Raw genomic sequence first — 57,671 nt, 5'->3', positions numbered from 1 at the left:
CCCGGCCCGATCATCGCGTAGTTCTCCTTGCGCTCCGATCCGGGCGTGCGGCAGTCGATGAACGCCTGGTCGCACGACACGAAATCGGTGCGCCGGATGGTCCTGCGCGCGATCTCCGCTTCGTTCACCCGTACCTGCTGCATCCGTGCACCTCCGCGGTTGTGACTACGTATGCATTAGAGCACCGGGCCCGGTGGTGGTCAATGGTCCGCGGTGCGGTCCCGCGTGCTGGATCCATCCGGATCTCGCGGGGAGGGCCCGGCTAGAATCCGTATACCGGGAGGTCGAATGTCGATCACGAGTCATGACGTCGCGAGGTTCGCCGGGGTGTCCCAGGCGACCGTCTCGCGCGCGCTGCGCGGCGACCCGCGGGTGTCGGTGGCGACGCGGGAACGCGTCCGGCACGCGGCGGACGCGCTCAACTACGTGCCGAGCGCGGCCGGACGCAGCCTCTCCACGCACACCACCCGCCGGATCGGCGTGCTGGTCAGCGACCTGGCCAACCCGTTCTACCCGTACCTCGTCGGCCCGCTGCACGACGAGCTGGAGCAGCGCGGCTACCGGATGATGCTGCTGACCGAGCGCTCCGACGAAGCGCTCGCCGCCGAGCAGCTGCTCGACCACTCCATCGACGGCGCCGTGCTCACCACCGCCACCAGCGGTTCCGGGCTGCCGGACGCGTTGCGGCGCAAGCAGGTGCCGTTCGTGTTCCTCAACCGCGTCGGCGGACGCGACGGCGACTCGGCGGTCGTCGACAACGAGCTCGGCGGCAGGCTCGTCGCCGACGAGCTCGCCGCGCTCGGGCACACCCGCGTCGCCCTGCTCGGCGGCGTCACCGCCACCAGCACCGGACGCGAGCGCGAGCAGGGCTTCGTCGCCGGGCTCGCCGACGCGGGCATCGCGCTGCCCGCGAGCAGGATCCGGCGCGGTCCCTACGACTTCGACACCGGCTACCACGGGCTCCCCGAACTGCTGGCCGCCGACCCGGATCTCACCGCCGTGTTCTGCGGCAACGACGTGGTGGCGATCGGTGCGTACAACGCGGCGCTGCGCGCAGGCCTGCGCATCCCCGAGGACCTCACGCTGATCGGCTTCGACGACCTGCCGATGGCGTCCTGGGAGGCGTTCGCACTCACCACCGTCCGCTACGACCTGCCCAAGATGGCGCGCGCCGCGGCCCGCCTGCTCGTCGAACGCCTCACCGGGGACGTGCGCGAAACCGCCCGTCAGGTCGCCTTCCAGCCGGAACTGGTGCGCCGGGGCACCCACGCCCCTCCCGGGTGACCGAACGGGGCGCCGGACGGCGCGGGGGGGCCGCGCACCATCGGGTTCCGGTCAGGCGAACTTGTTCGCGCTGAGCTCCGAGCGGTAGGTCTCCTTCATGAACACCGTGATCACGACCAGTGCCAGCACGGCGGCCACCGCCAAGTACGCCCAGACCGCGTAGATCGTGCCGAACCGGTTCACCAGCAGCGCCGCGACGAACGGCGTCACGCCCATGAACACCGAGAACGAGCTGTTGTAGGCGATGGCGCTCGCGCTGAACCGGGTGCGGGTGGCGAACAGCTCCGCCGAACAGGTCGTCACGATCCCGGTCAGGAAGAACTCCGGGATGATGTAGACGAGCTGGCTGCCGACAGCCGCGCCGAAACCGCCCAGCTCGCCGATCGCGAAGGCCAGTGGCACCAGCGCGATGCAGCAGACCGCGCCGCTGATCAGCATCGGCTTGCGGCCGATCCGGTCGGACAGCTTCCCGGCCAGCGGCAGCAGCGGCATCAGCACCGCGACCGAGATCAGGTTCGACAGCAGCGCCTGCGAACGGCTCAGCCCGAGTTCGCTGACCAGGTACTCCGGGTAGTAGGTCACCCAGGTGTAGGACAGGATCGCCAGCATGATCGAGGCGCCGCAGAACACCAGGATCGCCTGCCACTGCTCACGGAGCGCCTCGCGGACCGGGGACCGCACGATGTCGGTGCCGCCGTTGGTCTCGCGCATGAACTCCGGGGTCTCCTCGATGCGGCTGCGCAGCCACAGGCCGACCAGCGACAGCGGCAGCACCGCGAGGAACGGGAGCCGCCAGCCCCACGACTCCAGCTGCGGCTGCTCGAACAGGGTGCTGACCAGCGCGGCGACGTCGGCGCCGCAGAGGATGCCGAGGAAGCAGCTGTTCGAGGCGTAAGAGGTGTAGTAGGCGCGCTGGTTCGGCTTCGCCCACTCCACGATGAACGCGACGGCGCCCACGTACTCGCCGCCGGAGATCATGCCCTGGAAGGTCCGGATCACCACGAGCAGCAGCGGGGCCAGGAAGCCCACCTGCTGGTAGGTCGGCAGCGCGCCGATCAGCGCGGTGGACACGCCCATCATGATGATCGTCCACAGCAGCGCCTTCTTGCGCCCGACCCGGTCGCCCCAGCGGCCGACGAGCGTGCCGCCGAGCGGGCGGAACACGCAGGCCACGGCGAGCACCGCGTAGGTGCTCAGCACCGCGCCCGCGCCGCCGCCACCGGGGAAGAACGACGAGGCCAGCATCGGGGCCATGTAGCCGTAGAGCCCGTAGTCGAACTGCTCGACGAAGTTCCCGACTCCGCCGGCGTACACCGCGCGGCGGATCTGCTGCTTCGTCGCCCGCTCCGGTTCGGCGGTGGGAGCGGGTGCTCCCGGCGTTCCGATGGACATCGGCATCTCCCAGTGGTTCGCGCCCCGTTGCGCGGTCATGCATACGTATGAAGGTTGTCGGAGGCTAGCTCTCACCCCACGGGGCGTCAAGAATCGCGCGGTGCGGCAGGAGGTTCCGCGCGGCCGGTGCGCCGCGGCGGAGGGCAGCCTGAACCGGCCCACCGCCCGGCCGCAAGACCTCGGCCGACCCCGGCGCGGGGTGGTTCGCCGCACCGGCGGCCCGGTGGTCGACCCGGTCGCGCGGGCCGCCCACCCGCGGGTCAGCCCGCCAGGTCGAACACGCCGTAGCCGAACCCGGGCACCACGACCTCGTCACCGTCCACCCGGGCTCCGCCGTCCTCGACGATCCGCGCCCCGGCGAGCCGAGCGTCCGGCACGGCCGCCGCCGCGGGCTCCCGCCGCGGGTTCGTGGTGACCAGGAACCGGTCGCCGCGCAGGTAGGTCAGCGGATAGCCGTCCGCGAGCACCCGCACGTCCGCCCGCGTCCCCAGCTCCGGGTACCGCTTGCGCAGCGCCAGCAGCCGCCGCACCAGGTTCAGCAGCGAACCGGGATCGTCGCGCTGCCCCGCGACCGTCGGCCGCTGCGGATCCGGGTCGATCGGGAGGTACAGCTGCTCGGCGGGGGCGGTGGAGAACCCGGCGTTCGGGCCGCCGTCCCACTGCATCGGCGTCCGGTTGCGCTGCCGTCCGGCGCTGCCCTCGACCTCGGGGAGGCCGTCGACCATCCGCATGCCGATCTCCTCCCCGTAGTACAGCGCGGGGACGATCGGCCAGGTCAGCAGGAACGCGAACGCGGCGGGCAGCTCCTGCGGGGTCCGCACGCCGTCGTTGAGCCGGTTCGCGCTGTCGTGGTTGGCCGTCGGCAGCATGATCCGCCCGCGCCCGATCCGCTCGGTCGCCTCGGTCCACGCGTCGATGAACACCTTCGGGCTGCCCGTTCCCGCCGCGCCGAAGTACGGGTTCTCGTGCCACAGCGACTTCCACGGCGCGCCGTCGCCGGGGCCGTTGACCGGCAGGTAGAAGTCGGCGTCGAACCCGGCGGGCACCGAGGTCTCCGGATCACCCCACTCGGAGATGAGCACCGCGTCCGGGTGCCGCCGCGCCACCCGCGCCCGCAGGTCGCCCCACAGCCGGCCGGTCTCGACCCACCCCGGGTCGTCCTTGACCAGCGTGGCCGCGAGGTCGCAGCGGAATCCGGCGATGCCCAGCCGAAGCCAGTGATCCATCACCTGGAAGATCTCGTCGCGGTTGCGCCGCGGCCCGTCGGCGTCCACCGCCTGGCGCCACGGCTCGGCCGGGTCCGTCCGCGCGTAGCCGTAGTTGATCGCGGGCTGCGTGTCGTAGTAGTTCTTGCGGAACGCGCCCGCCCGCGGGCCGGGGGAGGCCACGAAGTCCTCCGGCAGCGAGCCGTCCTCCGGCAGCTGTTCCGGCGACGCCCAGATGTAGCGGTGGTCGGTGTCGTCGCGCAGCGAGCCGAGGAACCAGGGGTGCTGGTCCGAGGTGTGCCCCGCGACGAGGTCGAACAGCACCCGCATGCCGCGCCGCCGCGCCTCCTCCACTAACAGCACCACGTCTTGCTCGTCGCCGTAGCGCGGGTGCACGCCGGTGTAGTCGGCGATGTCGTACCCGGCGTCGGTGAGCGGTGACGGGAACACCGGGTTCACCCAGATCGCGTCGACGCCGAGCCATTCCAGGTGGTCGAGGTGCGCCACGATCCCGCGGAGGTCGCCGACGCCCGATCCGTCGCCGTCCGCGAAGCTCTGCGGGTACAGCTGGTACAGCACGGACTCCGCCAGCCACGGCGGAGTCCCGGTGGTCCCACCCGCCGCCCGCGCCGCGGCGGGCGCGAACGCCGCTCCGGTCACCACGGCCCCGGCTCCGAGCACGAACGATCGCCTGCTGAACCTCATCAGGCATGCCCCTTTCCTTGACTACGTATGCAGGCACTTCAACGTACGCACCGGTGCGCCGCGGGGGAACGCCTCCGGCGCATTCCCGCCGCGAGCCGGGGCTTCCGGGCGCCCGCGGCGCGCGCCGGGTTTCCGGGCAGACCTGCTGCCTCGGCGTCCTCCGTCGCGCGTTTTCGCGATCCCGCGCGGGAGCGCGCTGCTTGACTGGCGACACCAGACCGAACGGACGGCGACGTCCGGCGGTCGATCGGGGGAACACAGGCTGACGAGGAGGGGCGTTGCGCCAGCGCTGGACACATCTCGACGACACCGCGGCGGAAGGCGGCAAGGTCCCCGCCCTCGGCAAGGAGTACTGGCCGCGGGAGGAGGTGCCCGCTCCGGGCGAGGTGTGGCACCGAACCGTCCGGGTCGAGTCGGACGGGCCGGTCGCGCCGTGCGCCGGCGCGAGCGGTTGCCGGTGGTGGCAGCGGTCCGGCGCGCCGTGGCCGCGCAGCACCGGAGCCGCGTGACCCGCAGCAGACCGCGCGAGCCGGGGAGGGGGCGCGTTGAAGACCGTGAGCGATGAGGTGCGCACCGGCGGCCCCGGAGGCGGGGCGGCGGAACTGGGTGCAGCGGAATTCCTGGAGCTGCTGGCCGACCAGGCGACCGCGGTCGCACTGGTCCAGGCGAAGTGGGTGGAGGCGGTGCGCGCCGTTCCACCCCCGCCGGACCTCGGCCCGCTCGCCGCCGAGGCGCGGACGGCGTCGCTGGACCTCGTCCGGCGCGACCTGTGGTTCCGCGCCGAAGCCGTCCGCGAGACCTGGTTCACCCAGTACGCGCAGTGGGTGAGCTGGTGGGTGGACACCGCCCAACTCGCCCTGCAGTCCGCGGCCGGTCGCCGACACGTGTTACCCGAGCGGGTGGTCGCACTACGACCGCCACCGGCCTACCTGGGCGGGCTCGGTGCCGGCGCGCGCGCCCCGGAGCTCCGGCTGCGGTACTGGGGCGCCGACTGGTCCCGGAACTCGCTGCCCCGGTTGCTGGAGGCCGGGGAACTGGAAGAGCTGCTGGCGCTGGCGGACATCGAGCGGTCGGAGGAGGTCCGGGCCGCCCACCTCGCGCTGCTGTCCGCCCGGAGCGCAGGCGACCTCGCCCTGCACCAGGAGGAGGCGAGGGTGCTCGACCCGGCCGCCATCGACCGGAACTGGGACCTCTACGGCCTCCGCCACCAGTTCGCGTGCGAGTTCGCCCAAAGCGTCCTCGACCACCTCCGAAACCCGGCCCCCGCCTGACCCCGCGGTCCGGCGGCCACGGGCCAGGAGCGGAACAGTCGGGCCGAGCCGGTGATCCCGCGCCGGTCGGCGCGGCGCCGCCGGACCTCGCCGCGGCCCGCCGATTCTGGGCGGCTCACTTGTCCGCGGGTGGAGAACACGCGGGCACGACTGAGTGCACGGCCGGCCGCCGGAGCGCCGAGCTGCGGGTGACCGCCCGTGCGGAACGACGCGATCACGGCGGACGCTATTCCGCGGCGAGCAGCCACAGCCAGGTCGACGGTGCGCCGAACGGCTCGCGGCGCTGAACCCGCAGTCCCGCCGCCGCGAAGGCGTCTTCGTAGGCGCGGCGGCTCGCGATCGGTGTGTCCATGAAGGCGTGCACCAGCTCGAACTCGACGGAGAAGATCGGCAGCGTGCTGGGCGAGGTACCCCAGTCCTGGCTGACGGTGTCGCCGACCAGGAACCACTTGGCGTCGGGGAACACCTTGCGCAGCATCCGCATCGTTCCTGCCGGGTCACCGCTGCTCTCGAACAGGTCGTGCATCATGAGGAAGCTCGTGACCAGCTCGACGCCGGGGAACGTCCGCTCGTCGAGGACGTCGAGGACGTCGGCGCACACGACTTCCACGCGGTGTCCCAGGCCCGCGTCGGCGACGCGTTTGACCGCCTTTTCGCAGGCTCCCCGGCTGGTGTCGATTCCGAGCCCGGTGCGGGCCTCGTTCGATCCGCACAGCCGGATCAACCGGGAGGCATCACCGCACCCGAGGTCCGCGACGGTGCCGAAATCGACGTCCGCGACGACCGCGTGCTCGGTGCGCAGCATGAGTTCTTCGCCGACCAGACCGGAGCCGACGGCGACCTTCCCGCCATCGCGGTCGACGTCCGTGCCGAAGGTGGCCCGGCCCGTGGCCAGGTCGGAGAGGTGGAGCAGCACGTCGCTGTACCCGCCGACTCCCCAGGTGAAGAAACCTCGGTGACGCGCCAGCACCCGTCCGGCGTCGGTCAGCGCGACCGTGCTCGCGGTCCCCGGATCCGACGGAGTGACAGCGGAACTCACCTCGACGTAGCCGAGCAGCGCGGCGGCGCGCAGGAGCGCGAGCAGCTTCGACGGCTCCGCTCCGGTCAGTGGGGGGAGAGCGTCGAACGGTCGCGCACCGTCCTGGAGGTGCTGCCAGACGTTCAGCTCGGTCAGGGCGAAGACCACGTTGGCGCCCACATAGCCGTTGAACAGCGCCGCCGGTTCGATCACGGGTCCGGTGGCCACCTGAATGCGGCCCTTCGGAGCGCCGAGGCCGGTGTTCAACTCGTTGTGCACTTCGGAGTCTTCGAGGATGGTGGCCAGCGCAGCGCAGAACCGGTCCATCTGCTCCGTCGTACCGACGGTGACCCGCAGGTGGGCGGGCAGACCGAACATGTTCAGGTCCCGGACCAGGATGTCGTGGTCCTGCTTCAGCCGCGCGGCGATCTCAGCGCTGTTGCCGGGCGGCTTGACGAGCACGAAGTTCGTGGCAGAAGGCTGGAACGCCACGCCCATCTCGGTCAGGCGCGCGCAGAAGTGCTCCCGCGCCGCGACCGTCTTCCGCCGTACCTCGTCGACGTAGTCGCGGGACTCCAGCGCCGCGGCCCCGGCCTGCTGGACGATTCGATTGACGCTGAACGGCAGCGGCTCCCGGGTCCGGCGGATGCGCTCGACCAGGTCCGCCGGACCGAGCGCGCACCCGAGTCGCAGGGATGCCAGCCCCCACGCCTTGGAGAACGTGCGGAGCACCAGCAGACGACGACCGGCGCGGACCGCGCTGATCGCGTATTCGTGGTCCGGCCCCGCGAACTCCATGTACGCCTCGTCGAACACCGGGATCACGCCGGCGGCCTCGGCGGCCGTGAGGATCCGCTCGACGTCGGAGGGTTCGAGCACCGTTCCCGCCGGGTTGTGCGGGTTGCAGACGAACACCAGCGTGGGCGCTCCTGCCTCCGGCGCGGCCATCGCCTGCACCACGGCGTCGACCGGCACCCGGTAGTCGTCCAACGGCAGGCTGTGGACGCGGGCGCCGGCCGCGCGCGCCGAGGAGACGTATCCGGGGAACGTCGAATCGGTGACCAGAACCGCGTCGTCGGAGCCGAGGAAGGTCATCGAGGTCAGCAGCACGAGTTCGTCGGCTCCGTTGCCCACGACCACCATGTCGGACTTCAGGCCGTGGTACTCGGCGACCCGTTCGCGCAGTTCCGCGCAGTCGCTGTCCGGATAGGACGTGCAGGCGTTGTCGAGTTCCTCGGTCGCCGCGCCGAGCGCGGCGGGTGGTGGCGGATAGGCGCTCTCGTTGCAGTGCAGCCTGAGAACTCCGTCCTGTCGTGCCACTCGTGAGGACCCGGTCTCGGTCGGCATCCGGCCCATGTGTACCCCTTCACATACGGATGAGTAGTTCCGGTGATTTCGTCCTCACTGGACAGTCGCGAGGGCGGAGTCGACGGCGGCCGGTGTCAGAACTCGACACCGGGGGACTGGAACGCGGGTCCGAGCACGGTGTCGCCGTCCCCGGACGGCATGTCGTGGAGCTTCTTGGCCTGCACCTGGAGCTGGTACATCAGCCCGACGGAGTCGTCGAGTTCGTCGGGATGGCCGTTGAACACGCGGTGCAACGCGGTGAGCATGTTCGTGTAGGACTCGTCGCAGGCCACCGATTCGCGCCTGCCGGGGGAGTCGGCCGGGAGGCGGTAGGTGTCCGCGTCGTCCACGACCGGATGGACCCCGGCCGGGTCGAAGGGCACCTCGGCTCCCTCGAACACCCACGCACCGCGCTCGTTCCGGATGAGTCGGCGTCCCTCCACGATCTCCTGGAAGCGGTAGTAGTGGCCGAACTCGTCGGGGTCGAGGACGCCGTCACCGTCGAGGTCGTGCGGGCTCCCCTCGCCCTCCTCGATGATCTGGTAGATGGCCAGCAGCGCGGAGCGCTTGTCGGTGACCTTGTAGAGCGTGCCCGGCGCGTCCGGCCAACTCACCTGGCGGGCGGGATCACCGGTGAACAGCGACCCGCCGTCGTCGAGTTCGCAGATCGCCCGCGCGATCTGGTTGTAGAACCAACCGATCGTCTGCGGTGTGTACTCGGCTCGGTTGAACCAGTCCTCCAGAGCCCGCATGGCGCCGTCGTCGGCCTCCAGCACGGAACCGGAACGGTCCAGCCGCACGCTGTCCGGTGCGATGACGGAACCGCGGAACAGTGCACCGTCCACAGTGGGGTGATCCGGCTGCTCGATCGCCATGAACACGTCCTTGACGTGCTCGCGGGACATCTTGCGCAGCCGTACGGTCAGATCGGGCAGCACCGGACCGGGAAGCTTGCCAGGATAGGTCGGGACCAAGCCGGGCCTGCCGATCTGCGGTGCCCCGCCCACGGCGTTGAGCAGGTTGCAGACCTGGGCCATGTGCTGCATCTCCTCGATGACCACCCCACGGATCGTCTCGGCGATCCGCACGTTGTGGCCTGCCTTGATCGAGAGCAGCGCCGCGAGGTACGGCGGCACCGTGGCCTGCTCGACCAAGACGGCCTGCTGTAGCACGGCACGCAGTTCTTCGGGACTGCCGATCTCCATCACCGGGGGAGCGGGCTCGGTCCGCAGCCACTTCACGATCATGTCTCGCTTTCCTGGTGAGAGGTCTCGGGTGACGGGCATGTGGTTCGGCGATTCCAGCGGGGCCAGCATCGTGCGGCGGATGTAGGTCCCGTGCCGCGTGACGTGCTGGTAGTTGCCCAGGTCGAAGAGGTCGTGCATGACCGGGTAGAGGTTGGCGTACCGCTGGAAGATCGGCCGCACGTCGCGGTTCCAGGTGGGGCGCTCCGGGCCGGTGTAGCGGTCGAACACCCGCACGCTGAGATGGCCCGACGGCGCGTCCGGTCGTGCGGCGAACCGGTAGGGGATGCGCACGGTGAGCCCGTCGAGCATCGGGCGGGGATGGCCGGGGTCCCGGCCGGTGAGGGTGATGCGCGCACGCCCCTGCTCGTCGGTCGTCACGCTGCGCGGAAACTCCACGACGTCGGACTCTTCGCCGGTACCGAGCGCGATGTCGGTGTGGGCGGCAGGTTGCCCGAAGCGAAACGCGCGGAAGTCGACGGTCGCGGTGTCGTGCCCCTTCTCGGGGTGGAGCCGGAAGACGGACTTGTCGGCGTGGAGCGTCCCGCCGTCGTGGGGCTCGGCGAGCAGCACCTTCGGCGGTCGTGCGTCGTCCACCACTGCCAGCCGTCGACCGGCCACCGCCTCGTGCTGACCGGCGGCGGGCCGAGCGGTGACGATGGCGGCAGTGCGTTCGTAGAAGCCCTGGTCGATGCCGTCGAGCGGAGCGAGCACCTCCGGCGTGCCGTTCTCGTCGAGCGCGGCGAGGCTCAGCGCCGGGAGCTCGACGAGAGGCCCACCGCGTGTCGACGCCCTGATGCTGTTGCCCAGGTCCACGAAAACGATCCCCGAACCGTCCACTCTGCACGGCGCATGGTGGAACGGCGCGCCTTCGACGGGACTCAGAACACGGGCGCCTGCCCAGTGCTTCGGCTGCCCGCTCCGATAGGGCCCGATCGACCCCACCATGCGACCGTAGGTGAGGTCGTCGCTCCACTCCTCGATCCCGTCCTCGACACCGTCCATGTTGAACTTGATCGAGAGCGTTCCGTCGTCGGTGGTGTCTCGGATCTCCCGCAGGATGGCCGATTCGAGCGGGTCCGCCCACTCCAGGTTGGTCAGCACCGAGTGGTACACCGCCGCCGGGTCGCCGCGGCCGGACGGCAGCGTCGCCCGCATCCACATCTCGTCCATAGCCGCTACGGCGTAGTCGGCTTTCAGGAGTTGGTCGCCCGCCGCGTCCAAGAGTCGCATCCGCAATCCGTAGATCTCGGAGACCAGTTGGTTCTCCGGGTCGAGATCGACGAACTTCCCGTTGGCGCGGAGGTCGTCGTCCCGCACCGTTCCTTCGAGAGCGGGGTCGTCGGCCTTCGACGTCAGGGTGCGGCCGTCGGCGTAGCAGGCGCTGGTGATGCGCAGGTCGTGCAGCCGCAGCGCGTTGGATCCGCCAGGGTTCCACAACCCGTTGACGTCCGGGAGCTTCATCCGCCAGTGGAAGCGCGGTTCGAACAGGTCGTTGTCGAAGTACGGCTGGGCGTTGTTCACCGTGGCGGCGTCGGACTGGAACGTACCCGCGAAGTTCAGCCGCGGGTGTCCGAGGTAGGTCACGGTGATCCTCCCACTGTCCGGTCGAGCGTCTGGCGTTCGTCGTGCGGCGGTCCGGCCGGATGCGCTCTGGACCGCGAGGGACGTCGAGATGTCCCTGCCAACGACACGATCGGGACCTTCCGGCACCGGTGCAAGGCCCTGAAGCCAGGAATCCGCCCCGAGACGGCGCTTTCACCCTGGACTTAACCGTCCATCATGGACGATGCGTCGAAACGTGGACGTCATGTGCTGAATTCGACCGGCAGTTCCTTGGCGAACCGGAAGTTGATGCTGTCGAGCCAGTCCAGGTCGTCGGTCCGCAGCCTGAGTTCGGTCGTCCGCTCCAACAGGACGCGCAGCGCGATCTCGATTTCGGCGAGCGCGAGCGAGGCCCCGAGGCAGTAGTGGATGCCGTGTCCGAACGACAGGTGGTCGGTCGCTTTGCGGGTGACGTCGAGACGATCCGGGTCGTCGTAGCGGCGTGGGTCGCGGTTGCCCGCCCCGAGGACCAGGGTGACGGACTGGCCCTGCTCGACGTGCTGGTCGCCGACCTCCATGCCTTCCAGCGCGACACGGGTGGTGAACTGCACCGAGCTGTCGTACCGCATCAACTCGTGGACCGCGACCTGGCAGAGGTCGGGATCGGCCCGGAGCCGGGCGAGCTGATCGGGGTGGCGCAGCAGCGCCAGGACCGCGTTGCCGATGAGGTGGGTCGTGGTGGCCTGTCCGGCGTCGATGAGCAGCAGGAAGTTGGCGAAGACCTCGTCGTCGGTGTAGGTCTCGCGTTCGAGCTGTCCGGCGATCACCTGGCTGAAGAGATCGTCGGCGGTACCCGCACGTCGCTTCGCGGCCTGCTCGTCGAAGGCGGCCCGCAGGGAGTTCACCCGGGGGACTTCCGCGCAGGACTGGGTGAAGAACTCGTGCAGCAGGCCTTGCCAGTTCTCCAGCAGCGGGGTGGCGTGGCCGGGCACTCCGGCCAGGTGTGCGATCACGTTCCGGGACAGCGGCTCGGAGAAGTCGCCGATGACGTCCATGTGCCCCTGGTCGAGCACCGCGTCCACGAGTTCCTCCGCGCGCTCGGCGATCAGCGGGCGCATCTCCCGGATGAACCTCGGGGTCAGACCCGGTTTGATGATGCGGCGCAGGCGGGTGTGCTCCGGCGGCTCGTTGAACAGCATCATGTCCGACAGCGCGCCGGCGAGCGGCTCCATATCGGAGCGGACCGATGCCGGGAGCTGGGCGTGGAAGTCTGCGATGCGCGCACCGGAGAGCCGGTCGTCCTTGGAAAGCCGCGCGATCTCGGCGTGACCGAGGACGATCCAGCTCCGCATCCAGTCGTCCCACTGGACCGGGCCGTCCTCGCGCATCGCGTGGTACAGCGCGTACGGATCAGCCGCCCAGTCCGGCTGGTAGAGGCTGAGCAGGCTGAGCGTGCTCGATGGCGCCATGCGCGTGAGGTCCTTCCCGCATCGGCAGCGAAGCGTCGTCGCGCGGATTCCCCAGAAAGGCGCGGGTGAGCGTGCTCCGCTGTGCGGCGAGTGTGTCAGCGGAGGTGCCCCGGGGCAACGGTTTCGGATCGCTCAGGGGCATCCGTTAAGCGCCGGCGAAATCAGTCCTGTGTGGACTGCGGGGCGCCCGCTGGCTGGGCGCTGTTCATCTGCTTCCGGACCCCGACGCGCAGGTTCCCTCCCACTGGTACGGGAGGGAACCGGGCGGGGCGGGTCAGTCGGACCCGATCGCCTCCAGCATGTTGGTGCGTGCCGCCCGGTGGGCGGGCCACAGCGAGGCCAGCACACCGACGATGACGATCCCGACCAGGGCGAGCAGGATCAGCGTCCACGGGAGCGTCGCTCGGGACAGCGCCTGCCCGAGCATCGCGTGCTGCATCACCGTCCCGGTACCGACTCCGACACCGACCCCGAGGATGCCGCCGAACAGGGAGATCACGATGCTCTCCACCCTGATCGTACGGCGGACGAGGGCACGGCCGGCTCCGACCGCGCGGGTCACGCCGATCTCGCGGGACCGCTCCATCACCGACAGCGCGAGCGTGTTGACGACGCCGAAGACGGCGATCACGATCGCGACGCCGAACATCGCGTACATGACCAGCAGGCCGTACCGGAACTCCTCCACCCGGTCGGCGATCACCCCGTCCCGATCGGTGATCGAGATCTCGGGACGGTCCTGGAAGGCGGTCGCGATGGCCTCGCGTGCGGCCTGCGGGTCGGGGCCGCCGGCGTAGACCGTCGTGACGTGGTCGCGCAGGTGCGGCGGTGCCAGGGCCTGGTCGAAGAAGATGCTCGCCTGTGCTTCGGTGGCGTCGTAGACGCCGACCACCGCGGTCTTCACCGGCGTTCCCTCGACGACCAGTTCGAGCGGGTCGCCGACCGCGAGGCCGAGCATGTTCGCCTCGTTCTGCGCGATGATCGCACCGCGCGACACGTCGTCGGTCCCTTCGGTGATCTTCGGCGTGAGCACCTCGCCCAGCCCCTCGCGGTCGATCGCGGAGACGATGCGCTCGCTCGTGCCACCCTCGTGCCGGATTTCGGCGAAGGTGTCCCTGCTGGCGAGGACGGTGGAGACGGCGGGCAGCGACCTGAGCTCCCCGACCACGCCGGGGCCGAGGGTGGCGGCGCCACCGGCGGCCGGTTCCAGCACCGTCGAGGTCACCGGGATGTTCAGCCGGATCGAGGCCGTCACCATCGTGGCCAGACTGGAGCTGAGCGTCGCGAAGGCGCACACGAGCCCGAGCCCGACCATCAGGGTGGTCGCGGTGGTAGCCGTACGCCGGGGGTCGCGGGCCGCGTTGCGCATCCCGAGCCGTGTCGCCGGGCCTCCCCAGCCCTGCGACCAGGTGGCGAGAGGGCGCAGCGCGCCGGCTGCGACCGGAGTCAGCAGCAGTACCCCGCCCGTGCACAGCACGGCACCGCCGATCGCGATCATCCGTTCGAGGGTGCCGAGACCGGGAGACGCGGTGGCCACGATCGCGACGAGGCCCGCGACCACGCAGATCCCACCGGCGATGGACTGGCGGGTGTGCGGGCCTTTCGACGTGACCACGTCGTTGCGCAGGGCGGCCATCGGGGAGACCGCCGCCGCGCGCCGGGCGGCACCGTAAGCCGCCGCGACGGTCACCAGGACCGCCACCAGATAGCCCGCCCCGACGCCGAGCAGCGGAACTCCGTAGCGGACCACGTCGCCCTCGGGCTGCATGAACCGGAACACGATCAGGCCGAGCCCGATCCCGAGCACCGTGCCGATAGTCGCCCCGACGCACGCGAGCGCGGTCGCCTCGACCACCACGCTCGACCGGACCTGCCTGCGATGGGCACCTACCGCGCGGAGCAGCGCGAACTGCCTCGTTCGCTGGGTGACCAGGAGGCTGAAGGTGTTGGTGATGACGAACATGCCGACCAACAACGCGATCGCCGCGAAGGGCAGCAGTTGCGCGAGTGTGTCCGACGCCGTCTTGTCCGCGGCCTGCTCGGCGTTCGTGACCAGCTCGGCACCGGTGGACACGCTGTACTCGTCGGTGGCGTGCCCGGCTCCGATGGTCTGCTCGGCGGCCTGGCGCAAGGTGCTGGGTTCGGTGCCGGGGGTGCCCGTGAGTTCGATGCGGTCGAAGCGGTCCCCGACGAGCGACGCCGCGGTCGCCCCGTCGTAGGCGATGGACGGGACGTGCTCGGAGCGGCCCGCGGCATCGGGCCCCAGCGCGGAGTACTGGAAGAGCCCGACGACGACGGGTTCGTCGATGCGGCCGTCGCCGAGCACGATCCGGGCACGATCACCCAGGGCGAGTCGTGCCTCGCCGGCGCGCGACTCGGCGAGGGCCACCTCGCCCGGACGCTGCGGCCCTCGCCCGTCAACGAGGGTGAACCGGCCGGTCTCGTCCCAGTTCGTGCCCGCCAGGTCCGTGCCCGTCGAGACCAGCTTGCCGTCGGTGCCCACCACACCCGCACGTCCGGCGATCACGCCGTGCGCCTCGGCGACGCCGTTCGTGGCCGCCAACGCGTCGCGGTCGGCGAGCGTCAGATCCGGGTCCTGGGACGCGGTCTGCACCGACACGTCGACCCCACCCCGGGCGGTCTGCCCGGCGAGCGTCTTGGCCAGGGAGTCGGAGACGACGAAGCTCGCGACGACGAACGCGACGCCGAGCGCGATCGCGACCAAGGTCATGGCCAGGCGGCCCCGGTGTGCGCGGAGATCGCGCAGCATTGCTCGCAGCATCAGAGACCGACCTTCTCCAGAGACTTCATCTTGTCCAGCACGCCTTCGGCGGTCGGTGCGTACATCTCGTCCACCAGGCGGCCGTCGGCGAGGAACAACACCCGGTCCGCGTAGGTAGCGGCCATCGGCTCGTGGGTCACCATGACCACGGTGCGGTCGAAGTCGTCCACGCTGCGGCGGAGGAACGACAGGATGTCCGACGACGACCTGGAGTCGAGCGCACCGGTCGGTTCGTCGGCGAACACCACGTCCGGCTGGGTGATGAGGGCACGGGCGCATGCCACTCGCTGTTGCTGGCCGCCGGAGAGTTCGCTCGGCCGGTGGCTGAGCCGGTCCCGCAAGCCGATCGCCTCGATGATCGATTCGGCCACCTGCGGGTCGGGCTTGCGCCCGGCGAGGTCCAGCGGGAGCGTGATGTTCTCCCAGGCGGTCAGCGTGGGGAGCAGGTTGAACGCCTGGAACACGAACCCGATCCGGTCCCGGCGCAGCTCGGTGAGGGCGACGTCGTCGAGGCCGGTCAGGGCGGTGCCGCCGACGAAGACCTCACCGTCGCTGGGGGCGTCGAGTCCCGCGACGCAGTGCATCAGCGTCGACTTGCCCGACCCGGACGGTCCCATGATGGCGGTGAACTGCTCGCTGCGGAACTCCACGTCGACGCTGTCGAGCGCCACGACGCGCGCCTCGGCATGGCCGTACACCTTGGTCAATCCGGCTGCACGGACGGCAGCGGTCGTTTGAGTCATCCGCACAGCGTCGTGCCCGGGAGAGTTCGCTGCCGTCGGCCGATCGGATAGACGATCTGCAACTAAAGTCGCGCCTCGAAAGGGGACGTCGGACGGCCGTTACGCTCGGCGCGTGGACCCCAAGGCGCGCTCGGAATCCCAGCAGCTCGATGCGAAGGACCGGTCGTGGTCGACGGCCGACCGCGTGCTCGCCGTAGCGGTGTGCCTTGCGGTGTTCGTCGCGACCTTCCTCCCCGCCGGAGCTCTGGTAGCCGAACCGGCCGCGTTCACCTCGATTCCGGGACTCGCCCTGACCCTGCTGATCGCCACCCTCTCGGCGGTCGTGACCTGGCTGGCGCCTCGCTGGTCGTGGCCGTTGTACGCACTCGCGTTCGGTACTTGGTTGATCGCCTCGCTCTGGCCGTTGCTCTGCGTCGCGTCGTTCCGGGCGGCGTTGCGCCTGCGTTCGTTCGTGCTCGCGACCTACGCGGTCGCGGCGACGGCAGCGGTCATGGCGCCCACTCTCGTGCGCGTGAGGCGGCCGGACGTCGGGTGGGACTCGGTCCAGAGTTCCTTCGGCGGGGTGGCCCTGTTCGTCGTGCTGCCGTTGTTCATCGGACTGTGGGTGAAAGCGCGACGGCAGGTCGTCGAGGGGCTGCGGGAACGCACCCAGCAGCTTCTGCGGTCGCAGGAGGCCCGCGCGGAGCAAGCCCGCGCGCAGGAGCGTTCTCGCATCGCCCGCGAGATGCACGACGTGGTGGCGCACCGGGTGTCGCTGATGGTGCTCCACGCGGGCGCGATCGAGGCGAACTCGCCGAACGAACTGCTGGCGGACGAGGCCGCGCTGATCCGCCGCACCGGCCGGGAGGCGCTGGGGCAGCTCCGCGAGGTGCTCGGGGTGCTGCGACTCCACCCGTCGGAGGTCCAGCTGCAGCCGCAGGCCACCGTGGCGGACATCGAGGATCTGGTGGAACGGTCTCGCTCCGCTGGCCTCGACGTTCGCTATCGGTGCGAAGGCACGCCTGTGGCGTTGCCCGCGATGGTCGACCACACCGCCTACCGGCTCGCGCAGGAAGCGCTCACCAACGTGCACAAGCACGCCGGAACCGCCAGGACCGAGGTGACGGTGCGGTACCTGACGTCCGCGGTGGAGGTCGGTGTCAGCAACGCGGCTCCGGAACGGGTATCGGAGGGGCTGCCGGGCAGCGGTCTCGGACTGGTCGGCCTGCACGAGCGGGTGGGACTGCTGCACGGCACGCTCACCACCGGGCCGACCCCGGACGGCGGGTTCTCCGTCCAGGCGACGTTGCCGACCACTCCGGTGGAGTCCGGCGGGTCCACTCGGGGATCGGAGTGACGAGGTGCCGTACCGATCACCCACCCGCCCGGCCGGCGGGGTGACGGAGGAGCGGTCCACTGCGCGGGCGCGTTGTCACCGCATCCTCCGCCATCGAAATCTGGTCCGATCCAGCCGGGTCTGAACCTCCCCGTGCCGTGCGGTCGTTCGTTCCTTTTTGCGCTGACTTACGAACCTTGACCGGCGTTCACGTGCGCGGATAGCTTCCGATCGGTTCATGCCGGTGCGCTGACGACCTGCTCGGAGACGCGCGGCACACCACGAGGAGCTGGGGGCTTCAGCGCGGTGTCACGCGAGGCGTGGCACACGCTGAGTTTTCGCGGTTTTCTCGCCGTTTCTCTTGTTCCGCGGAACCGCCACGAGCGCGTGCCGCCAAGTTAGGGGGAATCCGCGCATGGTCGTCGACATCGGACGGTGGAGCAGCGTGACGGCGCTGCTTCGCCACCAGGCCGCGTCCCGCCCTGGGCAGGACGCGGTGGTGCGTGTCCACGACGCGAGCGCACGGGAGGCCGACCACCTCAGCTACGCGACGCTCGACGAGCGCGCCCGCACCGTCGCGGTGTGGCTGCGGGAGCGTTTCGCGGTCGGGTCACGAATTTTGCTGCTCTACCCACCGGCCGATTTCACCACCGGATTCCTCGGGTGCCTCTACGCGGGAATGGTCGCGGTGCCCGCCCCACTGCCGGGGCGGTACCACCACGAGCGGCGACGGGTTCGGGGCATCGCCTCCGACGCGGGCGTGAGCGCGGTGCTGACCGACCTCATCAACCTGGACGCCGTCGCACGCTTCGCGGGCGAGCAGCTGGGCGAGATCGACGTCCTCGCCACCGACTCCGGCGGCATCGCCGATCCCGCGAGCTGGACCGCCCCGGCGACGGTGCGGGACGACATCGCGCTGTTGCAGTACACCTCCGGCTCCACCGGATCGCCCAAGGGCGTCGTGGTCAGCCACGCCAACCTCCTCGTCAACGCCGAAGCGCTCTGCACCACGCTCCAGGTGGAGGACGGCACGCGATTCGGCGGCTGGGCACCGCAGTACCACGACATGGGGCTGATGGCGCAGACCCTGCCCGCGCTGTTCCTCGGGAGCACCTGCGTGCTGATGAGCCCGACGTCCTTCCTGAAACGTCCGCACCAGTGGCTCCAGATGATCGATCGCTACGACGTGGCGTGGTCGCCCGCGCCGAACTTCGGCTACGAGTTGGCCGCCCGGCGCACCAGTGACGACCAGGTGGCGGAGCTCGACCTGTCCCGCTGGCGGTACGCCGTGAACGGCTCCGAGCCGGTTCGGGTGTCCACGATGGAGGAATTCGCGGAGAGGTTCGCCCCCGCGGGTTTCCGGGCCGAGGCGCAGTGCGCCTGCTACGGACTCGCGGAAGCGACGGTGTTCGTGTCCGGCTCGGCTCCTCGCGAGCCGGTGACCGCCCGGGTCGCGCGCGGCGAGCTCGACCGCCACGTGTTCGCCCCGGTCCCCGGAGACGCGGCCGGCCGGGCGCTCGCCAGCAACGGCTTCGCCGCCGAGAGCTACGACGTGATCGTCGTCGATCCGCTCAGTCGCGAGGTCCTGCCGGAACGCGCGATCGGTGAGCTGTGGCTGCGGGGTGCCAGCGTCGCCCACGGCTACTGGAACAACGCTGCCGCCACCGAGCGGACCTTCCGCGCCACAACCGCGGACGGCGACGGCGAGTTCCTGCGTACCGGGGATCTCGGCACCGTGGTGGACGGCGAACTCTACGTCACCGGCCGGTTGAAGGAGATGCTGGTCCTCCGTGGACGGAACCTCTACCCGCACGACGTCGAGCAGGAAGTCCGCTCGCAGCATCCCGAACTGGGCAACGTGGGCGCGGTGTTCGACGTCGACGTGCCCGGGGACGACGCGGCAGTCGTGATCACGCACGAAGTGCGGGGCAACCCGGCACCGCGAGACCTCGCGGAACTCGCCACCGCGATCAGGCGGACGGTGTCCCGCGAGTTCGGTGTTCCGGTCGGTGGAGTGGTGCTGCTGGGCAGGGGAGCGGTGCGGCGGACCACCAGCGGCAAGATCGAGCGCGCACAGATGAAGTCCTCGTTCTGCGCGGGCGAACTCGAAGCCCGGTATGCGGAAGTGGACTCGCGCCTGCCGGGCCGGTCAGTGCGGGCTCCCGAGCACACGGCGGAGACGGCGGTAGCCGGATGAACACGAGTCGAGCGCAACTCCAGGCGTGGCTGGCCGAACGCGTGGCCGCACTCCTGGACCGTCCGCCGTCCGAGATCGCGGTCGAGGCGGAGCTCGGTGATTACGGGCTGGATTCCGTCCGGGCAGCGGCGCTGGTCGCGGAGATCGAGGACGGTTGGGACCTCGTGCTCGACCCCGCCGTCGCCTGGGAACACCCGTCCGTCGCCGCCCTCGCGAGCCATCTGGCGGAACTCGGCGCAAACCCCCGCTGAAGCCGAGCCAAGACCGTGGGCGCGCCCACCCGTTCCATCCGAGGAGAGTGCACGGTGCCGAAGTCCGAGGCCGGGTTCGCGTTGTCGGCCGCGCAGCAGGGCGTGTGGGTCGCCCAGCAACTACAACCGGAGACGTCGCTCTACCACTGCGCCGTGTACTTCGAGATCGAAGGCGCGCTCGACGCCGATCGCCTGCGACGAGCCGTGACCCGGGCGGTGGAGGAGACCTGCGCGCTGCGGATGCGGTTCGAGTCCGATGTGGACGGCGTGCGCCAGGTGCCGCGCGCCATGACGGCCACGTTGACGGTCGTCGACTGCGAATCGGTGGCGGAGTGCCTCGAGTGGATGCGTGCCGAGGTTCGCGCGCCCCAGGACTGGGAGCACGGCGCGTTGTTCGCACACGCGCTGCTCCGTGCGCCCGGGCGGGAATTCCTGTACTTCCGCTACCACCACATCCTGATCGACGGGTGGGGGCAGACATTGCACTGCCGTCGCATCGCGGACCTCTACACTTCGTTCGCCGACGGCTCGCCCGACGTGGAGCCGGCGGTCGCACCGTTCGGTGAGTGGGCGGAGCTGCTCGCGGAAGAAGAGGCGTACCGCGCCTCGCCCCGGCACGACCGCGACCGCGAGTACTGGCGCGGTGCCTTCGCCGACGAGCCGATTCCGGCCGTCTTCGACGACGGCTCGGCACCTCCGGCCCACGGCGAACTCACCGACACCGTGTGGCTCGACCGAGTCGATGTCGAGGCCATGCTGGCGGTGGCGCGTGCGGCCAGGACGCGGTGGCCCGTGGTCTTCTTCGCGGCGATGGCCGCCTACGTGCACCGAAGCACCGGTGCCGAGGACGTGGTGCTAGGACTGCCGCTGTCGGCGCGGACGACACCGGCCGCGATGACCACGCCCGCGATGATGTCCAACGAACTTCCGCTGCGCGTGCCGGTCGGCCCGTGGCGACGATTCGGGGAACTGGTCGGGGACACCGCCCGGCAGGTGCTGCGCGCGATCACGCACCAGCGGTACCGAGGCGAGGACCTGCACACCGAACTCCGGCGAGGTCGCTCCGGGGCGTCGGCGAGTCCGGTGGTCAACGTCGTCACCTTCGACCAGACCGTTCAGTTCGACGGGCACGAGGTGGTCGCGCGGCAGCTGTCCACCGGCCGGGTGCGCGACGTGTCGGTGCACGCCTACGGAACCGCCGACGGTTCGAGCGGTGTCCGAGTCGACTTCGACGGCAACCCGCACGTGCTCGACGGCGATGCCGTGCGCGCACACCGGGATGGTTTCCTGAGCTTCCTCCGCACACTTCTGTCCGCGGTGGACGAGCCGATCGGCGGGTTGCCCGGACCGGACGACGATCGTCGTCGCGCCGCACTCGAACTCGGCTCGGGCGAGACCGACGACGGTGCCGCGGTCCTGCTCCCGGACCTGTTCGCCCGGCAGGCGCGGGACACTCCCGATGCGCTCGCGCTGTGGTCGTCCGACGCGCGGATGTCCTATCGGGACTTGGACGCCGTCGCGAACCGGCTCGCCCGGTATCTGCGTGCTCGTGGCGTCGGCGCGGGATCGTTCGTCGCGCTCGTGCTGCCGCGCTCGGTGGAGGCGGTCGCCGCGATGCTGGCCGTGCTGAAGTCGGGCGCCGCGTACGTGCCCGTCGACCAGGACCATCCGGCCGAGCGGATCCGGTACGTGATCGACGATTGCTCCCCGGCGCTGATCCTCACCTCCGACGAGGCGGCGGGCTCGGTGTCCACCGGGGACGCCGAGGTCGCCGTCCTCGCCGAAGCGCTCGCCGCCCCGGAATTCGCGGCACTGCCGTCGTACGCCCTTTCGGACGCTGATCGCCTCAGCCCGATCAGCCCGCGGCACCCCGCCTACGTCATCTACACGTCGGGATCCACCGGGCATCCCAAGGGCGTAGTCGTCGAGCACCGGTCGGTGGCCGGGTACCTGGCGCGTGCTCGCACGGCCTACCCCGGCGCGGGCGAGTCCTCCTTGCTGCACTCTCCGCTCGCCTTCGACCTCACGGTCACCGCGCTGTTCACCCCGCTGGTGAGCGGCGGATGCGTGCGCCTGGCGGACTTGACCGAGTCCGAGGTGCGCGCGGCGGGACGGCCGGCATTGCTGAAGGCGACGCCGAGCCACCTGGAGATGCTGGAGGCGTTGCCGGACCAGGCTTCCCCGAGCGGATGCCTGATCCTGGGCGGCGAGGCCCTGTTCGGTGGTGCGCTGGACTCGTGGCGGTCGCGGTTCCCCGACGTGACGGTGTGCAACGCCTACGGACCCACCGAGGCGACGGTCAACGTCACCGAGCACCGGCTCGAACCGGGAGTGCCGACGCCGTCCGGTGCGGTGCCGATCGGACGCCCGTTCCCGAACAGCCGTGCCTACGTTCTCGACGGCAGCCTGCGCCCGGTGCTCCAGGGCACGGCGGGGGAGCTGTACGTCGCCGGTTCCGTGCTCGCGCGGGGTTACTGGAAGCGGCCGGCCCTCACGTCGGAACGGTTCGTCGCGGACCCCCACGGTCCCGCCGGTTCGCGGATGTACCGCACCGGCGACCTGGTGCGCTGGAACGAACGCGGGGAGCTGGAGTTCGTCGGCCGTGCCGACTCGCAGGTGAAGGTGCGTGGATTCCGCATCGAACTGGGCGAGATCGAATCGGCGCTGCTGCGCCACCCCGGTGTGGGCCAGGCGGTGGTGCTGCTGCGCGAGGACCAGCCCGGCGACCAGCGCCTGGTCGCGTACGTGGTGGCCGACACCGGAGCGGAGACGGCCCACGAGGTGCGGGAACACCTCCGGCGGGTGCTGCCGGAGTACATGGTTCCCATCGTGACGGTCCTCGCCGCGCTGCCGTTGAACGCCAACGGCAAGGTCGACCGCAAGGCGCTTCCGCAGCCCACGACGACCACGCGACCGGCCGGCCGTGGTCCGCGCGGCCCCGAGGACGAGCTGTTGTGCGGGCTGTTCGCGGACGTTCTCGATGTGACCGGCGTGAGCATCGACGACGACTTCTTCGCCCTCGGCGGGCATTCGCTGCTCGCGACGAAACTGGTCGCGCGGGTCCGGGCCACCTTCGGGGTGGACCTGCCGATCCGGCAGCTCTTCGAGTCGCCGACGGTGGCCGACCTCGCAACGCTGATCGGCGGGGCGGAACGGATCGGCGAGCTGCCGCCGCTCGACAAGCGGGGACGCCCGGATCGGGTGCCGGTCTCGTACGCCCAGCACCGCTGGTGGTTCCTCGACAGCCTCGACGGCGGCAGTGCGACCTACAACATTCCCGTGCCACTACGTCTGACCGGTGACCTCGACGTTCCGGCGCTCCACCGTGCGCTGTCCGATGTGGTGGCAAGGCACGAGACGTTGCGCACCGTGTTCGCGGAAGACGACGACGGACTGCACCAGATCGTGCTCCCGGTCGCCGAGTCCGCGACGGCTCTGCCGGTGGTGCGCGTCGACCGGAACGACCTCGACGAGGAGCTCGTGCGCGCGGTGCGCGAGCACTTCGATCTCACGGTCGACCCTCCGCTGCGCGCGCGGCTGTTCGACGTGGTCGACGCTCCGGCCGAGCACGTGTTGCTGCTCGTCGTCCACCACGTCGCCGGTGACGGCTGGTCCATGCAACGCCTGGTGCACGACCTCACCATCGCCTACACCGACCGGCGCGACGGACGTGCGCCCCGTTGGCAGGCTCTGGCCGTGCAATACGCCGACTTCGCCCTGTGGCAGCGGGAGGTTCTCGGTTCGGAGAACGATCCCGGCAGCGTCCTCGCTCGACAGATGGCGTTCTGGCGCGAGGAACTCCGGGACGCCCCCGACGAGTTGCCGCTGCCGGCAGACCGGCCGCGCCCCGCCGTCGCCTCCCATCAGGGCCGGCGCCTGGAGTTCGAGATCCCGGCCGCGGTGCACGAGGGTGTCCGCGCCCTGGCGAGGCAGAGCCGCACGAGTGTCTTCATGGTCGTGCAAGCCGCTTTCGCGGCGTTGCTGTCGCGGATGGGGGCGGGCACGGACCTCCCGATCGGCATCCCGATCGCCGGACGGACGCACGGTGCCGTCGACGAACTCGTCGGTGTCTTCGTCAACACCCTGGTCCTGCGGACCGACACCTCCGGCGACCCCGAATTCCTCGACCTGCTCGACCGGATTCGGAACACGAACCTGGCGGCCTACGCGCACCAGGACGTTCCGTTCGAGCGGTTGGTGGAGGCACTGCAACCGACGCGCTCGCTGTCGCGCCACCCGCTGTTCCAGGTGATGTTGAGCTGGCAGAACACCTTTCGCCAGGACGGGCTCGACGCGGTGAATGCGGCACCCGGGGTGCAGGTGGAGTTGCTCGACACCGATACCGGGGGCGCGGAGTTCGACCTGTCGATCGACCTCGGGGAGACGTTCTCGCCGGACGGCGCGGCGGCGGGTCTGGAAGGCGGGGTGCGTTACAGCAGCGATCTCTTCGACCCCGAGACGGCGCTGCTCATCGCCGCACGACTCCAGCACGTGCTGGAACACGTCATCGCCGAGCCGAACCGCACGCTCTCGACGCTGGACGTCCTCATGCCCGGTGAGCGGCAGCGGACCCTCGTGGAGTGGAACGGTTCCCGGGACGAAGCGGAGGGAACCTGGCCCGAGCTGTTCGAACGGCAGGCGGCCGAAACCCCCTCGGCGACCGCCCTCAGGTGGTGGGACGGCGAACTGTCCTACGCGGACCTCAACGCGCGAGCGAACCGCCTGGCGCGGCACTTCGTCAGTCGAGGAGTACGGCCCGATTCCGTCGTCGCCCTCGCCTTGCCGCGTTCGCCCGAACTCGTCGTCGCACTCCTCGCGGCCATGAAGGCCGGAGGAGCCTACGCGCCGATCGACACCACCCAACCGTCCGACCGGATCGGCCTGATCCTGGAGGACACCGAGCCGGTGCTCGTGGTGACGGACTCCGCGCACGTCCGGCTGCTTCCGAGGACCGCGTCGCCGGTGCTGTTGTTGGACGACCCAGCCGTTGAGTCCGCCGTCACGGGCTGCGCCGGGACCGACCTGTCCGCGACCGAGCGAGGAGGGGTGCGGTCGCGCGGTCGCGCCGCCTACGTGATCCACACCTCCGGGTCCACGGGTCGGCCCAAGGGGGTGGTGGTGACTCATGAAGGCGTCGCGAGCCTCGCTCGGACCCAGATCGCCGCCTTCGAAGTCGACGAATCCAGCAGGGTCCTCCAGTTCGCGTCGCCAGGATTCGACGCGTCGGTCTCCGAGATGTGCATGGCGCACTTGTCGGGTGCGTGCCTGGTGCTGCCCGCCGAGGGGAGCCGGAACCCCGGTGACGCACTCCGGCGGCTGCTGGAGGACGAGCGGATCACGCACGTCACGCTGCCTCCGGCGGCATTGGCGGTGATGCGGCCGGAAACCGTTCCCCGGGGGCTGCGCGTGGTGTCGGCGGGCGACAGCCTGCCCGCCGAGGTCGCTACCCGCTGGGCTCGCCACCACACGCTGTTCAACGCCTACGGTCCGACCGAGACCACTGTGGACGTGTCGAGCCGTCGTTGTGAGCAACCGGTGACCGATCCCGTTCCGATCGGTGTTCCTTCGACCAACACCACGGTGTACGTCCTGGACACCGGACTGAGGCCGGTGCCGATCGGCGTGCACGGAGAGCTGTACGTCGCGGGTTCCGGGCTCGCGCGCGGGTACCTGAACAGGCCGGGACTCACCGCCGAGCGATTCGTGCCTGATCCTTTCGGGGCACCGGGCTCCCGGATGTACCGCACCGGTGACGTGGTGCGGTGGAACCGGCACGGCGAGCTGGAGTTCGCAGGGCGGACCGACGACCAGGTCAAGATCCGCGGTTTCCGGGTCGAGCTGGGTGAGATCGAGTCCGTCCTGCAGGGACACCGCGACGTCCGGTACGTCGTGGTCGTGCCGCGTGCTGACGGCTCCGGCGGGACGCGCCTGGTGGCCTACGTGGTGTGCGAACGGCCTGTCGCGGACGCGGACCTGCGGGCGCACGTGGAGGACGGGCTTCCCGACTACATGGTTCCGGCGGTGTTCGTGCCGCTGGACGAGATGCCGTTGACCGTGGCGGGCAAAGTGGATCGGGCCGCCCTGCCGGCACCGGAGCAAGTGGTCCGGACGCACGGGCGCGGGCCGCGCACTCCGCAGGAGGGGCTCCTGTGCGAGCTGTTCGCGGACGTTCTCGGGCTGCCGCAGGTCGGCATCGATGACAACTTCTTCCATCTGGGCGGTCATTCCCTGCTCGGTACGACACTCGCCGGTCGCATCCGGTCGACCTTCGGCGTGGACGTCACGATCCGCCAGTTGTTCACCGCTCCGACCGTGGCCGGCCTGGCCGCCGTGATCGAGACGAGCACCGGGTCGTCCCGGCCACCGGTCGTGGCCCTGCCGCGTCCCGAGCGGCTACCGCTGTCGTTCGCCCAGCAGCGGTTGTGGTTCCTCAACCGCATGGAGGGGCCGCGTTCGCAGTACAACACGCCGGTAGCGCTCCGGATCCCCGGCGCGGTCGACCACGCGGCGATGCGAGCGGCGCTGTCCGATGTGGTCGAACGCCACGAGTCGTTGAGAACGGTCTTCGGGGAAGACGACGAGGGGCCGTTCCAGGTCGTGCTGGCACCGGAGTCGGTACGACTCGGTTTCACCACGGTCGAGGTGTCCGAGAGCGACCTGCGAGGCGAACTCGTCTCGCACGGACAGGTCGGATTCGATCTCGCGACCGACATTCCCCTGCGCCCCACTCTTTTCGTCGTGCATTCCGACGACGACCCGAATCACGTGACCGAGCACGTGTTGTTGTTGTTGGTGCATCACGTGGTGTCGGATGGTTGGTCGTTGGGTGTGTTGGCGGGGGATGTGGGGTGTGCGTATTCGGCTCGGGTGTGCGGGGGTGTGCCTGGGTGGGGTGTGTTGGGTGTTCAGTATGTGGATTTTGGGTTGTGGCAGGGGGGGTTTTTGGGTGTTGAGGGTGATGCGGGGAGTGTGATTGCGGGGCAGTTGGGTTATTGGTCGGATGTGTTGTCGGGTGTGCCGGGTGAGTTGGTGTTGCCGGTGGATCGGGTGCGTCCGGTGGTGTCGTCTGGTGTGGGCGGGTCTGTGGAGTTCGGGGTTTCTGCGGGTGTTCATGCTGGTGTGGTGGGGTTGGCGCGGTCTGTGGATGCGAGTGTGTTCATGGTGGTGCAGGCGGCGTTGGTGGTGTTGTTGTCGCGGTTGGGTGGGGGTGTTGATGTTCCGGTGGGGTCTCCGGTGGCGGGTCGTGTTGATGAGGCGGTGGGGGGTGTTGTCGGGTTTTTCGTGAATACGTTGGTGTTGCGGGTGGATGTGTCGGGGGATCCGTCTTTTGTGGATGTGGTGGGTCGTGTTCGTGAGGTGGATTTGGGTGCGTTCGCGCATCAGGATGTGCCTTTTGAGCGTGTGGTGGAGGTGGTGAATCCGCAGCGTTCGTTGTCGCGGCATCCGTTGTTCCAAGTCATGCTCACCTTCGACAACACGGCCGTCGAAGGCGCGGTCGAGGCGGTGGCCGCCCGTTTCGGTCACGGGGCGACCGCCGAGGTCGTGGACATCGGCTCCGCCAAGTTCGACCTCATGTTCGGCTTCGGCGAACGACGGCGCCAGGACGGATCACCGGACGGAATGCGGGGGCTGCTCCAGTTCAGCGCCGACCTGTTCGATCGCTCCACGGCAGAACAACTGACCCAACGCCTGGTTCAGGTCCTCGAAGAAGTGGTCGCCGACCCGCACCTGCCGGTGAGCGCCGTCGACGTGCTGACGGACGAGGAGCGCGGCGCCCTGCTCGGTTCTTGGAACGACACCGACCACCCCACCGAGGGCGGCTGCCTCCCCCAGCGGTTCGAGCAGCAGGTGCGGCGGACACCCGACCGCGTCGCGGTTCGCTTCGACGGGGTCGACCTGTCCTACCAGGAGGTCAACGAGCGTGCGAACCGGCTCGCACGGCTGCTGGTCGAACGCGGGGCGGGACCGGAGCAGCGGGTCGCGGTGGCCGTGCCGCGTTCTCCGGAGCTGGTCGTCGGCCTCCTCGCCGCGCTGAAGTCCGGCGCGGCCTACGTACCGATCGACCCGGACCATCCCGCGGAGCGCATCGCGTTCCTGCTCGGCGACGCTCGTCCGGACGTCCTGCTGACGACCGAGGAGACCGAACGGTTCCTCCCGTCCACGAGTGGCGGGGTGCCCCGCATCGTCGTGGACTCGGCGGAGGTCCGCGCGAACCTCGATCAGCGCGACGGATCCGATCTCGCCCTGACCGGATCCGACGCCGTGCTCCCGGGCAATCCGGCCTACGTCATCTACACCTCGGGTTCGACCGGGCGACCGAAGGGCGTGGTCGTCGATCACGCGGGGATCGTCAACCGGCTCGACTGGATGCAGGGCGAGTACGGGCTGGAGCCGGACGACCGGGTCCTCCAGAAGACACCGACAGGTTTCGACGTGTCGGTGTGGGAGTTCTTCTGGCCGCTGATCACCGGAGCGAGCCTGGTGCTGGCCGCGCCCCTGGGGCACCGCGACCCCGCGTACCTCGCCTCCCTCATCCAGCGCGAGCGCGTCACCACGGTCCACTTCGTCCCTCCCATGCTGGCGGCCTTCCTCGACGTGCCCGAGGCCGCGGAATGCACGACGTTGCGCCGCGTCCTGTGCAGTGGCGAAGCGTTGCCGGGCGATCTGGCGAAGAGGGGCAGGGCCGTCCTGGACACCCGGTTGGACAACTTGTACGGCCCGACCGAGGCATCGGTCGACGTCACGTGGTGGCAGTACGAGGCGGATCGCGGTGACGCGGTCGTCCCGATCGGTCGTCCTGTGTGGAACACCGCGGTCCGCGTGCTGGACGACAAGCTCGACCTGGTCGCCGGCAACGTGACGGGCGAGCTGTACCTCTGCGGAGTTCAGCTCGCGCGCGGATACTTCGACCGGCCCGACCTCACCGCTGACCGCTTCGTCGCCGATCCGCACGGAGCCCCGGGGGACCGGATGTACCGGACCGGCGACCTGGCCCGGTGGACCTCGGGCGGGTACCTGGAGTTCCTGGGACGTGCTGACGACCAGGTGAAGGTTCGCGGAATGCGGGTCGAGCCGGGTGAGATCGAGGCCGCGCTGCGCGAGAACCGTGACGTGTCGTCGGCGGTAGTCGTCGCGCGTCCCGACGTGCATGGCGAGGACCGGCTGGTCGCGTACGTGGTAGCCGTCGACCCCGGCCTCGCGCCTCGTCCGGAGGACGTGCGGACCGCCTTGCGAACGGTCCTGCCGGAACACATGGTGCCAGCGGCGGTCGTGCTCCTGGACGCGTTACCGGTGACGGCGAACGGGAAGCTGGATCGCGCGGCACTGCCCGAACCGGACGGCGAACACCGACCGGAAGGCCGCGCGCCGCGCACCGTCGAGGAAGAACGGTTGTGCGAGTTGTTCGCGGAGGTTCTCGGTACCGAGCGGGTGAGCATCGACGACGACTTCTTCGCGCTCGGCGGCCACTCGCTGCTCGCGACCCGTCTGGTCGGCCGGATCCGCTCGCTGCTCGGCCTGGAGACCGGGCTGCGGCAGGTGTTCGAGACTCCCACCGTGGCCGGCCTTGCCGAGGTGCTCCAGGACGCTGGTGCCGCTCGTGCCGGAGTCGTCCGCGTACGGCCCAGGCCGGCGCGGATTCCGCTGTCCTTCGCGCAGCAGCGGCTGTGGCTGCTGCACCAGCTCCAGCCCGGACCCGCCTACAACCTGCCGATGGCGATGCGGCTTTCCGGTTCGCTCGACCTCGATTCCCTCCGATCCGCACTGTCCGATGTGGTCGGACGACACGAGTCGCTTCGCACGGTGTTCGCCGAGGACGCCGACGGCCCGTTCCAGGTCGTCCTCGACGCCGAGCAGGCCGCGGCGGAACTGACCGTGGTCGACGCGGACGAGGCGGATCTCCGTGCCCTGTTGGACGAGGAGGTCCGCCACTGCTTCGACCTGTCGGCCGCACCGCCGCTGCGCATGACCTTGTACCGCGTCGGACCGGACGAGCACGTGTTGTTGTTGTTGGTGCATCACGTGGTGTCGGATGGTTGGTCGTTGGGTGTGTTGGCGGGGGATGTGGGGTGTGCGTATTCGGCTCGGGTGTGCGGGGGTGTGCCTGGGTGGGGTGTGTTGGGTGTTCAGTATGTGGATTTTGCGTTGTGGCAGCGGGGGTTTTTGGGTGTTGAGGGTGATGCGGGGAGTGTGATTGCGGGGCAGTTGGGTTATTGGTCGGATGTGTTGTCGGGTGTGCCGGGTGAGTTGGTGTTGCCGGTGGATCGGGTGCGTCCGGTGGTGTCGTCTGGTGTGGGCGGGTCTGTGGAGTTCGGGGTTTCTGCGGGTGTTCATGCTGGTGTGGTGGGGTTGGCGCGGTCTGTGGATGCGAGTGTGTTCATGGTGGTGCAGGCGGCGTTAGTGGTGTTGTTGTCGCGGTTGGGTGGGGGTGTTGATGTTCCGGTGGGGTCTCCGGTGGCGGGTCGTGTTGATGAGGCGGTGGGGGGTGTTGTCGGGTTTTTCGTGAATACGTTGGTGTTGCGGGTGGATGTGTCGGGGGATCCGTCTTTTGTGGATGTGGTGGGTCGTGTTCGTGAGGTGGATTTGGGTGCGTTCGCGCATCAGGATGTGCCTTTTGAGCGTGTGGTGGAGGTGGTGAATCCGCAGCGTTCGTTGTCGCGGCATCCGTTGTTCCAAGTCATGCTCACCTTCGACGACGACGATCAGCAGACCGCCCTCGACGCGGCGCACGGAATGCACGGCCTCCGCGTGTCACCCCAGCCCACCGACACCGGTTCGGTGAAGTTCGACCTCGGTTTCACCGTGCGCAGCGCTCGCGCCGAGGACGGCTCACCGGGCGGACTCGCCGGCGTCCTGCACTACAGCGACGACCTGTTCGACGAGGAGACCGCGAGAACCATCGCGCGGCGCTTCGAAATCCTGCTCGACGCCGTCGTGCGCGACGCGCGACGTCGGGTGTCCGACCTCGACGTGTTCCTGCCGGACGAGCAGGAGGCCCTGCTCCACGGAGAGTTCGGCGAGGAATGGCGTCCCGTCGTCGACTCGTTGGGTTGGTCGGAGGCCGCCCCGCTGCTGCACTACTTCGTGCTCGATTCGGAAGGGCGCCTCGCGCCCACGGGAGTCGCCGGCGAACTGCACGTGGCCGGCAGCGGCGTCGAGCGCCTGGCGCTCGCCCCGGCAGCGGCGGTCGCGGCTCCGACCGGACTCGTCCACGACGTGCTGCACCCCACCGGCGTCCGCGTTCGCCGCACCCGTCGCGGTGCGGTCGAGGCACTCGGGTCACCCGACGCCGTCGACGTGGACCGCGGTACCGAGGTCGCTGGTGCCGGGTCGTCCGGTGGGCGCGTCGAGGACGTGTTGCGCGGGCTGTTCACCGAGGTCCTGCATCGTGAGGACGTCCGGCCGGACGACGAGTTCTTCGCCTTGGGCGGCGACAGCATCCTGTCCATCGAACTCGTCAGCCGGGCGCGCCGCGAGGGCCTCTCGATCACGCTGCGGCAGGTGTTCGAGCACCAGACCGCCGCTTCGCTCGCGAGCGTGGTCACCGACGCCCGTGCCGTGGCGGTCGACGGCGAGGACGCGGTAGGCACCGCGCCGGTGCTCCCCATCGCCCGGTGGTTCCTCGACCGCGGTGGCCCGATCGAGCACTTCACGCAGACGCAGGTCGTGACCGTCCCCGCGGACCTGGACCTCGACGCGCTGATCGACACGTGGCAGGTGCTGCTCGATCGGCACGACGCCCTGCGGATGACGCTGACGGGAACCGGCGAGGGTGCGGAGATGGACGTTCCTCCCACCGGAGCGGTCGTGGCCGCCGAGTGCGTCCGCCGGGTCGACGTGTCCACCGAGGACTCGGACGGACGTGGGGCGGCGGTGCGGGAGCAAGCGGTGCTGGCCCGCGAGCGGATCGATCCCGAAGCCGCGGCGATGGTCGCGGTGGTGTGGCTCGACCACGGCCGCGACGAGCCAGGCCGGCTGCTGATCGTGGCGCACCACCTCGCGGTGGACGGTGTTTCCTGGCGCATCCTGCTCGGTGACCTGGCCGAGGCGTACGCGGCCTCCGCGCGGGGTGAGCGGCCGGTGCTGCTCCCGGTGGGTACTTCACTGCGGTCCTGGGCGCGGCGGCTCACCGAGATCGCGACGCTGCCGGTGCGTCGCTCGGAGACCGCGTTCTGGTCCGACGTGGTGGACACCCCGGACCCGCTGCTCGGTTCACGGGCCTTGGACCCCGCGCGGGACACCTACGGCACGGTACGGCGCTGGCGGAGCACTCTCGGGCCGGAGGTGACCGGAGCCGCGCTGGCCTCCGCTCCGGCGGCGTTCCGGGCGGGCGTCGACGACGTGCTGCTCACCGCGCTCGCGGTCGCCGTGACCGCCTGGCGAGCGGACGCGGCCCGCGGCGGTGGGTCGGTGCTCCTGCTCGACGTGGAAGGGCACGGTCGCCAGGAGGACGTCGTCGGCGATGCGGACCTCTCCCGGACCGTGGGGTGGTTCACCGATCTGCACCCGGTCCGCCTCGACCCGGGTGAGGTCGATCGCGCGGACCTGCTCGCCGGTGGCGCGTCCGCGGCTACCGCGGTGCGCCGGATCAAGGAGCAACTTCGCGGGTTCCCCGACCGGGGCATGGGGTACGGACTGCTCCGCCACCTCGATGCCGAGACCGGGCCTGCGCTGGCGCGGGGCCGTGCACCGCAGGTGGCGTTCAACTACCTCGGCCGCTTCGACGCGCCTGGTCCGGTCGAGTGGGGGATGGAGCTCGGTCTCGACACCGGGCCGGACCAGCATCCTGATCTGCCGCTGCCGCACGTGATCGAGCTCAACGCCGGTGTGGTCGACGGCGAGGACGGCTCCCGCCTGGTCGCGAGCTGGAACTGGGCAGGGGGCCTGCTCGGCGAGGAGTCCGTGCGAACGATCGCGGACCTCTGGTTCCGGGTGCTCGAAGGCCTGGTGTCGCATGTGGACCGGGTCGGCGACCGGGGCGTGACCCCGTCCGACGTGGGCCTGAACGCGATCGACCAGGACGAGATCGATGAGTTCGAGTCCGAACTGCAAGCCGGCTGGGGGAGCTGACGTGATCCGCTCGAAACTGATCGAAGACATTCTCGCACTTTCGCCGCTCCAGGAAGGCCTGCTGTTCCACCACGTCTACGACCCGAACGGCACGGACGTCTACATCGGACAGTCCGTGCTGGAGTTCGAACGAGACCAGGTCGACATCGAATGCCTGCACGCCGCCGCGCAGGCGCTCCTGGACCGGCACACCGCCCTGCGGAGCTGCTTCCGGCAACGCAAGTCGGGCCAGTGGGCGCAGCTCGTCCTCCGCTCGGTACCGGCGGCGTGGCACCTGGTCGATCTGACGGGCGGAGCGTCGTCGGCCGACGAGCGCGAAGCAGCAGCGGACCGGGTCGCCGCCGAGGACCACGCGCGAGGCTTCGACCTCGGAAGCCCGCCGCTGCTGCGCTTCACCGCGGTCGTCCTCGGCCCCGGCAGGTTCCGGCTGATCCTGACCTACCACCACGTCCTGCTCGACGGGTGGTCGCTGCCGATCCTCGTGCACGAACTGCTCACGATCGAGTCCGGTGCGACCGACACCCTGCCGCCGGCGCGGCCGTACCGGGACTACCTCGAATGGATCGCCGCCCAGGACCCGGCGGCGGACGAACAGGCATGGCGTCGTGCGCTCGGCGGTGTCGACGAATCCACGGCGGTCGTACCCGCCGCCACCGACCCGGTCGTGCCGGAGCAGGTCCACGCGGAGCTGTCCGAGGACGAGACCGAACGGCTCGTCCAGCGGACGCGGGAGCTCGGCCTGACCTTGAACACCGTCGTCCTCACCGCGTGGGCGCTGGTCGTCGGTCACCAATCCGGCAGGGACACCGTCGTCGTCGGCAACACGGTCTCCGGTCGCCCGCCCGAGCTGGACGGGGTGGAGCGCATGATCGGCATGTTCGTCAACACCGTGCCCCGATGCGTTCGTACGCGGCCCGATCAGACCCTCGTGGAACTGTTGCGACAGGTCCAGGCCGAGCACGGTGTGCTGTTGCCGCACCAGCACGTCGGCTTGTCGGAGATCCAGCGCTGGATCGGCGTGGGCGAACTGTTCGACACGGTGTGCACCTTCCAGAACTACCCCCTCAGCGGGGAGGGTGATTCGTCCACCGCCCGCGAGTTCGGGCTCACCGGAGCACGCAGCAGCGACGCCACGCACTACCCGCTCGCCCTCGTCGTCGGCCCGGGGCACACCCTGCGCCTGAAGCTGGACCACCGTCCCGACCTGGTCGACCGGGAGCAGGCCGAAGCGATCCTGCGCCGCACGGTGCGGGTGCTGGCCGCGATCACCGACGATCCTCGGCAACTCGTCGGCGCCGTCGACCTGCTCGACGCGGGGGAGCGGCACCGGGTCCTCACCGAGCACAACGACACCGATCGCCCCGTCGGCCGGGTCTCGGTGCCGGAGTTGATCGAGGCACAAGCGAGGAGCACCCCGGACGCGCCCGCGATCGTCAGCGACGACACCGAACTGTCCTACGCCGAACTCAACGCGCGGGCCAACCGGTTGTCCCACTCGCTGACCGACCGGGGAGCGGGTCCGGGAACGATCGTGGCGGTCCTGCTCCCGCGCAGCCCGGAACTGCTCGTCTGCCTTCTCGCGGTGCTCAAGTCCGGAGCCGCGTACCTTCCGATCGATCCGGAGCATCCCGCCGAGCGCGTCGAACACCTGGTCGCCGACGCGGACCCGGTGCTGGTGCTGGCGGGCACCGGCCTGGCGCCGAAGAGCATCGGTGACCGGGTGGTGTCGTGGGACGACGTCGGTGGACACCTCAGCGATCACCCCGCCGGGGATCGTGGTGCGCAGCTGCGGCCCGCTGACGCGGCTTACGTCATCTACACCTCGGGTTCGACCGGCCACCCCAAGGGCGTCGTGGTCGAGCACCGCGCGCTCGGCCACTACCTGAGCTACGTCCGGGACCGGTACCCCGGCGTCTCCGGGCGCACGTTGCTGCACTCGTCGGTGGCTTTCGACCTCACCGTGACGTCGCTGTTCGCACCGCTGACCTGCGGTGGTCAGGTGGAGATCGCCGAGCTGACCGGAAGCGCCGAGCACGTGGCGGGACTCGGCAGGCCGACGTTCCTCAAAGCCACACCCGCGCACCTCCCGCTGCTGAACACGCTGCCCGACAACGTCAATCCGACGGGCCAACTCGTCGTCGGTGGTGAGGCGCTCACCGGTGCGAACGCGGCAGCGTGGCGGCGGAGGAACCCCGGCACCACGCTGATCAACGAATACGGCCCCACCGAGGCCACGGTCGGCACGATCGTGCACCGGCTCGAACCGGGTGCGGAGGACCCGCGCGGGCCCGTTCCCATCGGACGTCCAGTGTGGAACACCCGGGCGTACGTGCTCGACGGCGCCCTGCGCCCGGTGGCTCCCGGTGCCCCGGGTGAGCTGTACCTGGCAGGCGAGCAGCTCGCGCGCGGTTATCTGCATCGTGCCGGCTTGACGTCCGAACGGTTCGTGGCCGACCCGTTCGGCGGCGCGGGGAACCGCATGTACCGAACCGGCGACCTCGTCCGCTGGCGAAGTGACGGCGAGCTGGACTACCTCGGCCGGGTCGACGACCAGGTCAAGGTGCGCGGGCACCGGATCGAACTCGGCGAAGTGGAAGCCGCGCTGACGAGGAACTCCGCCGTGGAGCAGGCGACGGTGGTCGTCCGGGAGGACACCCCGGGTGATCAGCGGCTCGTCGCCTACGTCGTGGTGGACGAGGGTGTCCGGCCGGACGCCCTGCGCGAACACGTGCGCTCGGCGTTGCCGCAGTACATGGTCCCGTCGGAGTGGGTGGTCCTGGACGAGATTCCGCTGACGCCGAACGGGAAGGTCGACCGCGCCGCGCTTCCCGCACCCGAGCACGCACACGGGCAGGCACGGGAGCCCAGCAGCCCGACCGAGGAGATCCTCTGCGGCATGTTCGCCGAGGTCGTCGGTGCCGATCAGGTGGGCGTGGACGACGACTTCTTCCGGCTGGGCGGACATTCGCTCCTGGCGACCGCCCTGGTGAGCAAAGCCCGCGCCGCGTTGGGCGTCGAGCTGACCGTCCGCCAGGTCTTCGACCACCCGACGGTGGCGGCGCTCGCCAAGGCGCTGGATCGAACGCGTCGCGCGCGACCGGTGATGACGCCCGTCCCCCGGCCTGAACGGGTGCCGCTGTCGTTCGGCCAGCAGCGGCTGTGGTTCCTCAACCGCTTCGAACCCGACGCGACGTACAACATGCCGCTGGCTCTGCGGCTGTCCGGGTCGCTCGACCGGGCGGCGCTGCGCTCGGCGCTGTCCGACCTGGCCGCCAGGCACGAGGTCTTGCGCACCGTTTTCGCCGAGGACGACGCCGGAGCGCACCAGGTGGTCCGCGACGACGTCGACGTGGAGCTCCCGGTGGTGACGGCGGATCCGGCTGACGTGGACGAGCACCTCGCCGCCGCGTCGGCAACGCCCTTCGACCTCGCACACGAGCCCCCGCTGCGGTGCACGCTGTTCGAACTCGGACCGGACGACCACGTGCTGCTCCTCCTCACGCACCACGTCGCGGCCGACGGTCGGTCCATCACGGTGCTCGCCCGCGACCTCGGCCGGGCGTACGCGGCGCGTCGTGCGGGTGCGGTGCCCGACTGGTCGCCGATCCCCGTGCAGTACGCGGACTACGCGCTCTGGCAACGGGAATTCCTCGGCGACGAAGACGATCCGGTCAGTCCGCTAGCCGAGCAGCTCGAGTTCTGGCGGACCACACTGGACGGGTCGCCGGCAGAGCTGGCGCTGCCCACGGATCGTCGTCGGCCCGCCGTGGCGAGCTTCCGCGGCGATCACGTGCGGTTCGGTCTGGACGCCGCGTTGCACCAGCGACTCGAAGATCTCGCCCGCGCCAGCGGGACGAGCCTGTTCATGGTCGTGCAGGCCGGGCTGGGTTGCCTGCTCGCACGGCTCGGAGCCGGCGACGACCTGCCGCTGGGGGTGGCGGTCGCCGGTCGACCCGACGACGCCGTGGCGGACACCGTCGGGTTCTTCGTGAACACGCTGGTGCTGCGCGCGGATCTGTCCGGCGACCCCGAGTTCGCGGAAGTGCTCCACCGGGTGCGCCACACGAACCTGTCGGCGTTCGCGAACGAGGACGTTCCGTTCGAACGAGTGGTGGACTCGGTACGGCCCGAGCGGTCGCTGTCCCGGCACCCGCTGTTCCAGGTGCTGCTGGCGCTGGCGCCGGACGGTGACGCGATCGCGCCCGACCTGCCCGAGCTGGACTGCACTCCGCACCCGGCTTCGACCTCGACGTCCCGGGTGGACCTGGCGTTCACCCTGCGACGCCGCGGCGGCCCGCGTCCGTCCGGTGTGGACGGTACGATCGAGTTCAGCACCGACCTGTTCGACCAGGAGACGGTCCAGCGGCTGGCCCGCCAGCTCGTCCGAGTGCTCGCCCTCGCCGTCGAGGACCCGCGCCGTCGGGTCAGCACCCTCGACCTGCTGGACGACCAGGAACGCCGCGCGCTGCTCGATGAGCCGAACGACACGGCTCGACCGGTGGACGACGAGTCGATCATCGGGCTCTTCGAGGACAGGGCACGCCGATGCCCTACGGCGCCCGCGGTGCAGCAGGAAGACGTGGTGCTCTCCTACGCCGAACTCGACGCACGCGCGAATCAGCTCGCACACCACCTGCTCAGGTACGGCGCGGGTCCAGAGGAGTTGATCGCGCTCGCCTTGCCGCGTGACGTGGGTCTGCTCGTGGCGATGCTCGCGGTGGTGAAAACCGGAGCCGCTTACGTCCCGCTCGACCCGGAGCATCCCGCCGGACGGATGCGCACGGTGCTGGCCGGCACCGAACCCCGGTGCGTTCTCACCACGCGGGAGACGGCGCGGAACCTCCCCTCGGGGCGACCCGTCCTGCTGCTCGACGAGGAGGACACGAGAGCGCTGCTGAGAGCAGAACCGGAAACCGATCCGGGCACGCGAGCACGCGGCCATCATCCGGCCTACGTGATCCACACGTCCGGCTCGACCGGACGCCCGAAGGGCGTGGTGGTCGGACGGCGCGCGCTGGCGAACTTCCTGGCCGACATGACGCGCACGGTCGAGTTGTCGGCATCGGACCGGCTGCTCGCGGTCACCACGGTCGCCTTCGACATCGCGGCACTGGAACTGCTCGTGCCACTGCTGTCGGGCGGCCGCGTCGTGCTGGCTTCCCGCGAGGACGTCCGCGACCCGGAGCGGCTCCGCGCCTTGGTCGAGTCGGCGGGCATCACCGTCATGCAGGCGACGCCGAGCCTGTGGCGCGAGGTGGTCGGCGGCGGTGCCGCCGACGCTCTGCGCTCGGTGCGCGTCCTGGTCGGTGGCGAACCACTGCCCGGAGACCTCGCGCGGGCGCTGAGCGCACACGCACCGTCGGTGACGAACCTCTACGGCCCGACGGAGACGACGGTCTGGTCGACGTCGGCCGTGCTGACCGGTGACGACCCGGAGCCGGGTATCGGCCTGCCCATCGCGAACACCCGGGTGTACGTCCTCGACGCGCACCTGCGGCCGGTCCCGCCCGGGGTGCCGGGAGAGCTGTACGTGGCCGGCGCGGGCCTGGCCCGGGGATATCTGGCCCGCCCGGACCTGACCTCCGAGCGGTTCGTGGCATGCCCGTTCGGGGGACCGGGCGAGCGGATGTACCGCACCGGGGATCTCGCCCGCTGGCGGCCTCGCGGCGGGCTGGAGCACCTCGGCCGCACCGACGACCAGGTCAAGCTGCGGGGCTTCCGGATCGAGCCCGAGGAGATCGCCGCGGAGCTGTCGAGACATCCCGCCGTCGCCCAGGCGGCGGTGGTGGTCCGGGAGGACCGGCCGGGTGATCGAAAGCTCGTCGGTTACGTCGTGGCCACAGCCTCCACGGCCGAGATCCGCGCGCACGCGGCGCAACACCTTCCGGCGTACATGGTTCCGGTCAGCCTCATCCCGCTCGACGCGCTTCCGCTGACGCCGAACGGGAAGCTCGACCGGGCGGCTCTGCCCGCACCGGAACCGGAGCACGCTCCCGAGACCCGGCGACCGAGGAACCCCGGGGAGGAGATGCTCTGCGCCCTGTTCGCAGAGGTGCTGGGTGTCGCATCGGTCGGCATCGACGACGACTTCTTCGCGCTCGGCGGTCATTCACTGCTCGTGACCCGCCTGACGAGCCGGATCCGCACCGCGTTCGGATCGGAGGTCGCGGTGCGTCGGGTGTTCGAGCACCCGACGGTCGAAGGACTGTCGCGCGCCCTGAACCCGGACGACGAGGCTCGGCCCGCGCTGACGGCGGAGGCCGTACGACCCGACCGGGTTCCACTGTCGTTCGCCCAGGAACGGCTGTGGTTCCTGCACCGCCTCCGGGGACCCTCCGCGACCTACAACCTGCCGCTCGTGCTGGACCTGTCGGGGAACCTGGACCGCGACGCGCTGGCCGCCGCACTGTCCGATGTGGTCGTCAGGCACGAGTCGCTGCGCACCGTCGTCGCCCAGGACGAGGAAGGGGCGCACCAGATCGTCCTGCCACCGTCCACGCCGGTGGACTTCCGCGTCGTGGAGGCACGCGGCACGGCGTGGGAATCCGCGGTCGAGGCGGACGCGCTGCACCGTTTCGACCTGGAGAACGAGCCACCCCTGCGGGTCCGGCTGTTCGAACGAGCCCGGGACGAGCACGTCCTGCTGGTGCTGGTCCACCACATCGCCGCTGATGGGTGGTCGGTGTCGGTGTTGGCCCGCGACCTCAGCGCGGCGTACGCGGCGCGCTGCGCGGGGACGCCGCCGCGGCTGTCGCCGCTTCCGGCCCAGTACTCGGATTACGTGCTGTGGCAGCGCGCGCTGCTGGGAGACGAGGGCGAGCAGGCCGGCCTCGCGGGAGCGCAGCTCGACTACTGGCGATCACGACTCGACGGCGTACCGGAGGAACTGCCGCTGCCGTTCGACCGGGCGCGACGCGCGGAGCCCTCGCACCGGGGTGACCAGGTGGAGTTCGAGATCCCCTCCGGCCTGCACCGCGAACTCGAAGGGTGGGGCCGTGAGCACGGAGCGAGCGTGTTCATGGTCGCGCAGGCGGCTCTCGCGGCGACGCTGCACCGGCTCGGTGCGGGCACCGACATCCCGATCGGGACACCGGTCGCCGGGCGGTCGGAGGAGGCGGTCGAGGACCTGGTCGGACTGTTCGTGAACTCGTTGGTGCTGCGGCACGACCTGTCCGGCCGACCGAGCTGCGCGGAACTGCTCGCGCGGGTGCGGGAGGTCTCGCTCGCGGCCTACGCCCACCAGGACGTGCCCTACGAGCGCTTGGTCGAGGTGCTCAACCCGCGTCGTTCGCTGGCCCGGCACCCGCTGTTCCAGGTGATGCTCACGTTCGAGCGCGACGATCCGCAGTACGCGGTGGACCTTCCTGGTCTCACCGCGTCGTCCCGCGCGGCCACCACGGGCTCGGCGAAGTTCGACCTCTCGATGGGACTCCGGGAGCGTCGGACGGCCGAAGGCGACCCGGCGGGAGTGCACGGCGTCCTGTTGTTCAGCACCGACCTGTTCGACCGCGCGACCGCAGAGATGATCACCCGGTGCTACGTGCGCGTCCTGTCGGAGGCAGTGCGAGATCCGCGACGCGCGGTCGCCGATCTCCGCCTGCTGGACCCCGCGGAGCGGCACCGCGTTCTCGTGGACTGGAACGACACCGCTGAGGACGTGCCCGCCCGCACCGTTCCCGACCTGTTCGAGCAGCAGGCCGCGCGGACCCCGCAGGCTCCCGCCGTGCGATCGGACGAGGAGACGCTGTCCTACGCCGACCTGAACGCGCGGGCCAACCGGCTCGCCCGGATGCTCAGCGAGCGGGGCGTGGGGCGCGGTTGCCTGGTCGGCCTCGCGCTGCCGCGATCGGTCGACCTGGTCGTCGCGCTGCTCGGCGTGCTGAAGGCCGGCGCGGGCTACGTGCCGGTGGATTTGGAGCAGCCGAGCGAGCGGATCGCGTACGTCCTCGGGGACGTCTCGCCGCAGCTCCTCGTCACCTCGGCGGCCTGCGCAGACGCGCTGCCCCGCGTGACCGGTGGCTCGGCGGTGCGGCTCGTGGTGGACGCACCCGAGGTCGTCAAGGCCCTCGCGCGGCGCAACGGCGAGAACCTCGGAGCTGGCCGACGGACCACCGTGCTCGGCGGGGACGTCGCGTACGTGATCTACACGTCGGGCTCGACGGGGCGTCCGAAGGGCGTCGTTGTGGAACACCGGGCGCTGGGCGCCTACGTCCAGCGTGCTCGCGACGCCTATCCCGAGGCCGCCGGCAGCACCCTGCTGCATTCACCGGTGTCCTTCGACCTCACCGTCAGCGCGCTGTACACCCCGCTGGTCGCCGGTGGGTGCGTGCGCCTGGGGTCGTTGAACGCGGACGAGGCCGACGACCGTGCGCGTCCCACGCTGATGAAGGTGACGCCGAGCCACCTGGAGGTGCTGGAGTCGCTCCCGGACAGCATGTCCCCGAGCGAACTGCTGCTGATCGGCGGCGAAGCGCTTCGCGGACCCGCGCTCGCGGCCTGGCGCTCGCGGCATCCCGAGGTCGCCGTCCGCAACGTCTACGGGCCGACCGAACTCACGGTGAACTGCCTGGAATACCGGCTCGACCCGGCGACCCCGACACCCGAGGGCGACGTGCCGATCGGACGGCCGTTCCGCAACGTGCGCGCCTACGTGCTGGACGATCGGATCGCCCCGGTGCCGGACGGAGTGGTCGGCGAACTGTACGTGGCGGGTGTCCAGCTCGCGCGGGGTTATCACGGTCGACCCGGATCGACCGCCGAGCGGTTCGTCGCGTGCCCGTTCGGCGAGCCGGGCGAGCGGATGTACCGCACGGGAGACCTCGTGCGACGCACCAGCGACGGCGACCTGGTCTACGTCGGACGCGCCGACGACCAGGTCGCAGTGCGGGGACACCGCGTCGAGCTCGGCGAGGTGCTGGCGGCGGTGCGAACCCATCCGGCGGTCGAACGCGTGGCCGCCCTCGTTCGCGAGGACCGCGCGGGTGACCCGCGGCTGGTCGCCTACGTCGTCGCGAGGGCGAGCCTGGACGTGGCGGAGTTGCGCTCGCACGTGGCGTCGACGCTGCCGGAGTACATGGTGCCTTCGGCGTTCGTTCGCGTGGACGAGATCCCGTTGACCACCAACGGAAAACTCGATCGCGCGGTGCTTCCTGCTCCGGAGTACGCGTCCTCGTCCCGGCCGGCCCGCGGCACTCGCGGAGCACGGGAGGACGTGCTCTGCTCGCTGTTCGCCGACGTGCTCGGCGTCCCGCACGTCGGTGTCGAGGACAGCTTCTTCGCGCTGGGTGGGCATTCGCTGCTCGCGACGCGGCTGGTCAACCGCATTCGCGGCGCGCTGGGCGTGGAGGTCGCGATCCGGCAGGTCTTCGAGCAGCCGACCGTGGCCGGGCTGGCCCGAACCCTCGACGGCGCTGGTGTCGCACGCGCGCCCGTCACCAGAGCCACCCCCCGGCCGCGGCGGGTTCCGCTGTCGATGGTGCAGCGCCGGCTCTGGCTGCTGGACCGGATGGAAGGACCCAACCCGAGCTACCACCTTCCGCTCGCGCTGGAGCTGTCGGGAAGCCTGGACGAGTCCGCCCTGCGTGCGGCGCTGGCCGACGTCGTGCGTCGCCACGAGACGCTGCGGACGGTGATCGCCGAGGATTCCCGGGGACCGCACCAGGTCCTGCTCGAAGCCGATGAGGTCCACATCGGTCCTCCGCGGATCGTGGTGGACGAGGACGAGCTGGACGCCACGCTGACCGGCCTCGTCGCCCACCCGTTCGACCTCGCCGCCGAGCCGCCGATCAGGACGTGGCTCGTCCGGGTGGGCGTCGAACGGCACGTGCTCCTCGTCCTCCTGCATCACATCGCCGCCGACGGCTGGTCGTTGCCGGTCCTCGCCGAGGATCTCCGCTCGGCCTACGAGGCACGCTGTTCGGGCACCGAGCCGGCGTGGCCGTCGTTGCCGGTGCAGTACGCCGACGTGGCTCTGTGGGAGGAGCGGACGCTCGGCACCACCGACCAGGACGGCCCGCTCGCCGACCAGGTCGACTACTGGACCACAGCGCTCGCCGGTCTGCCGGAGGAGTGCACCGTCACGCCCGACCGCTCCCGCCCGGCTAGCCCCGCCCACCGGGGCGACGTCGTCGCGTTCGACGTCCCGGCCGACCTGCACGCGCGCATGGACGCCTTCGCACGGCAGGTCGGGGCGAGCGTGTTCATGGTGATCCAGGCAGGGTTGTCGGCGCTGCTGTCGCGGTGGGGCGCGGGGGAGGACGTCGCGCTCGGAGTGCCGATCGAAGGCCGCCGGGATGAGGCTGTGGACCGGCTCGTCGGGTTCTTCGTCAACACGCTCGTCCTCCGCGCCGACCTGAGCCGGGACCCGACGTTCACCGAACTCGTCCGCCAGGTCCGGGACACCGACCTCGCCGCCTACGCTCATCAGGCCGTCCCGTTCGACCGGTTGGTGGAGGTGCTGCGCCCACAGCGTTCCCGGTCGAGGAACCCGCTGTTCCAGGTCTCGCTGACCTTCGACAGCGATCGCGCGGCCGTGGACGAGGACGTGCACGAGTGGGGCGGCGTGCGGGTCAGCGCCCGTCCGGTCGGCACGGCCACGGCGAAGGTGGACCTGGCGTTCTCGTTGCGGGAACGCCGTGCCGCCAGCGGTGTGGTGGAGCGCCTGCGCGGCTCGCTGGAGTACGACGTCGAGCTGTTCGACCGCCGGACGGCCGAGGACGTCGTCGACCGGCTCGTGCGGCTGCTCGACGCGGCGACGCGGCAACCGGACAGTCCGCTCTCCGGCACCGAATTGGTCGCCCCAGCGGAACTGGCGCGGCTCGTGCGAGGCGACAACCGCGGCGGCCCGCACCCGGAGACCCGCTGGACGGACGGTTTCCACGAGGTCGTCCGGACCACACCGGACGCCATCGCGGTGGAGTGCGCGCAGAGCGGAACCAGCCTGTCGTACGCGGAACTCGACCGGCGGGCCAACGCCCTCGCGCACCGGCTGGCGGCTTACGGCGCTGGACCGGAGCAGGTGGTCGCGGTCGTGCTGCCCCGCTCGTACGAGTGGATCGAGGCGGTCCTGGCCGTGTTCAAGCTCGGTGCGGTGTACCTCCCGCTGGCAGCCGACGCGCCTGCCGAGCGCACCCGGGCGATCGTCGCCGAGGCGCGGCCCCGCGTGTTCGTGACGGACGCGGCGACGCGGGCCGACCTGGAATCCAGCGTCGACGCTGCGGTCCTGGTGCCCGGCACCGACGAGGAGGCGGCGGCCCCGCCGGTCGAGTCCGAGGTGGCGCCGGCGAACCTCGCTTACATCATCTACACCTCCGGCTCCACCGGGCAGCCGAAGGGCGTGGCCGTCAGCCATGCTGGTCTGGCCGCACTCGCGACGACCCACCGGGACGGGCTCGCCCTGGAGCCGCGGAGCCGGGTGCTCCAGGTCGTGTCGCCGCAGTTCGACGTGTCGGTGGCCGATATCGTGATGACCCTGTCGGTGGGTGCCGCACTCGTGCTGGCACCACCGCCCGGTCGGCTCGTCGGGTCGGAGCTGGCCGCCGAACTCGTGAAACGGCGCGCCTCCCACGTGATGCTGTCCGCCTCGCTCCTCGACACGGTCGCGGAGCAGGAGGTTCCGGCCGTGCGGTGCGTGGTGATCGGAGGCGAGGCCGTCACGGCGGAACTCGCGTCCCGGTGGGCGACCGGTGGCCGCCGCGTGATCGATGCCTACGGGCCGACCGAGGTCACCGTCGCCGCGACGATGAGCGCACCGCTCGCGGTGGGCGAGCATCCGACGATCGGGCGGCCGGTGCTCGGCACCAGCGTTTTCGTCCTGGATCGCCGGCTTCGACCCGTTCCGGCCGGTATGCCGGGGGAGCTGTACGTCGCCGGTTCCGGGCTGGCCCGGGGCTATCTGGCCCGTGCGGCGGGCACCGCCGAGCGTTTCATCGCCTGCCCGTTCGGTGCCCCCGGCGCGCGGATGTACCGAACCGGGGATCTGGTCCGGTGGAACCGGGACGGAGCGCTGGACTTCCTGGGTCGTGCCGACGACCAGGTCAAACTGCGCGGGTTCCGCGTCGAGCCGGGAGAGGTCGAGGCGGCGCTCACCGCGCACCCCGCCGTGGAGCGCAGTGCCGTCGTCGTGCGGGAGGACCAGCCCGGAAGCGCCCGGCTCGTGGCGTACCTCGTGCCTGCCGGCGAGGCGCCGGGGGTGGACTCGGTCCGCGAACACCTCGCGGCGCTCCTCCCGGAGTACCAAGTGCCGTCGGCGTTCGTCCTGATGGACGAGCTTCCCCTGACACCCAACGGGAAGCTCGACCGCCGCGCACTGCCTGCACCGGAGGACGGCGGTACCGGCGGCGGGTCTCCGCGCGGACCGCAGGAGGAGATCCTCTGCGAGTTGTTCGCCGACGTGCTCGGCGTCGGTGCGGTCGGCATCGACGACGACTTCTTCGCGCGCGGCGGCCATTCGCTGCTCGCCACCACGCTGGCGGGCCGGATTCGTGCCGCCTTCGGTGCGGAGATCGCGATCCGGCAGGTGTTCGACACGCCGACGGTCGCGGGGCTCGCCCTGGCGCTGCGCGACGCCGACCGGGCGCGCACCCCGCTGCGCAGGGCTTCCCGACCCGGGCTGCTGCCGCTGTCGTTCGGGCAGCGCAGGCTCTGGTTCGCCAACCGGTTCCAGGACGGCAACGCGGCGTACAACATGCCGCTGGCGCTCCGGCTGACCGGCAGGCTCGATCGCGACGCGCTCGCGGCGGCGTTCGCGGACGTGCTGGCCCGGCACGAGGTCCTGCGGACGGTGTTCGTGGAGGACGCGGAGGGTCCCCACCAGGTGGTCGTCGACATCGTTCGTCCACCCTGGGAGGTCGTGACGACGAGCGAGGCCGGACTCGCCGGAGACGTCACGGAGGCGGCGCGTCAGGGCTTCGACCTCGCCGGCGAGCTACCGGTGCGCGGCGTGCTGTTCGAGATCGACGGCCGGGACGACGAGCACGTGCTTCTCCTGTCCCTGCACCACATCGCCGCCGACGGCTGGTCGGTTCCGGTCCTGGTTCGCGATCTCACCACCGCGTACCGCGCCCGGCGGGCCGCCGAGGGTCCGCAGTGGCCTGAGCTGCCCGTGCAGTACGCGGATTACGCGCTGTGGCAGCGCGAGGCGCTCGGTGCCGAGGACGACCCGCACAGTCCACTGGCCGTTCAACTGGACTACTGGACGTCCTCGTTGGCCGACCTGCCCACCGAGATCAGCCTGCCGGTGGACCGTCCCCGCCCCTCCTCGTCGTCCTACCGGGGTGGTCGGACCACCTTCGAGGTCCCACCGGACCTGCACGCCCGGATCGTGCAGGTCGCCAGGGAGCACGCGGTGAGCGTGTTCATGGTGTTGCAGGCGACGTTGGCAGCGCTGCTGCACCGACTGGGCGCGGGCGACGACATCCCGCTGGGCACGACGGTCGCGGGCCGGACCGACGCGGCGACCGAGAACCTGGTCGGCTTCTTCGTCAACACGCTGGTGCTGCGGACCGACGTGTCCGGAGCGCCCACCTTCGCGGAACTGCTGGCGCGGGTCCGCCGCACCGACCTGGACGCCTACGCCCACCAGGACGTGCCGTTCGAGCGACTGGTGGACCTGCTGGCACCGGATCGGTCACTGGCCAAGCATCCGCTGTTCCAGGTGATGCTCTCGCTCAACGACGCCGCTGCTGTTCCCGGCGGAGGCGCCGGCGGAGTCGGAGGTGTCGCGGAGCTGGACGTCACCTCGTACCCGCTGGACACCGGAGTCGCGAACTTCGACCTGCTGTTCGGTTTCGGTGAGCGGCCCCGTGACCGGGACGGACGCGCGGGTGGGCTCGACTGCACGGTGCAGTTCAGCGCCGACCTGTTCGACGCCGCCACGGCGCGACGACTCGGCGAGTGGTTCCGCCGGTTGCTGGCCTCGTTGGTCGAGGATCCGTCCCGCCGGGTGCGGCAGGCCGAGGTGCTCGCGGCTTCCGAGCGCGCGGCACTGGTGGCGACGGGCGGCGGCGACGCCGACACCGAACCGGGAACGTGGGCCACGCTGTTCGAGCGCCAGTGCGACCGGACGCCGCACCACCCCGCCGTGGTGGCCGAGGGCCGGGAGATCCGCTTCGCGGAGCTCAACGCCCGCGCCAACCGGTGGGCTCGGTACCTGATCTCGCTCGGCGTCGGTCCTGAGCGGGTGGTGGCGGTCGCCTTGCCACGTGGCGAGGAACTCGTCGTCGCCCTGCTCGCAGTGCAGAAGGCGGGAGCGGCCTACCTGCCGGTCGATCCGAACTACCCGGCGGATCGCATCGAGTTCATGCTCGATGACGCGCGTCCGTCGCTGGTGATCACGGCGCGACACCTGGAGGAATCGCTTCCTCACCAGGGCGTCGCTCGGTTGCTGGTCGACGACGAGACGGTTCGCGCTGCGATTCGTGCGTGTCCTGACCACGACGTGGACGACGGCGACAGGATCTCGCCGCTCCAGCTGTCCGCAGTGGCCTACGTCGTGTACACGTCCGGTTCGACTGGTCGGCCCAAAGGCGTCCAGGTGGATCACCACGGCCTCGCGGGCCTGGCGGCCGGACACGTCGACAAACTCGGCCTCGACAGCACGAGCCGCGTGCTCCAGTTGGTGTCGCCGAACTTCGACGCGGCTCTCGGCGACTTCGTCATGACCCTCCTGAGCGGGACGACGATGGTGCTCGGACCGCGGGACAGCGTCGTCGGGGGTGACGAACTCGCCGAGTTCGTCCGAGCGCACGGTGTCACGCACCTGGCGGCACCACCGGCGCTGCTCGCCACCCTCGACCCCCTGGACGTGCCGAGCCTGCGCGGAGTGCTGGTCGGCGGCGAGGCGTTCTCGGCTGAACTCGCGGCGCGCTGGCATCGTGCGGGACGCCGGCTGGTCAACGTCTACGGTGCCACCGAGTCGACCGTGCTCACCACGATGAGCGAACCGCTCACCGGTGCCGAGCAGCCCGACGCCGGCCGGGCCATCCCGGACGACCGGCTGTACGTGCTGGACGCGGCGCTCAACCCGGTGCCGCGCGGTGTCCTCGGCGAGGCGTACCTCGCTGGCAGCGGTGTCGGCCGGGGGTACCTGGGCCGCCGCGTCCTCACGGCCGAGCGGTTCGTGGCCGACCCCTTCGGAGCCCCGGGCGAGCGGATGTACCGCACCGGCGACCTGGTGCGCTGGAACGCACGTGGTGACGTGGAGTTCGTCGGCCGGGTCGACCACCAGGTGAAGATCCGCGGCTTCCGCGTCGAACTCGGCGAGATCGACGCGGTACTGCAACGACATCCCGCCGTGGCGCAGGGCGTGACGCTGCTCAGGCAGGACCGTCCGGGGGACAAACGCCTCGTGAGCTACGTGGTGCCGACGGCCGCCGGGACCGGCGTGGACGGGGAAGCGCTGCGTGCGCACGTGGCCGCCGCACTGCCGGAGTACATGGTCCCGGCCGCGATCGTCCGCCTCGACGCACTGCCGTTCACCCCCAACGGCAAGATCGACCATCGCGCGCTGCCGGAGCCGGTCGCCGAGGCCGTGGTGACCGGGCGAGCGCCGAGGGACGAGCGCGAAAAGGTGCTGTGCGAGCTGTTCGCGGACGTTCTCGGGCTGGAGTCCGTGGGCATCGACGACGGATTCTTCGCGTTGGGCGGGGACAGCATCATGTCCATCCAGCTCGCCGGCCGTGCGCGCCGCGTCGGACTGGTGTTCACCGCCAAGGACGTCTTCGAGCACAAGTCGGTCGCGGGGCTGGCGCGGGTGGCGCGGTTCGAGGAGAGCGCGCCCGATCTCGCCGACACCAACGGGGTGGGCGAGGTCCCACTGACCCCGGTGCTGCACTGGTTCGCCGAGATGGGCGGGCCGGTGGACCGGCTCAACCAGTGGAAGGTGCTGCGGGCTCCCGAGAACACCGAGCACGACACGCTCGTCTCGGCGGTGCAGGCGGTGCTCGACCACCACGACGCATTGCGGATGCGCGTCGACTTCGACCCGGCCGACACCGGGCGCGGGGCCGGCTCGCGCTGGGCTCTGCACGTCGTGGAGCCGGGAACCGTGCGGGCGGACGACCGGGTCCGCACCATCGACGTGTCCCGGTCGCAGGGCCGAGACCGGCTGCGGCTCATGGCCGACCACGCCGCCTCGGCGCGGGAACGGCTCGACCTGGCGACCGGGAGCCTCCTGCAAGTGGTGCACTTCCCGGCAGGAGGAGGCGAACCCGCGACGATCCTCGTCGTCGCGCACCACCTCGCCGTGGATCCGGTGTCGTGGGCGGCACTCGTGCCGGATCTGGCCGAGGCGTACCAGTGCCTGCACGACGCCCGGCCGGTCGAGCTCCAGCCCGTGCGCACCTCGTTCCGGCAGTGGGCGTTGCGGCTGCGTGACTGGGCCCGTTCGCCGGGCCGGGAGCCGGAACTCGCCTACTGGGCGGGCCTGCATGCCGAGAGCAGCCCGTTGTTCGAAGTGGACGCCGATTCAGTGGGCCGGACGAACGCCGACTGCGCTCGGGTGTCCAGGCAAGTGCCGCGGGAGGTCACCGAGGCGGTGTTGACCACGGCTCCGGAGGCGTTCCACGCGGGCGTGAACGACGTCCTGCTCGCGGCCCTGACGATGGCGCTGGCCCAATGGCGGCGAGGCCGCGCCGCCGGTGTCCTGGTCGACTTGGAGAACCACGGCCGGGAGGAGGAGATCCTCGGCGGTGTCGACGTGTCCCGCACGATGGGCTGGTTCGCCAACATGCATCCCGTCCTGCTCGACACCGGTGCGGTCGACCGCGTCGAGGCGATGGCGGGCGGCCCTGCCGCGGGGCAGGTGCTGCGGCAGGTCAAGGAACGGCTGCGCGCCGTCCCGGACCACGGCCTGGGATACGGCGCGCTGCGCTACCTGGACGAGCGAGGCGCGACCGTCCTCGCCGGCTGCCCACAGGCGCAAGTCGGTTTCAACTACCTGGGCCGTTCCTCCGAGTCCGAGGCATCCGGGCCGAGCGCGGCCTGGTCCCTGTTGGGAGATCTTTCCGGTATCGGCGGCCAGGACCAGGACATGGTGCTGCCCCACCTGCTGGAGGTCGCCACCGTCACCAGGGACGGGGCCGACGGGCCGAAGCTGGAGACGAACTGGGTGTGGCCTCGTGCCCTGCTCGACGAGGGCGAGGTCGTGGAACTCGCGGACCTGTTCGGCCAGGCGTTGCGGGCGCTCGTGGAACACGCGCACGCCCCGGACGGGGGCGGGCACACCCCGTCCGACGTCGCACTGGCGGAGTTGAGCCAGAGCGAGATCGACATGCTGGAAGCCGAGTGGAGGAACGCGGAATGAGCCGGTCCGGCCTTCAGGACATCCTGCCGTTGTCCCCGTTGCAGGAGGGGATCTTCTTCCACCACGTCTACGACGAGGCGGGGCCGGACCTCTACGCGGTGCAACTGGTGTTGGACCTGGAGGGACCCCTCGACCGCGTCGCGCTGCGCGCCGCCGCGGACGGCCTGTTGCGGCGTCACGACAACCTGCGAGCCGCGTTCCGCTACCAGGGCGTGAACCGTCCGGTGCAGCTCATCCCGAAGAGCGTGGAACTGCCGTGGCGCGAGGTCGACCTCGGTGACCTGCCGGACGGGGAGCGCGCCGAGGCCGCCGATCGCACCGTCGCCGAGGAGCGGGCGCGGCGGCTGGACCTCACCGCACCGCCCGTGCTGCGGTTCACGCTCATCCGCGAGGGGGAGCGGCGGCATCGATTCATCCTGACGTTCCACCACATCCTGCTCGACGGCTGGTCGATGCCGTTGCTGTGGAAGGAACTCCTCGCGCTGTACGCGAGCAACGGCGACGTGGACGGATTGCCGCGCGTACGGCCGTACAAGGACTACCTCGGCTGGCTCGCCGCCCAAGACCGGGACGAGGCGCGCAGAGCCTGGCGGGAGCACCTCGCCGGCATCGACGGCGCCACGCTCGTCGCGCCCGACGCGGACCCCGCGTCCACGGTCCCGTGCAAGCTGGGAGTCTCGCTGCCGGCGCAGGTCACGGCGGCGCTCACCACGTGGACCAGGGACGAAGGACTCACCCTGAACACCGTCCTGCAAGGCGCGTGGTCGTGCGTCGTGTCGCGGCTGACCGGCCGAGGGGACGTCACGGCGGGGATCACGGTGTCCGGGAGACCCTCTGACCTCGTCGGGGTCGAGGACATGCTCGGCCTGTTCATCAACACCGTGCCCCTGCGGGCGCGAGTCAGGCCGGGGCAGACCGCCACCGAGTTCCTGCACGGTCTCCAGAACGAGCAGACCAGGCTGATGCCGTACCACCACCTCGGCCTCGCCGAGATCCAGCGCCTGGTCGCGGCAGGCGGGCGTGGGTTGTTCGACACGCTGGTGGTGTTCGAGAACTACCCGTCGGGTAGCGCGCCGGCCGCTGACGGCCCCGGCGACCGCCTACGTGTGTCCGCAGTGGACGGAGTGGACGCCAGCCATTACCCGATGACCCTCGTCGGTGCGCCCGGTGAGCGGATCCGGTTGCGCCTGGACTACCGGCCCGACGTGTTCGACCGCGCCACGGCTCAGGACGTGCTGGATCGGGTGGCACGCCTGATCACCGACATCGCGACCGACCCGGACCGCCCGGTGGGCACCCTCGGCGCGCCGGAGGCGGTGGCAGCCGGAACGCACGGCGTTCCCGGGCCGGTCGAGCTCCGCTCCCTCCCCGATCTCGTCCGCGACCATGCCGGCAGGACACCGGACGCGGTCGCCGTCTCCGGCGCCAGCGGCGACACCACCTACCGCGAGCTGGTGGCCCGTGCGCACCGGCTCGGCCACCGGCTGCTGGCCGAGGGCGTCGAGCCCGAGGAGCGGGTGCTCATCCTGATGGAGCGCGCACCGCACACCGTGACGGCGGTTCTCGGCGTGCTCGGGTCCGGCGGTGCCTACGTCCCGCTGCACCGTTCGTTCCCCACGGGGCGGCGTCGGCGGATGGCGCGGGAAGTCGGGGCCCGGATCGTCCTCACCGACCGGCGCTACCAGGAGGAAGCGGCGGAGCTGGGGCTGCGAACGCTCGTCGTCGACTCCGACGAGACCGTCGCCGGGATGCCCGAACACGCGCCGGAGGTCGCGATCGCCCCGGACCAGCTCGCCTACGTCATGTTCACCTCGGGCTCGACGGGAGTGCCCAAGGGCGTCGGGATCACGCACCGTGGCGTCGCCGAGTTGGCGCACGACCAGCGCTGGCGGACTGGAGCGCACGACCGCGTCCTGATGACCGCGGCCCTGGCGTTCGACGCGTCCACCTACGAGCTGTGGGTGCCGCTGCTCAACGGCAAGCGGATCGTCGTCGTGCCCGACGGCGAGGTGGATCTCGCGGGCCTGCACGAGCTGGTCGTCCGGCACGAGGTGACCGGCGCGCTGCTGACCACCGCACTGTTCACCCTGATCGCCGACGAGCAGCCCGCGCTGCTGTCGACCTTGCGGGAGGTGACGACCGGAGGTGACGCCGCGTCCGCACGGTCGTTCCGGCGGGTGCTGGAGCGCTCACCCGGCCTGACCGTCACCAACCTGTACGGCCCGACCGAGATCACCGTGAACGCTACCCACCAGCCGGTGCGGACCGCCGAGGAGGTCGGCGAGGTGGTGCCGATCGGTGCGCCGATGGACGGCACCTCGCTGTACGTCCTCGACCGGGACCTGCATCCGGTCGCCCCCGGTATGGCGGGGGAGCTGTACCTCGCCGGTGCGGGGCTGGCACGCGGCTACCTAGGCCAGGCCGGACCGACCGGGCAGCGCTTCGTGGCGAACCCGTTCGGACCGGCCGGGTCGCGGATGTACCGAACCGGGGACCTGGTGCGCCGCAACCGGGACGGAGCGCTCGAGTTCGTGGGGCGGTCGGACGAGCAGTTCAAGCTGCGTGGTTTCCGCGTCGAACCCGGGGAAATCGAAACCGTGCTCGCCGGGCAGCCCGGGGTGCGGGACTGCGTGGTCGTCCTCCGCACCGACGGGGAGAAGCGCCTCGTCGCCTACGTCGCGGGTTCCGACGACCTCGACACGGCGGCGTTGCGCGCCGCGATCACCGAAGTCCTGCCTCGCTACCTGGTGCCGAACGTGGTCCACGCCGTGCCGGAGATTCCCCGAACGCCCGGCGGGAAGGTCGACAAGGCGGCCTTGCCGGACGTCGACGCCGCGGTGGCCGAGGTCCAACGCGGACCGAGGGGACCGCGTGAGGAGATCCTCTGCGAGCTGTTCGCGGAGATCCTCGGCCTGCGCTCGGTGGGGATCGACGACCACCTGTTCGACCTGGGCGGAAACTCGTTGCTGGCCACCCGGCTGGTGAGCCGCATCCGGTCCACCTTGCACCGGGAAGTGCCGGTGCGGTCGGTGTTCGACCATCCGACGGTCGCGAGCCTGTCCGCCGCCCTCGCTCGGGCCGGTTCCCGGCGCGGTGGCGTGACTCCCGCGACGCCGAGGCCGTCCCGGATTCCGTTGTCGTTCGCCCAGCAGCGGCTGTGGTTCTTGCATCGGGTGGAAGGTCCCCAGCCGACGTACAACATCCCGGCAGCCTTGCGGTTGTCCGGCCGGCTGGACCGGGACGCGCTCCGCGAAGCGCTGTGCGACGTGGTCGCACGCCACGAGCCGCTGCGGACGGTCTTCGGCGAGGACGACGAAGGCCCGTACCAGGTCGTGCGCGAGGACGCGACCGTCGCGCTCGACGTCGTGAACACGACCGAGGCCGAGCTGGAGGACCGGCTCACCGACGCCGTGCGGCACCGGTTCGACCTCGCCGCGGAGCCCCCGCTGCGAGCGTTGCTGTTCGCTGTGGATTCCGGTGACCACGTCCTGCTCCTGCTGTTGCACCACATCTGCGGTGACGGGTGGTCCATGCCGTTGCTGCGGCGGGACCTCAGCGTCGCTTACGACGCGCGGCGGGAACACGTGAGCCCGCAGTGGACTCCGCTACCGGTCCAGTACGCGGACTACGCGCTGTGGCAGCGGGACATCCTCGGTTCCGAGCACGATCCGGACAGCGAGCTGAGCAGCCAGCTCGCGTACTGGGCGGAGGCGTTGGACGGTCTTCCGCAGGAACTGGAGTTGCCCACGGACCGATCCCGGCCGGCGTTGTCCTCGCAGGAAGCCGGGATGGTCCTGTTCGACGTTCCCGCCGACCTGCACGCGGCATTGCTCAAGTTGGCCCGGGACACCCGTTCGACGTTGTTCATGGTGTTGCAGGCAGGACTGGCGGCCGTCCTCAGCAGGCTGGGCGCGGGCCGGGACATCCCGATCGGAACACCCATCGCGGGCCGTACCGACGACGCCGTGGACGACGTGGTCGGCTTCTTCGTGAATTCGCTGGTGCTGCGCACCGACCTCACGGGCGATCCCACTTTCCGCGAGTTGCTGGACCGCGTCCGGGAGACCGACCTGGCGGCCTACGAGCACCAGGAACTGCCGTTCGAGCGGCTCGTGGAGCTGCTCAACCCGGATCGCTCACTGGCTCGCCACCCGCTGTACCAAGTGCAGCTCACGCTGAACAACAACGAACAGGTGGTCGTGGAAGGCGCGCCGGAGCGGTCGGCCGAGCTGACGGTCCGCACGCAGCCGATCATCAAGCCCACGGCCAAGTTCGACCTGTTCTGGTTCTTCGCCGAAAGTCGCGGTGAGGATGGTTCCCCGGCGGGGATGCAGGCGTCGGTCGAGTACAGCGCCGACCTCTTCGATCGGTCCACCGCACAGGCGCTGAGCGAGCGCCTGGTGCGGCTGCTGCGCACCGTGGTGGCGAACCCGGCGGTGCGGGTCGACCGGGTGGACGTGCTGTCGCCGGAGGATCGCGAGCTGGTCGTCGGTACCTTCAACGACACCGGGAGCGCGTTGCCGTGGCGGAACCTGCCCGCCGTGTTCGAAGAGCAGGTCAGGGCGACACCGCGACGCCGAGCGGTCGTCCACGGCTCGGATGCCGTCACCTACGCGGAACTCAGCGCGCGGGCGAATCGCCTCGCGCGAGTCCTCGTGGAACGCGGAGTGGGTGCCGAGTCGTACGTGGCGGTACTGCTCCCCAGGTCGATCGACTTCGTCGTCACGGTCTGGGCGGTGGTGAAATCCGGTGCCGCGTACGTCCCGATCGACGTCTCGCACCCGGACGAGCGCATTCGGTTCGTCCTGAACGACGCCGAACCCGCAGTGCTGCTGACGAACAGCGACCAGGGGGAGCGCTTCGCGGGCGTCGTCGGGGAGACGTTGTGCTTGGACGACCCCGCGCTGCGGGAACACGTCGCCGCGCAGACGTCGGCGGACCTGGCGGACGCCGAGCGGCACGCACCGCTGCTGGCCGACCACCCGCTGTACGTGATCTACACGTCCGGCTCGACCGGTCGCCCCAAAGCCGTCGTGCAGCGGGCGGGCACGGTCAGGAACCTCGTGTCGTGGCAGGACACCGTGCTGCCACGGGACCCCGGCGAGCCCAAGGTGACGGCGCAGTTCGCTCCCATCGGTTTCGACGTGTCGGTGCAGGAGATCTTCTCCGCGACGCTCTTCGGCAAGACGCTCGTGGAGTGCCCGGAGGACGTGCGTCGCGACTCCGAACGGCTGGTCGGCTGGCTGGACGAACACCGCATCGAGGAACTGTTCGTACCGAACCTGGTGGTGCAGGCCGTCGCCGAGGCCGCTCTCGACCAGGACCGCGACCTTCCCGCGCTGTGCGACATCGTGCAGTCCGGGGAAGCGCTCGTGCCCAGCGACGCGATTCGTGATTTCCACGCTCGCGTACCCGGCCGGCGGATGCACAACCAGTACGGGCCGACCGAGACGCACGTGATGACGGGATGCGTGCTGGACGGGAACGCCGAGGTCTGGCCGAGCGCACCGCCGATCGGCGGTGCGATCCGCGACGCCCGGTTGTACGTGCTCGATGACCAGCTCGTACCGGTCGCCGTGGGTGCGGTGGGAGAGCTGTACATCGCGGGGTCGGGAGTCGGGCGCGGGTACCTGAACCGCCCGGACATGACGGCGGAACGGTTCGTCGCCGACGTGTTCGGAGCGGCTGGTTCCCGCATGTACCGCACCGGTGATCTGGTGCGGTGGACGCGGGAGGGGCAACTCCGGTTCGTGGGCCGGGCGGACTTCCAGGTGAAGGTCCGAGGTTTCCGCATCGAACTCGGCGAAGTCGAGTCCGCGGTGACCAGCCACCCGGCGGTGCGGACGGCCGTCGTCCTCGCGCGGGAGTACCCGCCCCGAGATCTCCGCCTGGTCTGCTACGTGGTGCTCCACGACGGGCGCAGCGTGGACCCGGAGGCCCTCGGCAAGCACGTCGGGACGGTGCTGCCGGAATACATGGTGCCGTCAGCGTTCGTGCCGCTCGACGCGTTCCCCCTGACCGCCAACGGGAAGCTCGACCGATCCGCACTCCCGGAACCGTGCCTCGGCACTGACGAGGTCGCGCCTCGCACACCGGAGGAGGAAGTCCTGTGCGGTCTGTTCGAGGAGCTGCTGGGCTTGCCGTCGATCGGCGTCCACGACGACTTCTTCAGGTCGGGAGGACACTCGTTCCTCGCCACGCAGTTGGTGAATCGGGTTCGTGCCGCGTTCGGTGTGGAGCTGTCGGTGCGCTCGGTGTTCGAGTCGCCCACCGTTGCCATGCTCGCCGAGGAACTGGGATCGGACACCACCCGGGACCCGTTCGAATGCCTGCTCCCGCTGCGGCCGAGGGGGAACAGGCCACCGCTGTTCTGCGTGCACCCTGGTTCCGGGACGAGCTGGTCGTACGCGGGGCTGATGGCGCACCTGTCCGCAGACCAGCCGCTCTACGGCATCCAGGCCCGGGGGCTGCGAAACGCCGACGCGACCCCGGGTTCCATCGGGGAGATGGCCGCCGACTACGTGCGGGAGGTCCGGCGAGTCCAACCGCGGGGTCCGTACCGGCTGCTCGGGTGGTCCTTCGGCGGCCTCGTCGTGCACGCGATGGCGACGCTGCTGCAGGAGCAGGGCGAGCGGGTCAGCCACGTGGTGACGGTGGACTCGTTCCCGGACGAGGGGCGGACCATCGTCGATCGTACGGACGCGGAGATCGTGGGCTCGCTCCTGGCTGATGCCGGCTTCGACTTCGACGGTGCCGAGTTCGAGGGCGACCAGGACGCGGTGCTCACCCGGTACGCGGACTACCTCGACGAGCAGAACAGCAGGCTGGCGGCACTGGGCACCGACGGGTTGAAGGCGTGCATGAGGGTCTTCGTGGACAACTGCAGGCTCATGGAGAGCTTCGAGCCCGCGCGTTTCGACGGTGATCTGGTGAGCTTCACCGCACTCCGGCGCACCCACGATCGGACCGCAGTGGACGGGGATCGAGGTGATCCGCTCACCTCCGCCGCCTGGCGGCCGTACGTGACGGGAACGGTGCTGGATCACGGCGTGGATGCCACCCACGACGGGATGCTCACCGATCCGGACGCGATCGCCCGCATCGGCGGCGTCCTGGACGACCTGCTGTGAGCCCAGGATTCCGGCCTCGACCACGACACCGCGAAGCACGACCAACGCACGACCAACGCATGACCGGAGAGGAGAACATCATGAGCACCAACCCGTTCGAGGACCCCGACGGCACGTATCTGGTTCTGGTGAACGACGAGGGCCAGCACTCGCTGTGGCCGGCGTTCGCCGAGGCCCCGGCCGGATGGACCGTCGCGCTCGAGGAGACCGATCGCCAATCAGCCGTGGACTACGTCAACGAGAACTGGACTGACATGCGACCGAAGAGCCTGATTCGAGAAATGGAAGGCGTCCGTCTCTGACCTGTCGGGGGGGGGGGGGGGGGGGGGGCCGCGGGCCCCCCCCCCCCCCCCCCCAGAAATAATAAAAAGAAAAGCCCGCGGCGCCGGCGCAGTTTGTTTTG

General features: G+C 70.6%; 18 protein-coding genes (1 of these 18 running past the window's edge). 10 read left to right on the top strand and 8 right to left on the bottom strand.

Going from position 1 to position 57,671, the window contains the following annotated elements:
* A protein-coding gene (locus LCD35_RS04380) for a cupin domain-containing protein (protein ID WP_225043739.1) crosses the window boundary here: on the bottom strand, window positions 1-143 show its start. The gene continues 991 nt to the left of window position 1, outside the view; the window shows 143 of its 1,134 coding nt (coding positions 1-143); the start codon lies at window positions 141-143; the stop codon falls past the left edge of the window.
* 145 nt (window positions 144-288) lie between these two features.
* Here LCD35_RS04380 and LCD35_RS04375 point away from each other — a divergent pair, with 145 nt between their 5' ends.
* A complete protein-coding gene (locus LCD35_RS04375) occupies window positions 289-1,284 on the top strand; it encodes a LacI family DNA-binding transcriptional regulator (RefSeq protein ID WP_224955840.1) in 996 nt (331 codons plus the stop codon).
* A gap of 51 nt (window positions 1,285-1,335) precedes the next feature.
* On the opposite strand, the gene LCD35_RS04370 is transcribed toward LCD35_RS04375, so the two are convergent.
* The gene (locus LCD35_RS04370; protein WP_225043738.1) at window positions 1,336-2,715 is read right to left on the bottom strand and encodes an MFS transporter; all 1,380 of its coding nucleotides are present in this window, start codon (window positions 2,713-2,715) and stop codon (window positions 1,336-1,338) included.
* Window positions 2,716-2,936: 221 nt separating this feature from the next.
* Window positions 2,937-4,586 (bottom strand): alpha-amylase family glycosyl hydrolase, encoded by a 1,650-nt coding sequence (locus LCD35_RS04365; RefSeq protein ID WP_224977457.1) that lies wholly within the window; start codon window positions 4,584-4,586, stop codon window positions 2,937-2,939.
* 278 nt (window positions 4,587-4,864) lie between these two features.
* Between LCD35_RS04365 and LCD35_RS04360 the strand changes: the two genes are divergently transcribed.
* Window positions 4,865-5,095, top strand: a complete 231-nt coding sequence (locus tag LCD35_RS04360) for a hypothetical protein (RefSeq protein ID WP_224955843.1) — start codon at window positions 4,865-4,867, stop codon at window positions 5,093-5,095.
* Window positions 5,096-5,131: 36 nt separating this feature from the next.
* Window positions 5,132-5,857 (top strand): hypothetical protein, encoded by a 726-nt coding sequence (locus LCD35_RS04355; protein ID WP_225043737.1) that lies wholly within the window; start codon window positions 5,132-5,134, stop codon window positions 5,855-5,857.
* Window positions 5,858-6,083: 226 nt separating this feature from the next.
* On the opposite strand, the gene LCD35_RS04350 is transcribed toward LCD35_RS04355, so the two are convergent.
* The 5 genes from LCD35_RS04350 to LCD35_RS04330 all read right to left on the bottom strand — a co-directional run bounded on the left by LCD35_RS04350 (window position 6,084) and on the right by LCD35_RS04330 (window position 16,005).
* A complete protein-coding gene (locus LCD35_RS04350) occupies window positions 6,084-8,195 on the bottom strand; it encodes an aminotransferase class I/II-fold pyridoxal phosphate-dependent enzyme (RefSeq protein WP_225043736.1) in 2,112 nt (703 codons plus the stop codon).
* Between the two features lie 122 nt (window positions 8,196-8,317).
* Window positions 8,318-11,053: a ferritin-like domain-containing protein gene (locus LCD35_RS30385; RefSeq protein WP_224977455.1), complete on the bottom strand. Its 2,736-nt coding sequence runs from the start codon at window positions 11,051-11,053 to the stop codon at window positions 8,318-8,320.
* Between the two features lie 221 nt (window positions 11,054-11,274).
* Window positions 11,275-12,480 (bottom strand): cytochrome P450, encoded by a 1,206-nt coding sequence (locus LCD35_RS04340; RefSeq protein ID WP_225043735.1) that lies wholly within the window; start codon window positions 12,478-12,480, stop codon window positions 11,275-11,277.
* Between the two features lie 274 nt (window positions 12,481-12,754).
* Window positions 12,755-15,262 carry an ABC transporter permease gene (locus LCD35_RS04335; RefSeq protein WP_225043734.1) on the bottom strand — a complete coding sequence of 836 codons (2,508 nt, stop codon included), beginning with the start codon at window positions 15,260-15,262 and terminating at the stop codon, window positions 12,755-12,757.
* Window positions 15,262-16,005 carry an ABC transporter ATP-binding protein gene (locus tag LCD35_RS04330; RefSeq protein WP_224955849.1) on the bottom strand — a complete coding sequence of 248 codons (744 nt, stop codon included), beginning with the start codon at window positions 16,003-16,005 and terminating at the stop codon, window positions 15,262-15,264. The genes LCD35_RS04335 and LCD35_RS04330 overlap by 1 nt, the downstream gene beginning before the upstream one ends.
* 112 nt (window positions 16,006-16,117) lie before the next feature.
* On the opposite strand from LCD35_RS04330, the gene LCD35_RS04325 reads away from it, so the two are divergent.
* The 7 genes from LCD35_RS04325 (at window position 16,118) to LCD35_RS04295 (ending at window position 57,570) form a co-directional block, all read left to right on the top strand.
* A complete protein-coding gene (locus tag LCD35_RS04325) occupies window positions 16,118-17,341 on the top strand; it encodes a histidine kinase (RefSeq protein WP_225043733.1) in 1,224 nt (407 codons plus the stop codon).
* 394 nt (window positions 17,342-17,735) lie between these two features.
* Window positions 17,736-19,517 carry a fatty acyl-AMP ligase gene (locus tag LCD35_RS04320; RefSeq protein WP_224955851.1) on the top strand — a complete coding sequence of 594 codons (1,782 nt, stop codon included), beginning with the start codon at window positions 17,736-17,738 and terminating at the stop codon, window positions 19,515-19,517.
* Entirely contained in the window at window positions 19,514-19,768 is a 255-nt protein-coding gene (locus LCD35_RS04315) for an acyl carrier protein (RefSeq protein WP_224955852.1), read from the top strand. The genes LCD35_RS04320 and LCD35_RS04315 overlap by 4 nt, the downstream gene beginning before the upstream one ends.
* A 15-nt stretch (window positions 19,769-19,783) precedes the next feature.
* Window positions 19,784-32,836, top strand: a complete 13,053-nt coding sequence (locus LCD35_RS04310; RefSeq protein ID WP_374108031.1) for an amino acid adenylation domain-containing protein — start codon at window positions 19,784-19,786, stop codon at window positions 32,834-32,836.
* A 1-nt stretch (window position 32,837) separates the two neighbouring features.
* Window positions 32,838-50,138 carry a non-ribosomal peptide synthase/polyketide synthase gene (locus LCD35_RS04305; protein WP_225043731.1) on the top strand — a complete coding sequence of 5,767 codons (17,301 nt, stop codon included), beginning with the start codon at window positions 32,838-32,840 and terminating at the stop codon, window positions 50,136-50,138.
* Window positions 50,135-57,268, top strand: a complete 7,134-nt coding sequence (locus LCD35_RS04300; RefSeq protein ID WP_225043730.1) for a non-ribosomal peptide synthetase — start codon at window positions 50,135-50,137, stop codon at window positions 57,266-57,268. The genes LCD35_RS04305 and LCD35_RS04300 overlap by 4 nt, the downstream gene beginning before the upstream one ends.
* 80 nt (window positions 57,269-57,348) lie before the next feature.
* Window positions 57,349-57,570, top strand: a complete 222-nt coding sequence (locus LCD35_RS04295; protein ID WP_224955856.1) for an MbtH family protein — start codon at window positions 57,349-57,351, stop codon at window positions 57,568-57,570.
* Window positions 57,571-57,671: the final 101 nt, after the last annotated feature.

This window comes from Saccharopolyspora sp. 6V, assembly GCF_020176785.1.
GTDB classification, from domain to species: domain Bacteria; phylum Actinomycetota; class Actinomycetes; order Mycobacteriales; family Pseudonocardiaceae; genus Saccharopolyspora_C; species Saccharopolyspora_C gregorii.
This window is presented reverse-complemented; position numbering and strand designations above follow the sequence as displayed.

Bases quoted from the DNA above. Each gene is read 5' to 3' on its own strand.
- LCD35_RS04375 (WP_224955840.1), top strand. From the start codon at position 289: ATGTCGATCACGAGTCATGACGTCGCGAGGTTCGCCGGGGTGTCCCAG.
- LCD35_RS04370 (WP_225043738.1), bottom strand. From the start codon at position 2,715: ATGACCGCGCAACGGGGCGCGAACCACTGGGAGATGCCGATGTCCATC.
- LCD35_RS04365 (WP_224977457.1), bottom strand. From the start codon at position 4,586: ATGAGGTTCAGCAGGCGATCGTTCGTGCTCGGAGCCGGGGCCGTGGTG.
- LCD35_RS04340 (WP_225043735.1), bottom strand. From the start codon at position 12,480: ATGGCGCCATCGAGCACGCTCAGCCTGCTCAGCCTCTACCAGCCGGAC.
- LCD35_RS04335 (WP_225043734.1), bottom strand. From the start codon at position 15,262: ATGCTGCGAGCAATGCTGCGCGATCTCCGCGCACACCGGGGCCGCCTG.
- LCD35_RS04330 (WP_224955849.1), bottom strand. From the start codon at position 16,005: ATGACTCAAACGACCGCTGCCGTCCGTGCAGCCGGATTGACCAAGGTG.
- LCD35_RS04320 (WP_224955851.1), top strand. From the start codon at position 17,736: ATGGTCGTCGACATCGGACGGTGGAGCAGCGTGACGGCGCTGCTTCGC.
- LCD35_RS04315 (WP_224955852.1), top strand. From the start codon at position 19,514: ATGAACACGAGTCGAGCGCAACTCCAGGCGTGGCTGGCCGAACGCGTG.
- LCD35_RS04300 (WP_225043730.1), top strand. From the start codon at position 50,135: ATGAGCCGGTCCGGCCTTCAGGACATCCTGCCGTTGTCCCCGTTGCAG.
- LCD35_RS04295 (WP_224955856.1), top strand. From the start codon at position 57,349: ATGAGCACCAACCCGTTCGAGGACCCCGACGGCACGTATCTGGTTCTG.